52 protein-coding genes, 1 tRNA gene and 1 other RNA gene (2 of these 54 running past the window's edge) are annotated in these 57671 nt (G+C 57.7%); 16 read left to right on the forward strand and 38 right to left on the reverse strand.

Annotated elements, in window-relative coordinates; translation table 11 throughout:
- From thrB to argS, 4 genes are all read right to left on the reverse strand, one after another.
- A protein-coding gene (thrB, locus tag ACS1BR_RS02395) for a homoserine kinase (RefSeq protein WP_463560309.1) crosses the window boundary here: on the reverse strand, positions 1–37 show its 5' end (the start). It extends 974 nt beyond the left edge of the window; only the first 37 of its 1011 coding nucleotides appear in the window; the start codon lies at positions 35–37; the stop codon falls past the left edge of the window.
- Positions 38–83: 46 nt separating this feature from the next.
- Positions 84–1382 (reverse strand): homoserine dehydrogenase, encoded by a 1299-nt coding sequence (locus tag ACS1BR_RS02400; RefSeq protein WP_463559885.1) that lies wholly within the window; start codon positions 1380–1382, stop codon positions 84–86.
- Between the two features lie 88 nt (positions 1383–1470).
- Positions 1471–2955: a diaminopimelate decarboxylase gene (gene lysA / locus ACS1BR_RS02405; RefSeq protein WP_463559886.1), complete on the reverse strand. Its 1485-nt coding sequence runs from the start codon at positions 2953–2955 to the stop codon at positions 1471–1473.
- Positions 2955–4616, reverse strand: coding sequence for an arginine--tRNA ligase (gene argS, locus ACS1BR_RS02410; protein ID WP_463559887.1), 1662 nt, complete (start codon positions 4614–4616; stop codon positions 2955–2957). Before argS ends, lysA begins: the two co-directional genes overlap by 1 nt.
- Positions 4617–4752: 136 nt before the next feature.
- Here argS and ACS1BR_RS02415 point away from each other — a divergent pair.
- From ACS1BR_RS02415 to hrpA, 3 genes are all read left to right on the forward strand, one after another.
- Positions 4753–4825, forward strand: a tRNA-Arg gene (locus tag ACS1BR_RS02415).
- A gap of 82 nt (positions 4826–4907) precedes the next feature.
- Positions 4908–6353: a GNAT family N-acetyltransferase gene (locus ACS1BR_RS02420; RefSeq protein WP_463559888.1), complete on the forward strand. Its 1446-nt coding sequence runs from the start codon at positions 4908–4910 to the stop codon at positions 6351–6353.
- Between the two features lie 81 nt (positions 6354–6434).
- Positions 6435–10565, forward strand: coding sequence for an ATP-dependent RNA helicase HrpA (gene hrpA / locus ACS1BR_RS02425; RefSeq protein ID WP_463559889.1), 4131 nt, complete (start codon positions 6435–6437; stop codon positions 10563–10565).
- Here the strand turns inward: hrpA and ACS1BR_RS02430 are convergent.
- From ACS1BR_RS02430 to ACS1BR_RS02445, 4 genes are all read right to left on the reverse strand, one after another.
- A complete protein-coding gene (locus tag ACS1BR_RS02430; protein ID WP_463559890.1) occupies positions 10562–10780 on the reverse strand; it encodes a helix-turn-helix transcriptional regulator in 219 nt (72 codons plus the stop codon). The genes hrpA and ACS1BR_RS02430 overlap by 4 nt on opposite strands.
- A 7-nt stretch (positions 10781–10787) precedes the next feature.
- Positions 10788–11180 carry a hypothetical protein gene (locus ACS1BR_RS02435; protein WP_463559891.1) on the reverse strand — a complete coding sequence of 131 codons (393 nt, stop codon included), beginning with the start codon at positions 11178–11180 and terminating at the stop codon, positions 10788–10790.
- Between the two features lie 193 nt (positions 11181–11373).
- Positions 11374–11799 (reverse strand): HIT family protein, encoded by a 426-nt coding sequence (locus ACS1BR_RS02440; protein ID WP_463559892.1) that lies wholly within the window; start codon positions 11797–11799, stop codon positions 11374–11376.
- A gap of 2 nt (positions 11800–11801) precedes the next feature.
- Positions 11802–12473 (reverse strand): MBL fold metallo-hydrolase, encoded by a 672-nt coding sequence (locus ACS1BR_RS02445; protein ID WP_463559893.1) that lies wholly within the window; start codon positions 12471–12473, stop codon positions 11802–11804.
- Positions 12474–12637: 164 nt separating this feature from the next.
- Between ACS1BR_RS02445 and ACS1BR_RS02450 the strand changes: the two genes are divergently transcribed.
- The gene (locus ACS1BR_RS02450; protein WP_463559894.1) at positions 12638–13105 is read left to right on the forward strand and encodes a Fur family transcriptional regulator; all 468 of its coding nucleotides are present in this window, start codon (positions 12638–12640) and stop codon (positions 13103–13105) included.
- Here the strand turns inward: ACS1BR_RS02450 and ACS1BR_RS02455 are convergent.
- The 5 genes from ACS1BR_RS02455 to ACS1BR_RS02475 form a co-directional block, all read right to left on the reverse strand.
- The gene (locus ACS1BR_RS02455; protein WP_463559895.1) at positions 13102–13977 is read right to left on the reverse strand and encodes a metal ABC transporter permease; all 876 of its coding nucleotides are present in this window, start codon (positions 13975–13977) and stop codon (positions 13102–13104) included. The two genes, ACS1BR_RS02450 and ACS1BR_RS02455, sit on opposite strands and share 4 nt — an antisense overlap.
- Entirely contained in the window at positions 13974–14831 is an 858-nt protein-coding gene (locus ACS1BR_RS02460; RefSeq protein ID WP_463559896.1) for a metal ABC transporter ATP-binding protein, read from the reverse strand. Before ACS1BR_RS02460 ends, ACS1BR_RS02455 begins: the two co-directional genes overlap by 4 nt.
- Positions 14832–14834: 3 nt before the next feature.
- On the reverse strand, positions 14835–15785 hold the full coding sequence (locus tag ACS1BR_RS02465) for a metal ABC transporter solute-binding protein, Zn/Mn family (protein ID WP_463559897.1): 951 nt from the start codon (positions 15783–15785) through the stop codon (positions 14835–14837).
- Positions 15786–15873: 88 nt separating this feature from the next.
- Complete coding sequence (locus tag ACS1BR_RS02470) at positions 15874–16953, reverse strand: hemolysin family protein (protein WP_463559898.1); 1080 nt, start codon at positions 16951–16953, stop codon at positions 15874–15876.
- Positions 16950–18293: a hemolysin family protein gene (locus ACS1BR_RS02475; protein ID WP_463559899.1), complete on the reverse strand. Its 1344-nt coding sequence runs from the start codon at positions 18291–18293 to the stop codon at positions 16950–16952. Before ACS1BR_RS02475 ends, ACS1BR_RS02470 begins: the two co-directional genes overlap by 4 nt.
- A 397-nt stretch (positions 18294–18690) precedes the next feature.
- On the opposite strand from ACS1BR_RS02475, the gene ACS1BR_RS02480 reads away from it, so the two are divergent.
- From ACS1BR_RS02480 to ACS1BR_RS02490, 3 genes are all read left to right on the forward strand, one after another.
- Positions 18691–22407 (forward strand): multifunctional oxoglutarate decarboxylase/oxoglutarate dehydrogenase thiamine pyrophosphate-binding subunit/dihydrolipoyllysine-residue succinyltransferase subunit, encoded by a 3717-nt coding sequence (locus ACS1BR_RS02480; RefSeq protein ID WP_463559900.1) that lies wholly within the window; start codon positions 18691–18693, stop codon positions 22405–22407.
- A gap of 180 nt (positions 22408–22587) precedes the next feature.
- Positions 22588–23187 (forward strand): GDSL-type esterase/lipase family protein, encoded by a 600-nt coding sequence (locus ACS1BR_RS02485; protein WP_463559901.1) that lies wholly within the window; start codon positions 22588–22590, stop codon positions 23185–23187.
- A gap of 125 nt (positions 23188–23312) precedes the next feature.
- Positions 23313–23387 (forward strand): 50S ribosomal protein bL37, encoded by a 75-nt coding sequence (locus ACS1BR_RS02490; protein WP_369796768.1) that lies wholly within the window; start codon positions 23313–23315, stop codon positions 23385–23387.
- 58 nt (positions 23388–23445) lie between these two features.
- Here the strand turns inward: ACS1BR_RS02490 and rsrA are convergent, their stop codons facing one another.
- Together rsrA and ACS1BR_RS02500 are read right to left on the reverse strand one after the other, a co-directional pair.
- Positions 23446–23712, reverse strand: a complete 267-nt coding sequence (gene rsrA, locus ACS1BR_RS02495; RefSeq protein ID WP_463559902.1) for a mycothiol system anti-sigma-R factor — start codon at positions 23710–23712, stop codon at positions 23446–23448.
- A gap of 4 nt (positions 23713–23716) precedes the next feature.
- On the reverse strand, positions 23717–24367 hold the full coding sequence (locus ACS1BR_RS02500) for a sigma-70 family RNA polymerase sigma factor (RefSeq protein ID WP_463559903.1): 651 nt from the start codon (positions 24365–24367) through the stop codon (positions 23717–23719).
- 254 nt (positions 24368–24621) lie between these two features.
- Here ACS1BR_RS02500 and ACS1BR_RS02505 point away from each other — a divergent pair, with 254 nt between their 5' ends.
- From ACS1BR_RS02505 to hisN, 4 genes are all read left to right on the forward strand, one after another.
- A complete protein-coding gene (locus ACS1BR_RS02505) occupies positions 24622–25131 on the forward strand; it encodes a DoxX family protein (RefSeq protein WP_463559904.1) in 510 nt (169 codons plus the stop codon).
- A gap of 131 nt (positions 25132–25262) precedes the next feature.
- Positions 25263–26633 (forward strand): 3-phosphoshikimate 1-carboxyvinyltransferase, encoded by a 1371-nt coding sequence (gene aroA / locus ACS1BR_RS02510; RefSeq protein ID WP_463560311.1) that lies wholly within the window; start codon positions 25263–25265, stop codon positions 26631–26633.
- Entirely contained in the window at positions 26626–27714 is a 1089-nt protein-coding gene (gene rsgA, locus ACS1BR_RS02515; RefSeq protein WP_463559905.1) for a ribosome small subunit-dependent GTPase A, read from the forward strand. The genes aroA and rsgA overlap by 8 nt, the downstream gene beginning before the upstream one ends.
- Before the next feature lie 16 nt (positions 27715–27730).
- Positions 27731–28534 (forward strand): histidinol-phosphatase, encoded by an 804-nt coding sequence (hisN, locus tag ACS1BR_RS02520; protein ID WP_463559906.1) that lies wholly within the window; start codon positions 27731–27733, stop codon positions 28532–28534.
- 46 nt (positions 28535–28580) lie between these two features.
- Here the strand turns inward: hisN and ACS1BR_RS02525 are convergent, their stop codons facing one another.
- Positions 28581–28982 (reverse strand): hypothetical protein, encoded by a 402-nt coding sequence (locus tag ACS1BR_RS02525; RefSeq protein ID WP_463559907.1) that lies wholly within the window; start codon positions 28980–28982, stop codon positions 28581–28583.
- Between the two features lie 336 nt (positions 28983–29318).
- Here ACS1BR_RS02525 and ACS1BR_RS02530 point away from each other — a divergent pair, with 336 nt between their 5' ends.
- Positions 29319–30947, forward strand: a complete 1629-nt coding sequence (locus ACS1BR_RS02530; RefSeq protein ID WP_463559908.1) for an ABC-F family ATP-binding cassette domain-containing protein — start codon at positions 29319–29321, stop codon at positions 30945–30947.
- A gap of 68 nt (positions 30948–31015) precedes the next feature.
- Here ACS1BR_RS02530 and ssrA read toward each other — a convergent pair.
- The 9 genes from ssrA to ACS1BR_RS02575 form a co-directional block, all read right to left on the reverse strand.
- Positions 31016–31386: a transfer-messenger RNA gene (gene ssrA, locus ACS1BR_RS02535) on the reverse strand.
- Between the two features lie 110 nt (positions 31387–31496).
- A complete protein-coding gene (locus ACS1BR_RS02540; protein WP_463559909.1) occupies positions 31497–32018 on the reverse strand; it encodes a DUF4190 domain-containing protein in 522 nt (173 codons plus the stop codon).
- Positions 32019–32062: 44 nt separating this feature from the next.
- On the reverse strand, positions 32063–32554 hold the full coding sequence (gene smpB / locus ACS1BR_RS02545) for an SsrA-binding protein SmpB (protein ID WP_463559910.1): 492 nt from the start codon (positions 32552–32554) through the stop codon (positions 32063–32065).
- A complete protein-coding gene (gene prfB / locus ACS1BR_RS02550; protein ID WP_463559911.1) occupies positions 32554–33675 on the reverse strand; it encodes a peptide chain release factor 2 in 1122 nt (373 codons plus the stop codon). Before prfB ends, smpB begins: the two co-directional genes overlap by 1 nt.
- A gap of 27 nt (positions 33676–33702) precedes the next feature.
- Positions 33703–34491, reverse strand: a complete 789-nt coding sequence (locus ACS1BR_RS02555) for an ABC transporter ATP-binding protein (protein WP_463559912.1) — start codon at positions 34489–34491, stop codon at positions 33703–33705.
- Positions 34492–34497: 6 nt separating this feature from the next.
- Positions 34498–35379, reverse strand: a complete 882-nt coding sequence (locus tag ACS1BR_RS02560; protein WP_463559913.1) for an ABC transporter permease — start codon at positions 35377–35379, stop codon at positions 34498–34500.
- Positions 35376–37403 (reverse strand): glycosyltransferase, encoded by a 2028-nt coding sequence (locus ACS1BR_RS02565; protein WP_463559914.1) that lies wholly within the window; start codon positions 37401–37403, stop codon positions 35376–35378. Before ACS1BR_RS02565 ends, ACS1BR_RS02560 begins: the two co-directional genes overlap by 4 nt.
- A gap of 11 nt (positions 37404–37414) precedes the next feature.
- Positions 37415–38602 (reverse strand): UDP-galactopyranose mutase, encoded by a 1188-nt coding sequence (glf, locus tag ACS1BR_RS02570; protein WP_463559915.1) that lies wholly within the window; start codon positions 38600–38602, stop codon positions 37415–37417.
- Positions 38603–38812: 210 nt separating this feature from the next.
- Positions 38813–39193 (reverse strand): hypothetical protein, encoded by a 381-nt coding sequence (locus ACS1BR_RS02575; protein ID WP_463559916.1) that lies wholly within the window; start codon positions 39191–39193, stop codon positions 38813–38815.
- A gap of 283 nt (positions 39194–39476) precedes the next feature.
- On the opposite strand from ACS1BR_RS02575, the gene ACS1BR_RS02580 reads away from it, so the two are divergent.
- Positions 39477–39725 (forward strand): WhiB family transcriptional regulator, encoded by a 249-nt coding sequence (locus ACS1BR_RS02580; RefSeq protein ID WP_463559917.1) that lies wholly within the window; start codon positions 39477–39479, stop codon positions 39723–39725.
- Between the two features lie 103 nt (positions 39726–39828).
- Here the strand turns inward: ACS1BR_RS02580 and ACS1BR_RS02585 are convergent, their stop codons facing one another.
- Together ACS1BR_RS02585 and ACS1BR_RS02590 are read right to left on the reverse strand one after the other, a co-directional pair.
- On the reverse strand, positions 39829–41391 hold the full coding sequence (locus tag ACS1BR_RS02585; RefSeq protein WP_463559918.1) for a sensor histidine kinase: 1563 nt from the start codon (positions 41389–41391) through the stop codon (positions 39829–39831).
- Between the two features lie 35 nt (positions 41392–41426).
- Entirely contained in the window at positions 41427–42734 is a 1308-nt protein-coding gene (locus tag ACS1BR_RS02590; protein WP_463559919.1) for an AAA family ATPase, read from the reverse strand.
- 301 nt (positions 42735–43035) lie between these two features.
- On the opposite strand from ACS1BR_RS02590, the gene ACS1BR_RS02595 reads away from it, so the two are divergent.
- A complete protein-coding gene (locus ACS1BR_RS02595) occupies positions 43036–43263 on the forward strand; it encodes a helix-turn-helix domain-containing protein (protein WP_463559920.1) in 228 nt (75 codons plus the stop codon).
- Between the two features lies 1 nt (position 43264).
- Here the strand turns inward: ACS1BR_RS02595 and ACS1BR_RS02600 are convergent, their stop codons facing one another.
- Complete coding sequence (locus ACS1BR_RS02600; protein WP_463559921.1) at positions 43265–43810, reverse strand: hypothetical protein; 546 nt, start codon at positions 43808–43810, stop codon at positions 43265–43267.
- A gap of 237 nt (positions 43811–44047) precedes the next feature.
- On the opposite strand from ACS1BR_RS02600, the gene ACS1BR_RS02605 reads away from it, so the two are divergent.
- On the forward strand, positions 44048–44557 hold the full coding sequence (locus tag ACS1BR_RS02605; RefSeq protein ID WP_463559922.1) for an Rv3235 family protein: 510 nt from the start codon (positions 44048–44050) through the stop codon (positions 44555–44557).
- Between the two features lie 83 nt (positions 44558–44640).
- Here the strand turns inward: ACS1BR_RS02605 and secA are convergent, their stop codons facing one another.
- The 10 genes from secA to ACS1BR_RS02655 all read right to left on the reverse strand — a co-directional run bounded on the left by secA (position 44641) and on the right by ACS1BR_RS02655 (position 57435).
- A complete protein-coding gene (gene secA, locus ACS1BR_RS02610; RefSeq protein ID WP_463559923.1) occupies positions 44641–47322 on the reverse strand; it encodes a preprotein translocase subunit SecA in 2682 nt (893 codons plus the stop codon).
- A gap of 245 nt (positions 47323–47567) precedes the next feature.
- Complete coding sequence (hpf, locus tag ACS1BR_RS02615; RefSeq protein ID WP_463559924.1) at positions 47568–48200, reverse strand: ribosome hibernation-promoting factor, HPF/YfiA family; 633 nt, start codon at positions 48198–48200, stop codon at positions 47568–47570.
- A 133-nt stretch (positions 48201–48333) separates the two neighbouring features.
- Complete coding sequence (locus ACS1BR_RS02620; protein WP_463559925.1) at positions 48334–49191, reverse strand: ComF family protein; 858 nt, start codon at positions 49189–49191, stop codon at positions 48334–48336.
- A gap of 67 nt (positions 49192–49258) precedes the next feature.
- Positions 49259–50947 carry an LpqB family beta-propeller domain-containing protein gene (locus ACS1BR_RS02625; protein ID WP_463559926.1) on the reverse strand — a complete coding sequence of 563 codons (1689 nt, stop codon included), beginning with the start codon at positions 50945–50947 and terminating at the stop codon, positions 49259–49261.
- A 14-nt stretch (positions 50948–50961) separates the two neighbouring features.
- The gene (gene mtrB, locus ACS1BR_RS02630; RefSeq protein ID WP_463559927.1) at positions 50962–52677 is read right to left on the reverse strand and encodes an MtrAB system histidine kinase MtrB; all 1716 of its coding nucleotides are present in this window, start codon (positions 52675–52677) and stop codon (positions 50962–50964) included.
- Positions 52678–52680: 3 nt separating this feature from the next.
- Complete coding sequence (gene mtrA, locus ACS1BR_RS02635; protein WP_463559928.1) at positions 52681–53370, reverse strand: MtrAB system response regulator MtrA; 690 nt, start codon at positions 53368–53370, stop codon at positions 52681–52683.
- A gap of 75 nt (positions 53371–53445) precedes the next feature.
- Positions 53446–54468: a uroporphyrinogen decarboxylase/cobalamine-independent methonine synthase family protein gene (locus tag ACS1BR_RS02640; RefSeq protein ID WP_463559929.1), complete on the reverse strand. Its 1023-nt coding sequence runs from the start codon at positions 54466–54468 to the stop codon at positions 53446–53448.
- 27 nt (positions 54469–54495) lie between these two features.
- The gene (locus tag ACS1BR_RS02645; protein ID WP_463559930.1) at positions 54496–54861 is read right to left on the reverse strand and encodes a chorismate mutase; all 366 of its coding nucleotides are present in this window, start codon (positions 54859–54861) and stop codon (positions 54496–54498) included.
- 100 nt (positions 54862–54961) lie between these two features.
- Positions 54962–56152, reverse strand: coding sequence for a tRNA 2-thiouridine(34) synthase MnmA (gene mnmA, locus ACS1BR_RS02650; protein ID WP_463559931.1), 1191 nt, complete (start codon positions 56150–56152; stop codon positions 54962–54964).
- A gap of 35 nt (positions 56153–56187) precedes the next feature.
- The gene (locus tag ACS1BR_RS02655) at positions 56188–57435 is read right to left on the reverse strand and encodes a cysteine desulfurase family protein (protein ID WP_463559932.1); all 1248 of its coding nucleotides are present in this window, start codon (positions 57433–57435) and stop codon (positions 56188–56190) included.
- A 115-nt stretch (positions 57436–57550) separates the two neighbouring features.
- Here ACS1BR_RS02655 and ACS1BR_RS02660 point away from each other — a divergent pair, with 115 nt between their 5' ends.
- A protein-coding gene (locus ACS1BR_RS02660) for a tRNA (cytidine(34)-2'-O)-methyltransferase (RefSeq protein WP_463559933.1) crosses the window boundary here: on the forward strand, positions 57551–57671 show its beginning. Its footprint extends 359 nt past the window's final position; the window shows 121 of its 480 coding nt (coding positions 1–121); it begins with the start codon at positions 57551–57553; the stop codon falls past the right edge of the window.

Consider the following 57671-nt stretch of genomic DNA (forward strand, 5'->3'; position numbering starts at 1 on the left):
GATAGTGGGAATCGGCAGAACCGTCCTTGATCGTCATGGTCACACGTGTTCTTTCAGTACAGTTTCTTAGGGATTTTTAGGAGCTAGTTACCCTCAACGCGAATCATCGAGGTGATCTCTCGAACGGTGTCCAGGGCATCGACGACAGCCGTGATTTTTCGCAGGTTATCTTCGGTCGCCCGGTGGGTCACAATACGAATCAACGATACGGGTTCTCCGGCAGCATTTTTCTGTTTGGTCTGCCGAATAGTCTCAATCGAGACCCCGTGATCGGCAAAAATTCTGGCAATATGAGCGAGCACACCCAGCCGATCATCGACCTCTATCCCCAGCGCAAACCGCGATACCACATCGTCCATCGGCCTGACCCGCAAACGTTTACTCTGCGGCTCACACGTGTCCTTTTCTCCCGCCGCTATGCGCCGGGCAATCGTCACAAAATCACCCATCACCGCCGAGGCCGTGGGCGCACCCCCGGCCCCGGGGCCGTAGAACATGAGCTCACCGGCGTTCTCGGCTTGAACAAACACGGCGTTGTAGGCACCGTGCACGGACGCTAGCGGGTGCTCGCGAGGCACCAGGGTGGGGCTCACCCTCAGGTTGGCCCCGTCACCGTCACACTCGCAGATGGCCAGCAGTTTAATCACGTAGCCGTCAGCCTGCGCGGCTGCCATATCGTCAGCGGTGATAGCGGTGATACCCTCGCAGTGCACGTCGTCGATAGTGAACTCGGAGTGAAAGGCCAGGGAGGCCACGATGGCCGCTTTTGCCGCCGCATCGTAACCCTCAATATCGGCCGTGGGGTCTGCCTCGGCATAACCCAGCTGCTGGGCGGCTGCCAGGGCTTCATCGAACTGTGCGCCGGTAGTATCCATCTGGTCAAGAATATAGTTGGTGGTGCCGTTCATAATTCCCAGCACTCTGGTTACCCGGTCACCGGACAAAGAGTCTCGCAGGGGGCGCAGGATAGGTATAGCCCCGGCCACCGCTGCCTCATAGAACAGCCGGGCGCCGGTGGCGTGTGCCGCCGCCTGAAGCTCGCTGCCGCACCTGGCAAGAAGAGCCTTGTTTCCCGAGACCACCGACGTGCCGGCGCTCAACGCCCGTATAATGCGGGCTCGAGCCGGCTCAATTCCACCGGTCAGCTCGATCACCACGTCCGCAGCGTCGATCAGTGTCTCAGCATCGGTGGTGTAGAGACTTTCATCGACCTGATAGTGGCGATGTGCCGCGGTGTCCCGCACCGCAATACCGACCAGCTCCACCTCGGCCCCGATACGCCGGGCCAGGGTACCGGAGTCCTCCAGAAGAATCCGGGCAACCTGCGAACCCACGTTTCCAGCACCGAGTAGAGCAACTTTGATGTGCTGAGGTGTACTCATAAACTCTTTTCTCCTAGCTTGAGCATCAACTGCGGCGGCGGGCCCGGGCCTCTCCTCCGGTATTCACCCGCTCCCGGCTCAATATCGGCTATATAGGCCCCATGTCACGGGCAAGCATTTCTTCTTCGGTCTCACCCCGAACCATCAGCCGCGGTCGCTCCCCTGTCTGTGTGGCAACCACCGGGGGCCGGGTCAGATAGTTATAGTTGGATCCCAGCGCAAAACAGTACGCACCTGTCGCCGCGACCGCCAGTATATCCCCCCGCTCCAGGTCAGCCGGCAGATAGACATAGCGGACCACTATATCACCGGATTCACAGTGCTTACCCACCACGCGTGAGAGCAGCTGCTCACCGGTCGGGGCACGGTTGGCGAGCACAGCGGTGTAGTCGGCATCATAGAGCGCGGGGCGGGCGTTATCGCTCATTCCCCCGTCCACCGACACGTAGCGGCGCACCAGTTTTTGCCCCGCCCCGTCTTCGACGGCCACATCTTTGATAGTGCCCACCGTGTAGAGGGTTATCCCGGACGGCCCCGAAATTGCTCTTCCCGGTTCAAACGACAGGTGGGGAATATCCATTCCCAGCCGCGTACAGGCGGCGGCTACCGATGCCGCCAGCTCGGCAGCCACATCGGCGGCATCGCGGGGGGTGTCCCCCGAAACGTAACCGATACCGTAGCCCCCACCCAGATCCATCTCGGGGAGCACGGTCGAAAAACGGAGGTTGGTCGCATGCATAAAATCAAGTACTCGCTCCGCCGCCAGAGAGAAACCGTCCGCCTCAAAAATTTGCGAACCTATATGACAGTGGACACCGCGCAGGTCAATGTGATCGGAAGCCAGGGCCAGGGCCACCGCTACGGTGGCGTAGGAGTCGTCCGGTCCCGCGCCGAGTTCTGCCAGCTGTCTGTCGCTGAACCCGGTCAAAGCTGCGGTATGGGGAGCTATCGACTGACCAAATTTTTGGTCTTCGTGGGCGGTAGCGATGTATTCGTGTGTTGAGGCGTGCACACCCGGGGTGAGCCTCAGCATCACCGGGGCAACCCTGTCCATCTCTGCGGCGATCTCGGCAATAAGCTGTACCTCTGAGACCGAGTCGGCAACAATCCGCCCCACGCCGTAGTCGAGTGCCCGGCGAATCTCAGCCTCAGATTTATTATTGCCGTGCAGGGCTATTGCGGCACCGGGCAGACCGGCGCGGATACCGAGGGCCAGTTCCCCTCCCGATGCCGTATCGAGGTTCAGCCCCTCCTCGTAGGCCCAACGGGCCACCGCGGTGGTGAGAAAAGATTTGCCCGCGTAGTAGACCGAGACATCGGCCCCGTAGACGGCAAAAGCATCACGGAAGGCAACACCGAACTTTCGGGCACGTTCCCTAAAAGCCGTCTCCGAAAAAACATACTGGGGGGTGCCAAATGTCTGGCGCAACCGGAGGACCGGAGTGCCGTCCACCGTCACCTGCCCGCTCTCATCTCGCCGGATATTTTCGGGCCAGATGGTGGGCTCAAGCTCACCCAACCGCCGCGGGTAGGCAAGCCATTCCGGCCTGTACAGCTCCTGTCCACCGGCCATTACATCTTCTCCGGCGCAGTCACCCCGAGCAAACCCAGGCCATTGGCCAATACCTGGCGGGTAGCATTATTCAGTAGCAGGCGGGCCCTGTGCAGATCCCCCACCTCCTCACCGTTAGAGGGAGCAACACGCGAATTACCGTACCAAGAATGGTAGGTCCCGGCGAGCTGCTCAAGATAGCGTGCCACCCGGTGCGGTTCGCGGAACGTACCCGCTTCCTTGACCGTGGCGGGAAACTGCCCCAGTACAGCGAGAAGCTCGTTGTCAGCCGCGGTGTTGAGCAGGGAAAGATCGGGGTTGGCGGTGTCCACACCGGCTGCGGCAGCGTTGCGGGCTACAGCGCAGGTGCGGGCATGGGCGTACTGGACGTAGAACACCGGGTTCTCGTTTGATTGCTTAGTGAGCAGACCCAGGTCGATATCAATATTTGAGTCGACCGTGTAACGGGTCAGGGTATAGCGTGCCGCATCAACTCCAACCGCATCCACCAGATCCTCCAGGGTCACGATGGTGCCGGCCCGCTTTGACATGCGCACGGGTTTGCCGTCGCGCACCAGGTTCACCATCTGCCCGATCATCACTTCCACACGGTCGGGGTCGTCCCCCAGGGCCGCCGCCGCCGCTTTTAGGCGGGCCACGTAACCGTGGTGGTCCGCTCCGAGCATGTAGATAGCGATATCGGCCGGGTTCTCGGGGCGGCCCACCTTGTCCTGAAAATAGGCTATATCACCGGCGATGTAGGCTGCTTTACCGTCGGATTTGATAACCACGCGGTCTTTGTCATCACCGTAGTCGGTAGATTTAAGCCACCATGCGCCGTCCTTGAAATAGAGATTTTTGCTGCCCTTTAGCTGCTCAAGCAGCTGCTCAACCCTACCGTTTTCAAACAGGGAGTTCTCGTGAAAGAAGACATCGAAATCAACTTTAAAGTGGTGAAGGGACTTCTTGATATCGGCAAACATGAGTTCAACACCGGCTGCCCGAAACTCTTCCAGCGCGTGATCCGATGAGAGGATATCGGGGTTTTGTTCCATCACTCGGGCAGCTATATCGCTAATGTATTCACCGCCGTAGCCGTCTTCGGGCGTTGGCTCATTTTTTGCGCTGGCCAACAGGGAACCGGCAAAACGGTCTATCTGGGTGCCATGATCGTTAAAGTAGTATTCGCGCACCACGGTGGCGCCCTCAGCTTCGAGGATGCGGGCCAGAGAATCTCCCACTGCCGCCCAGCGGGTACCGCCCAGGTGGATAGGCCCGGTGGGGTTGGCGGACACAAATTCCAGGTTAATGGTTTTTCCGGCCAGCTCCGTGTTGTTTCCGTACTTGTGGCCGGCAGTGACGATGGTGTGCGCCAGTTCGCCGGCGGCTGACGCATCGAGCACGATGTTGAGGAATCCGGGGCCGGCCACGTCCACCCTCTGCACACCGTCGATATCTTGTATCCGCCGGGCAAGGATCTGTGCCACCTCGCGGGGGCTTTTACTCACGCGTTTAGAAATTTGCAGAGCAATGTTGGTTGCCCAGTCGCCGTGTTCGCGGCTCTTGGGGCGCTCTACCCGCACGGTGGGCACCGGCAGGTCGTCGGCCAAAACGAGTTCGCCTGTTTCGAGGGTTGCCGCCAGGGCTTCTGAGATTGCTTCTGAAAGTTCTTCGAGAGTCATAGGGCTAGTTTACCTATAAGAGGATGGTCTCTTCAGGTTTGTAGCCCTGCAAGTGAGTCGCGGGGGTGGGCCTGTGCACCGGCTGCCGGTTTCTGGTAAGGTTGTTTATTGCTACCGCACCAGTTGTGCGGTGCGTGCCTCTGTAGCTCAGTGGATAGAGCACCAGTTTCCGGTACTGGTTGTCGAAGGTTCGAATCCTTTCAGGGGCACTTTTTTCTACCCCCGTGTGCCGCGCACAAAAATTCCCGCAGCTGCGGCATCGGGGGGACGAGACACATTTGAGGGGCAGCTGTGAGACCTCAGACCGGCTTCTACGCTTTACCGCGCTCGCTCTCCCACAGTTTTGATTTCTACCCGGCCCCCGCCCCGTCCGCTCCCCTGCTCATTTATCTGCACGGTGGAGCCTGGCGGTTTGGTGATAAGGATTCTTTTCGCCTCAGTGAGAACGGCAGTCACAGGCTGCGCGAGGTTTTTCAGCACGCCGGTTTTGCGTGCGCCTCCATTAACTATCGGCTCTCGAGTGAGGCCCTCTTCCCCGCACAGATCAACGATGTTAAAGCGGCCATCCGCTTCTTCCGTACCCGTTCCCGGCAGTTTGGCCTGGATCCGTCTCGCTTTGTGATTGCCGGCTCCTCGGCCGGAGGCCACCTGGCCATGCTGGCTGCAGCCAGCGGAAACCCGGACCCCTACTATGAGGGGCTGACTCCCCGGCAGTTGTCCGGGGAGGTATCGAGTGGATTAGCCGCGGCGGTAAGTTTCTACGGGGTCTCAGACCTGCGCACCATTTTTACCGATCGGCCGCTGTGCGGGGTACCCTCTCACCACCCCGATGACGATGGTGCCGAGTGGCGCCTTTTGGGTAGTACCTACCCGGCCCCGGCGGGGTCGGCCGCCGAGCTGAACTGGAAGCTGGCCCAACCTCTTGACCTGGTCAGGGAAGCAGAACCTGCCGGTAGTCGACGCTGCGCTCCCCTGTTTCTGCTGCACGGGCTAGCCGACAGCTGTGTCCCCTACCTACAATCGGTACGGGTTTTTGAGCAGGCTATTCGGCGGCGTATTCCCAGCCGGCTCATACTGGTTGAAGGTGCCGAGCACTCCGACCCCCGCTGCTATTCCGCCTCCCACCTACAGGAAATCCTGGACTGGGTTCGCGAACAGATCTACCCTATCAGCGAGAAAGGAACCTCAACGATGACTCTGCGGTGGCCCCTTCCGGTTCCTCTCCTCATCGACCGGGAGCTGAGCCTCGTCCCCTGGCCTCAGGTAGGCCGAGTACCCGGTGTGGTCGACGATCTCGTAGCCTCCTGCAAAGATGAGCACATGGTTGCCTTTACACAGGTTCCACACAACTATACCCGGTCGATGGCGCTTTCTTTTCTGGCCGATACCGGGTCCGTGCGCTGGGGGCTTGTGGTTGATCACCGCTACTGCGGAAACATTGAGCTGCGCCTAGAATCCACGGATGAGGGTTCTGTCAGCCTGGGCTATAACACCGCCCCCTACGCTCGCAGACGGGGACTCATGTCGCGGGCTGTGAAAATGGTTGTCAAGCACGCTTTCTCACAGGGGGTCTGCCGTCTTGAACTACGAGCAGCGGTCAACAACCGAGCGTCGCGGGCAGTCGCCGAGTCGACCGGGTTCATTTTTGAGGGTGTAGTCCGCGGTGCCGAGTATCTGCACGGTGAGCTTATCGACCTGGCGGTGTACTCCCGTCGTGCGGATAGGGACGGATTTTAAAGGGGCCGGCGCTCACGCGATATCCTACACCTCTGCCCACCCGTGCCAACACGGTTTCTTCTGCACTAAACTGGAAACAATATGTCTAAGAACCCCGTGAAAATCACCTACCCGGCCCAGCTGCCGGTCACCGATCACCGCCAGGAGATTATGGCGGCCATTAGAGAAAACCAGGTCACCATCATCGCCGGTGAGACCGGCTCCGGTAAAACCACCCAGATACCTAAAATATGCCTGGACATGGGACTTGCCCGTCACGGCATGATCGGGCATACCCAGCCGCGGAGGCTAGCTGCCCGCTCGGTTGCCGAGCGTATTGCCGAAGAACTGGGGCAAAACGTCGGTGAAACCGTGGGATACCAGGTACGATTCACCTCCCAGGTGGGCGAAGATTCGGCGATCAAGCTCATGACCGACGGCATCCTTCTCGCCGAGATCCCGCACGATGCGCTGCTGCAAAAATACTCGGTGATTATTATCGACGAGGCCCACGAGCGCAGCCTTAACATCGACTTTATTCTGGGCTACCTCAAACGCATTATGGGCCAAAGGCCCGACCTCAAGATTATTATCACCTCAGCAACCATTGATCCCCAGCGGTTCGCCCGCCACTTCTCCCCCGACCCCGCACCCGCCGATGAAAACCAGCCCTCCGCAGGCGATGATAGCCGGGATTCGGCAGCTCTACCCGCAGGCGCCCCGCCCATCATCGAGGTATCGGGACGCACCTTCCCGGTGGAGATCCGCTACCGTCCTCTGAGCGACCCCAGAACCGGTGACGGCGGAGACGACGAAGACGAGACAGGCGACGGGCTGGCCGATGAGGACCGGGACCCCATCGACGGTATTCTGGCGGCAATCACCGAGTTGGCGCGGGAAGATCCGGGTGATATTCTGATTTTCTTCTCGGGTGAGCGTGAGATTCGTGACGCCCAAGAGGCTATTGAGGAGATGCTGCGGACCGGTCGCCACCTCCCTCGCTACGAGGTGCTACCGCTGTTTGGGCGGCTCTCCATGCAGGAGCAGACGGAGGTTTTTCGCCCCGGTTCCCGCCCGCGGATTGTGTTGGCAACCAATGTTGCCGAGACGTCGCTCACCGTGCCGGGTATCAAATATGTGGTTGACACCGGTACCGCCCGTATCTCCAGGTATTCGGCGCGCACTAAGGTGCAGAGGTTGCCCATTGAGCGTATTTCTCAGGCCAGCGCCAACCAGCGTTCGGGCAGGAGCGGGCGAGTAAGTCCCGGTATCGCGATCCGCCTCTACTCCCAAGAGGATTTTGAGTCCCGCCCCGAGTTTACCGATCCCGAGATTTTGCGCACCAACCTGGCGGCGGTTATTTTGCAGATGATGGCGATCGGTGTGGTGAAATCGGCCGGTGATATTTTTGATTTTCCCTTTGTGCAGCCGCCCGAGAGCCGCGCCGTTAACGACGGTGTCAACCTTTTGCGGGAGCTGGGGGCGATTCGCGGTGTTGGCCGGGAGGCATCCGGTCGCGGGCGGTCGTCACGGGGCAGGAGGGGCGGCAATGGTGAGCGGTCTCCTCTAACGGCGGTGGGCAGGACCATGGCCGCGCTGCCCGTTGATCCGCGGCTGGGCCGTATGATTGTGGAGGCCCACCGACGCGGTTGCGCTAAGGAGCTCATGGTACTGGCCGCGGCTCTAACGGTGCAGGATCCGCGGGAGCGGCCCACCGAGCACCGGGCCGAGGCTGATTCTTTGCACGCTCGTTTTCGCGATGAGAAGTCTGATTTTTCGAGCTATCTGCTGCTGTGGAATTTTATCAATGAGAAGCAGGCGCAGCTGTCATCGAGTAAGTTTCGTAAGCTGTGCCATCGTGAGTATCTGAATTTTTTGCGGATCCGCGAGTGGCAGGATTTGTTTGCCCAGCTTGTCGATATGGGGCAGTCAGCCCATATTCGGGTGAGCCGCGGTAGAGGTATCGAGGCCGCCGCCAAAGAGGTGGATATCCATAAATCGCTTGTGGCGGGGCTGCTCTCCCAGATTGGTCTCAGAGACGAGCGGAGCCGTAACGAATATCGGGGTGCGCGAGGTAGTCGTTTTCAGATTTTTCCCGGCTCTGCTCTTTTCAAGAAGAATCCTGACTGGCTGGTTTCTGCTGAGCTGGTGGAGACTTCACGCCTGTGGGCTCGGGTGAACGCTGAGATTGAACCCGAGTGGGTGGAGGAGCTGGGAGCACACCTGGTCAAGCGGCAGTATTCTGAACCCTACTGGTCTGCCTCCCGGGGAGCAGTGATGGCCCGTGAGAAGGTGACTCTTTTTGGTGTGCCGGTGATTGCTGACCGGCGTGTTCCTTACTGGCGGGTTGATCCTGCTGCCGCCCGCGCACTGTTTATTAGATCAGCCCTGGTGGAGGGAGACTGGTCTACCCGGCACCGGTTTTTTGCCCGCAATAGGCAGGCTCTGGCCGAGGTGGAGGAGCTTGAGGCGCGGCTGCGTCGCCGCGACCTGAGGGTCACCGATCAGGCTCTCTTTGATTTCTACGACGCCCGACTACCCGAGAATATTTACTCGGAGCGGCATTTTGACCGCTGGTGGAAACAGGAGAGGCGGCGCAACGAGCACCTTCTCGATTTTACGGTGGAGAATCTGATCGATGACGAAGCCGTTGACTACGATGAAAAGGAATTCCCGCGGGTGTGGACCGCGATGACTTCCGGTGGTGAGCTTTCTCTTGACCTGCGCTATGAGTATGCGCCGACCGTTGCGGTCGGCGGGGTGCGCAGTTCGGGGTCGAAGACCGACGGCATTGCGGTGCAGGTGCCCGTGCTTTTTCTCAACCAGCTGGAGCAGGAGCCTTTTAACTGGATGATTCCCGGTGCCCGCATCGAGCTGGTGACCGCCCTGATCCGGTCTATGCCCAAGCAGGTGCGCAAGAATTTTGTGCCCGCCCCCGATCTTGCTCGATCCGCGGTTGAGGTTCTCAACACAGATTTTTCGCCGGAGACTGACTCGTTGACCGGCTCTCTTGCGCTGGTATTGCGGCGGCTGCGCGGGGTAATGGTGGATCCGGCGGTTTTCGACTGGGACAGGGTACCCGGACATCTACGGTTCACCTTCCAGGTGCGTGATCGGCACAATAGAATCCTGGGTGAGTCGAAGAACCTGGATGAGCTCAAGGCCAAACTTCAACCGCAAATTCGCGCTGCCCTGGCGGCGTCGCTGGGTGCTAGCGATAGCGCTTTTGCCAGAATGGCCAGCATAGCAGCCGGGGCGGGTTCATCGGCTCAAAGCTCCCCCGCTACCGCTAATCATCGGGAGGAACAGAGGGCGGGCGAAGGTAAGGCCGATCGTTCTCCTCTCGGGTCTCAGGGGGTCACAGAACGCTCCGGGCTAACCGCCTGGCCCCGGCCAGACCTTCCCCGCAGCATTGAGCGAGTTATCGCTACTCAGACCGTGACGGGCTATCCGGCCCTCATTGATGAGGGGAAAACCGTGGGCGTGCGGATTTTTGCCGGTGAAGGGCAGGCCCGGCGGGCACAGCGGGCCGGGGTAATCCGTCTCTTGCAGCTGCAGGTGCCCAGCCCCACCCGGTACGTGTCTGACCACCTGTCTCATCGGGAAAAGATTGTGTTTACGCAAAACCCCCACGGCTCTGTTGACGCTCTCATTGAAGACTGTACGGTGGCTGCACTGGATAAGCTCACACCCCAGGAGGCACCGGTCACAGGTGCCGACTATGAGCAGCTTTTCACCGAGGTGCGCTCCGAACTGATTGAAACGGTTTTTGGTATTGCCACCCTTGTTGCCGATATTTTGGGGGAGGCAGCAAAAGTGCGGAAACTCATCAAAAAGAGTACCTCCCTCGCGGTTGTCCACGCCATGAGCGATATGAAATCGCAGCTTGAACACCTGGTTTACCCCGGTTTCGTGGCCAAAACCGGCTATGCGCAGCTGACCAACATTCCCCGCTACCTGCGGGCAATGATACGGCGGATCGAAAAACTGGGCCCCAACCTGCACCGGGACAACCAGCTCATGCTCACTGTGCAGGGAATCGAAGATGACTACGACAGCGCACTGAAATCCCTCTCATCCCAGCAGATAACCCCCGAGCTTGAAGCTCTGGAGTGGATGATCCAGGAGCTGCGGGTGTCTTTCTTCGCCCAGGACTTGGGGACCGCCCACACGGTTTCTGAAAAGCGAATACGTCGGGCCCTAGCCCATGCTGTGGAGGCAGCAAAAAATTAAAAATTGTTTTTTTGTGCGGGGGTGGTATCGGGGGTAAAGATATCCTCTATAGAAGTGTTAAAGGTTCGTGCCAGGGCAAAGGCTAGGGATAATGAGGGGTCGTATCTTCCTTTTTCAATACTAATAATTGTCTGGCGTGTGACCCCGAGGGAGTCAGCCAGTTTTTGCTGTGAAAGATTGTTTTTTGCGCGAAGCCGCTTTAGCTTATTCTCCACTCGCTCTCTACCTTCTTTTATACACCTGGTAGCTCACGAGAAAAACTGCCCCCATGAGTATGGTTGCGCACCCCAGAAGATAGCCTGCCGGTAGCTCCCATCCGGCATAGGTAACCACAGCAGAAGACACGCCCAGAACCGGTAGCATAATGTAAAAAGACGTCTCAGCAGATTTTTGTAGCCAGTAGTTCTCCACCGATTGTTCGGGGTTTTGCGGTGCATTCCTCACTGTCTCTCTGTCAACGAGAAGAGCCCAGACAAGAGCAAAACCCACCGGAAAAACGGGCAGGCCCGCGAGTAAAACCAGCCACACCGGCATCTGTTGCCCGCTACCTAGTACAAAATTTAAGCCAGAGACTGCCAGGGCAGACAGCACCCCGCCCGCAACAGAAACTGTCACTAGCTCCCTTTGACCCCGGCCAAAGAACTTTGATTTTCCCCAATAGCTCTTCTGAGCTTCCGCTTGTTCTCGTCTCTCCCGCGACGGCTCCACAGCAACGCTCCTTATGTAAAAGTTACTATACATATCTCACGGTCAGCATAGAAACCTTCGCGATATATGTCAAGTGTATTTTACAGGGAAGGATGGTATCCTAAGCTGGCACAAACCCCCCATGACCCTCCGCACGCAGGGCCTCTGCGAGCCGCCGAGCCCAGGAGTCAAGCTCGGCGGGGTCAGCTTCACGGTCAACGGCATCGGGACCAAAATCTTTCAATCCGTTGACCGGGTACACGTGCAGGTGGGTGTGGGGCACCTCCAAGCCGGCGATCATCAGGCCAATCTTCTTTCCCCCAAACACCCGCGACTGTGCCTTGCCGATAATCTGGGCAACCTCAAAAAGGTGGGACCGCAGATCTGCCGGCAGATCGATCCAGTGGTCTATTTCCTGGCGGGGAACCACCAGCGTGTGACCCGGCCCCATCGGCTCAATGGTGAGAAAAGCTACCGCCCGATTGTCTTTCCACACAAAGCGTCCGGGGATTTCTCCCTCTATTATCTTGGTAAAAAGCGTAGCCATATTTATCCTTCCTCTGTTCCGTGTGAGAGATCCACGGTGTCACCGGGGCTCAGGTGCCGGTAACCGGTACCGTAGGTTGTGCCGAAGGTGGTCACCAGCCCCTCAATGATGGTGCGCCCGTTGTCAGAAATCATCGCATCGTGGATGGGGTAGGCTGTCTGCGCACCCGTTGAGATCATAAAGTCGATGACCTCCTGGACCTTGCTCCAGGGGGCATGGATAGGCAGCAGCAGGGTCTCTACCCGTAGCCGCTGAGGAACCACCAGCGAGTCACCGGGGTGATAAAGCGAACCGTTCACCAGGTAGGCAACATTGGGGATGGTCTGAATGAGCGGATGGATCAGCGCGTGCTGTCCCCCGTAGGTCCTTATCTCAAATCCATCGAGGCTGAACTCTTCGCCACCGGTGGTGGACACCACCGTGGCGGTAGGTACGGCTTCTAGCACCTGCTCGGCCACCGGGGCCGGAGCATACACCCGCAGCCGGGGGTGCTCAGCAATGTGGGCATTGACCTTCTCCGCATCATAGTGGTCGGGGTGGGAGTGGGTAATAAACAGGTAGTCGGCTCCGGCAAGGGCCTCGTTGACCTCCGAAAAATTGCCGGGGTCAAAAACCAGGGTCTTACCCTCGTTCTCGAGGCGGATACAGGAATGGGAAAACTTAGTGAGTCTCATACTCCCATACTCTAGTGCCAGGCTAAGCCTCCGTGCCAGTTATACCGAGCCGGTCCACCGTATAGCCGGCGGTGAAACGGGGGTGCCCCGCCCCGGTTACTGGTGTAGGGTTGATGCTGTATTTTTAAACACCGACACTCGGCACCTTCCAAAGGATTTTTCGCATGGTAGAGGCAGTTTCCCACAAACCGAAAACCCCCAAACCCGAGGTTCGCAACACTAAACAGCGTCGCACGGTGAAAGCCACCATCGACTCTCTTGAAGATTTTATTTCAGCCCAGGACCTTCACCAGCTCATGGTCTCCCGCGGCGAATCGGTGTCGCTGGCAACCACCTACCGTATCCTGCAATCTCTTGCCGACCACCGCGAGGTGGACGTGCTGAGAACCCGGGAAGGCGAGGCCATCTACCGCAAATGCCTGGTAGATGTCCACCACCACCACCTGCTGTGCCGCTCCTGCGGTGCCGCCGAGGAACTCGAGGTTCCCGACCTCGAACAGTGGGCAAGCGATACCGGTACACGCTTTGGGTACACCGATATTGACCACATCATTGAGGTGACCGGTATCTGCTCCGCCTGCCAGCGCAAGAACGCGCAGGCGCATGACCAAGACGGCCCCGGGCCCCGCTAGAGGGATCGGCCCGAGGAGCTGTACCGGCGGGAGACCACCGCAACGAGCTTACACACCAGATAAATACCAAAAGAAATGGTGGTCACGTAGGGGCTGATAGGTAGGGAGCCGGCAAGCGCTAACATGATACCGCCCACTATCGAAAGCTCGGCAAAAAGCACAGATAACAGCAGAGCTTTAACCGGTGATGCCGTCACCTCCAGGGCGGCAGCTGCCGGAGTGATGAGCAGGGCGAGCACCAGCAGGGAACCCACCACCTGCACCGAAAGAGCCACCGCTATCCCCAGTATCACCATGAAGATCAGCGAAAGGGTCCGTACCGGTACCCCCTTGGCGCGGGCAACCACCGGATCCAGCGAGGCAAAGGTGAGCGGCCGCCACACCGCCACAAGCGCCCCAATGACCGCAACAGCACCAACTATCATCTCGGTCAGCTGCGATTCGTCAACAGATACAATCTGGCCGGTCAAGAGCGAAAATTTGTTTGCCGAGCGACCCTCATAGAGGGAAAGAAAAAGAATACCCAGGCCCAGGCCAAAAGGCATTAGAGCACCAATGACCGAGTTTGACTCCCGATAGCGGGCACCCAAAAGCCCTATCAGAACGGCCGAAACTATCGAGCCCACCAGCGACCCCGTCACCACGTCATAGCCCAGCAGTAGAAAAAGGGCGGCACCGGCAAAAGACATTTCTGCTATACCGTGCACCGCAAAGGCGTGATCGCGCATCATCACAAAGATCCCCGCAAACCCGCCGATCAGCCCCAGAAGAGCACCTGCCCAGATCGACTGGCTCAGCAGCTCAAGCAGCTCACCGTAGCGGTCAAAAACGAAGACTCTCCCCCACAGATCCTCCGATGCCACGGCAGTCATGAGCGGACTTCCTCGTGGCAGTGCGGTGTGGAGTAGTCCCCACCGATCAGCTGGGTGGATTCTTTGGAGTCTCCACCCACCACCACGTAGCGGCCGCCGGTGCGAATCACCGTCACCGGTGCCTGGTAGAGTTCGCTCAGCACATCAGAGCGCATCACTTCTTCCACGCTTCCCACCGTAAATCGCCCGTTAGCTAGATAGAGCACCCGATCGACATGGTCGATGATGGGGTTGATTTCGTGGGTAACAAAAATTACGGTGGCCCGCTGTTCCCTGTTATAGCGGTGGATCAGCTCCGAAACCGCGTACTGGTGGTTGAGGTCCAGGGACAGGAGGGCTTCGTCGGCCAGCAGAATTTTGGGCCGATTTGCCAGGGCCTGGGCTACGCGCAGTCTCTGCTGTTCACCACCGGAAAGCAGGCCGACCGGGACTTTGGCGTAGTCGCTGGCACCCACCGCCTCAAGCAGTTCGTCGATTCTGCGGCGGTATGCTGGTGTGCCGCCTAAGCGGATACCCCAGCGGTGTCCGTCCAGCCCCAGCCCCACCAGGTCGCGGGCACGTAAGGGGGTACGGGAACCGAGTGCACGCTGCTGCGGGATATAGCCCACCTCGGGGTTGCCCGTGCTTGCGGGCCGACCCAGGACTTCCACTTTTCCCCGGCTCAGCGAGGTCAGCCCCAAAATAACTTTGAGAAAGGTTGACTTACCGGAGCCGTTGGGTCCGAGTACGGCAAAATACTCCCCCTGACCAACGGTCAGGTCCAGGTCATCCCAGAGGGTTCTGTTACCGAAGGAAAGCCCGCCGCCACTCATTGCGATGGCGGCGGGGTGAAGACTGCCTGCTAGGTCTGTCATAGGCTAGGCTACCGCGTTCTTAATAGTGGTGATATTGTCTGTCATCCAGTCGATATAGTTTTTTCCCTCGGGCAGGGTCTCGGTGAAAGAGGCGTGAGCCACACCGTTATCCTTGGCTGCCTGCAGGATTTCATCCGTTTGACCGGTTGAGGTCTGCTGGTTGTAGGCGAGGAAGTCCACCTGCCCGTCGGCTAAAGATTCTTTGGCTTCCTGTAAAGTCAGCGGAGCGATATCCGATTCAGATTCCACGGCCGACGTGAGATCTGAGGGGGTAACGTTGTCAAAACCGGCGCTCTCAAGCAGATAGTCGGGGACCGGTTCGGTGGCAAGATAGTTTTTTCCGGAGCCTTCAACGGTGGCGGCCTCAGCCACAAGGGTGTCGATTTTTCCGCTAAACTCATCGGCCGCGCCCCGGTACCGGTCGGCGTGTTCGGGTGAAATTTCGCCCAGATCTGCGGCTATCTGCCGGGCAAGGTTTTTCATGGCCTCCAGGCTATACCAGACGTGTTCATTCAGCGACCCGTGATCGTGGTGGTGTTCTTCACCGTCTTCGTGGCTGTGGCCCTCGGTCATTTCGGTTATTTCTTCCGCGCTAAAGAGGCCGGATACCTCCACTGCGTTCGCAATTTTTTGGTCCCGGTTATCATTGCCCGCCAGGTCTTCCATAAATTGGTCGTAGCCGCCGCCGTTGAGCACTACCAGGTCGGCATCTTTAACGGTGAGCCTGTCGCTTGATGTCGCCTCGTAGGAGTGCGGGTCTTGACTGGTGGAGTTAATGATGGAGGTTACCTCTGCGGTGTCTCCGGCAATATTGTGCACGATATTTGCGTAGACATCGGTGGTTGCCACCACCTTGACCCCCGCTGATTCTCCGGAGCCCCCACCGCTGCCGCAGGCAACCAATCCGAATGAAGCGATAGAAAGAATGGCCAGGCTCTGAGCAACCTTTTTCACAAGAAAACTCCAGTCACATGTATGAAAACGATTCTCAATAAGAGTACAGGTAAATATTTTTGCGCGCAATTTAGCACCGCTCCCCCTTCTAACCCTGGGAACGGCTGGCCGCCTCTCTACGCCGCACATGCTGCTGCGTGGTGTCTTTAATTTCACCCACCAGCTGCTCCAGAATATCCTCCAAAAAGAGCACGCCCTCAGACACTCCCCCGGGCCCCACCACGTGTGAAACATGGGCGCGGTTACGCTGCATAATCGCCAGAGCGTCATCAATATCTGTATCAGGGTGCACAAGCGACATCTGCCGTAGCTTACTCCAGGGTATGGTCTGATGCAGCTTCTCTCCCGAAAAACTCAGAGCATCTTTGATATGCAGGTATCCCATGTAGGTGCCGTCCTGGCTGTCTTTCACCACAAAACGCGAAAAACCGGTGCGGGCCACCGCCTGCTCAAGGTCAAGCGGGGTGCAGGGGAAATCGAGCGTCACCAGCTTATCCCCGGGAACCATGATTTCCTCAACACGTTTTTCGGAGAATTCCAGGGCACCGGAAATCACCCCGGAGCCATCGGCAACCGTGCCCTCGGCCCGTGACTCCGCAACCACATTCTGCAGCTCGTCCAGGGTGAAGGTAGAGGAAACCTCAGACTTGGGGTCAATACGCATGAGGATCAGGGCACGATCTGCCAGACGGTTCAAAAAAGCAACGATGGGCCGCAGCACCCTCGAGAGAAACACCAGCGGCGGGGCAACCCACAGCACAATGCCCTCACCCACCAGGGAAACGGTAACATTTTTAGGCACCATTTCACCCAGAATGACGTGTAGGTAGGTGACCACCACCAGCGCGATCAGGAAAGCAAGGACATCGGAGACCACCGGGGGCACCCCCAGGCCCTCCAGGGGCCCGGCAACCAGGTGGTGTAGAGCCGGTTCGGACACGTTGAGAATCAAAAGAGAGCACACGGTGATCCCCAGCTGGCAGGTGGCAAGCATAAGGGACACATGCTCCATCGCGTAGAGGGCAGTCTTGGCCCTCCTGTTGCCGGCTTCAGCAAGCGGCTCCACCTGCGAGCGCCGGGTGGACATAATGGCAAATTCTCCGGCCACAAAAAAGGCATTTCCGGCGAGGAGAAGGATAAGAAGCGCTATTGCTGTCCAGTCGTTCATGAGCCCACTCTCGCTCGCGGTGTCTGCATATTCCGGTCCTCCTCATCTGGCAGGTAGCGCACCCGGTCTACCCTGCGGTGCTCCATTGATTCGACTCGCAGGGTGCCGCTACCCACCGGGAGGGTATCCCCGGTTTCGGGAATTCGTCCCAGGCGGTCCATAATATAGCCGCCGACGGTTTCGTAGGCGGGGTCGTCGTCAATGTCGAGCACGTCGATATAGTCGTTGACCTCGTCGGGGCGGAGCATTCCCGAGAAGACCCAGTCGCCGGAGCCCAGCATGAGCGGGCGTTCCTCGAATCCGGCGAGTTCGTGTTCGTCGGAGACCTCGCCCACTATTTCTTCGACCAGGTCTTCAAGCGTTGTCATGCCGGCGGTTCCACCGTATTCATCGAGCACGATGGCAAGCTGTAGGTTGCCCTCACGCAGCTGGATCAGGAGGGAGTCAAGGTGCACGGTTTCGGGTACCTGAATAATATCTTCCATCAGTGTGCCCGCCTCAAGAGTGGCGCGCACCTCTTCGGGTACACTGACCGCTTTTTTGATGTGTACCGCGCCCACCACGTTGTCCTGGTCTTCGCGGTAGAGCGGAAAACGCGAATAGCCGGTTGTTTTTGCCGCCTCGATGATGTCGGTAACGGGGGCTGTGTCTTCGAGCATGACCACCTGCCGGCGCGGGGTCATCACATCTGCTGCGGTCAGTTCTGCAAAGGAGAGGGTCTTGTCAACGAACCGGGCGGTGTCAGAATCCAGTGTGCCCTGCTCAGCGGAGCGGCGCACCATCGATGAGAGCTCTTCGGGAGAGCGGGCTCCCGAGAGTTCTTCCTTGGCTTCCATACCAAACAGGTGCAGTATCCTGTTGGCGGAGCCGTTCATAAAGCGAATAACCGGCCCCATAGCCGCGGTAAACATAAGCTGGGCGGGAGCCAGCAACCTGGCCACCCGGTAGGGTTCGGCGATGGCGAGGTTTTTGGGAATGAGCTCGCCCATAATCATGGATAGAAAAGTGGCGATCCCCATGGACAGGATCAGGGTGAGAATACCCGCCACGTTCTCTGATAGCCCCCAGCCGGCGATGGTTGTCACCGTTAGATCGCGAATAGCGTAGTCGAGGGTGTACCCGGTGAGCAGGGTGGTGATGGTAATTCCCACCTGGCAGCTGGAGAGCTGGGTAGACAGCGAGGTCAGGCACTGCAGAACCTTTATTCCCGCCCTATCGCCGCGATCAATTGCGTCCTGCACGCTCGCCCGGTCTAGGGCAACCAGCGAGAATTCAACGGCGACAAAAAAACCGGTGCCCGCAATGAGTAGGATACCGACGCACAGTAAGAGCCACTCCATGCTAGGCTGTCACCGCCACAGATCCGGGACCAACGGGGGCGGATGGGCGGGCCGGGTAGGTCAACTGGGGATACAGAGTTCGATGGCAGTCAGATGGGTCTTCCATGACAGAAAATTCTACCAAAGAGCCTCCGCCACTTTACCGTCTGACTACCCTATCCCGCTTACATCCGCTAACAGCTTCACCAAATCCTATTTTTAGCTCAAACATGTGGTTGTTGGGCTGGAAACCAACGGCACAAGGTTACTAAACTAAACAGAAGAGTGTAAGGGTAGATCAGGCCTAAAGGCTTACTCGGCCCCCACCCCGCACCAGACCGTGTGTGAGAGCGCAGCTTGTCTACACCGTCCTCTCGTACACGCACCGCAGTACAACTATGGAAGAGGCGTACAGACTGTGCCCAATCAGCCAGAACACCGTATACCCGAAGAGTTCGCTGGCAATGAGTGGCTCGTAGAAGAGCTGTTCGAGCAGTACCAGCACAACAAAGATTCTGTGGAACAGAAATGGTGGCCCATCTTTGAAAAAATGGAGGCCGCAGACAGGGAGTCGTCGGAGCCGGCAGCTCAGGCTAGCCCCGCAGTAGAGGAGACGAAGACGTCCCCCGCCCCGGACCCCGCACCCGCAGCTCGGCCCGTACCGGCTCAGGAGACCACCGCTTCCCCTGCGGCGGCGGACACCAAGATGAGCATGTCGAACAGATCCGCCACAGAGCAGTCCGCAGAAGACAAAGAAGTTCCTCTGCGCGGGCCAGCTAAGGCTGTCGTCACCACCATGGAGGAGTCACTTGAGGTTCCCACCGCCACCACCGTGCGGGCGGTACCTGCCAAGGTTCTCATCGATAACCGCTTAGCCATCAACGACTACCTGGGGCGCACCCGCGGCGGAAAAATTTCTTTTACCCACATTATTGGCTACGCGGTGATCCGTGCCGCGACCGCGATCCCCTCCATGAACGTGATTTATGGGACCAACGATCGGGGAAAGCCGGTTGCTCTTCACCCGGCACACATCAACTTTGGTTTGGCTATTGACCTGCCCCGCCCCGACGGCTCACGCAACCTCGTTGTGCCCAATGTTAAAGGGGCCGAAGAGCTCAGTTTTTCGCAGTTCTGGGCCGCCTACGACGATATTGTCAAGCGTGGCCGCGACGGCAAGCTCGGTGTCGAAGATTTTCGGGGGACCACCATCTCGCTGACCAACCCCGGTGGTATCGGTACCGTGCATTCTGTCCCCCGGCTTTCCAAGGGTCAGGCATGCATCGTGGGTGTGGGTGCACTGAACTACCCGGCGGAGTTCCGCGGCGCCTCCGAGAAGACCATTGCCCGCCAGGGGGTTTCGAAGATCATCACGCTCACCTCAACCTATGACCACCGTGTTATTCAGGGGGCCGGGTCCGGTGAGTTTTTGCGCCAGATTGAGCACTATCTGCTCGGTGGGGACGGTTTTTATGACCGCATTTTTGAGGATCTTCGCATACCGTTTGAGCCGGTACGCTGGGCGGTTGATAACCAGGTGGATCCGGAGACCGAGATTTCTAAGGTTGCCCGTATCCAGCAGCTTATTCATGCTTTTAGGGTGCGCGGGCACCTGATTGCGCAGACAAATCCCCTGGGATATCGGATGCTCTCACACCCCGATCTCCGCATTGAAAATTACGGGTTGACCCTGTGGGATTTGGACCGGTCCTGGCCGACCGGTGGCTTTGGTGACTCCGACTTCCTGTCTCTTCGAACCATTCTTTCCCTGCTCCGTGAGGCATACTGCCGCACTTTAGGCGTGGAATACATGTACATTGAAAACCCTCGGGAGCGTCAGTGGTTTCAGGATCGGTTGGAGCACGGTTACACCAAACCCACCCGCGAGGATCAGTTTCGGGTGCTGGGTAAGCTCAATGCCGCTGAGGCCTTTGAGACCTTTTTGCAGACCAAGTACCTGGGGCAGAAACGTTTCTCGCTTGAGGGCGGGGAGTCGCTCATTCCGCTTCTTGACTCCATTATTTCGGAGTCGGCGGACAGCGGCCTCAACGGTGTGGGAATCGGCATGGCTCACCGCGGCCGCCTCAATGTTCTGGCCAATATCGCCGGTAAATCCTATGCGCAGATTTTCCGCGAGTTTGACGGTGAGCTGGACCCGCGGTTGACCAGCGGGTCCGGCGACGTTAAATACCACCTGGGTACCGAGGGTGTCTTCACCTCCGATAACGGTAACCAGACCCAGGTCTATCTTGCCGCTAACCCCTCGCACCTTGAGGCCGCAAACACTGTGCTTGAAGGTATTGTGCGCGCCAAGCAGGACACGCTGGCTGAACACGGTGTGGACACCGACTACCCGGTACTGCCGATCCTGATACACGGCGATGCCGCCTTTGCCGGGCAGGGGGTGGCCATGGAAACTCTTCAGATGTCGCAGCTTCGCGGCTACCGGGTAGGGGGCACCGTGCACGTGGTGGTCAATAACCAGATTGGTTTCACCACTTCCCCGGGCGATGCTCGTTCCTCCACCTACGCCACCGACCTGGCTCGTATGGTTCAGGCCCCTGTCTTTCACGTCAACGCCGATGACCCCGAGGCGGTGGTGCGCGCGGGCAGGCTCGCCTTTGAGTACCGGCAGAAGTTCAATAAAGACGTGCTGATCGATCTGATCTGTTACCGCCGCCGCGGCCACAATGAGGCGGATGACCCGTCCATGACTCAACCGCAAATGTATGAGCTCATCGACGAGCACAGTTCCACCCGTAAGCTGTACACCGAGGCTCTGGTGGGGCGCGGAGATATCACCCAGGAAGAAGCCGAGAGGGTTCTCAAAGATTACCAGCAGCGTCTTGAGCACATCTTTACAGAGACCCACGAGGCGCAGGAGTCTAAGGCCCCGCTGGTGACCGCCGATGCTGCCGCGGTGGCCAATATCGAGAGACCTCTGGCCCAGCAGGGTGAAGACACCGTTAACGTGCCCGGCTCCACCGCGGTTTCCCCCGAGACCCTCAAACAGATCGGTGATGCTTTTGTGCGCTACCCCAAGGGCTTTACCCCCCACAAGAAGCTTGCCAAGCTGATGGAGCAGCGGCAGAAGATGGCTACCGGCGGCGATATCAACTGGGGTTTTGGTGAGCTGGCCGCCTTTGGTTCCCTGCTCCTGGAGGGGGTCGATGTGCGGATGTCCGGCCAGGATGTCCAGCGCGGCACCTTTGTGCAGCGACACACCGTGCTCCATGACCGTGTTCGTGACAGCGAGTGGAACCCCCTTCAGCATCTGGCACCCCATCAGGGCAAGTTCAGTATCTATAACTCGCTGCTGTCAGAGTACGGTGCGATGGGGTTCGAATACGGTTACTCGGTGGAACGGCCCGACTCGCTGGTGGTGTGGGAGGCCCAGTTTGGCGATTTCGCCAACGGTGCACAAACCGTCGTTGACGAGTTTATTTCTTCAGCCGAGCAGAAGTGGGCCCAGCGCTCTTCCCTGGTTCTGTTACTGCCCCACGGTTTTGAGGGGCAGGGGCCCGACCATTCTTCGGCCCGGCAGGAACGCTACCTGCAGCTGTGCGCGGAGAACAATATGACCGTGGCGGTGCCCTCCACCCCGGCCTCGTATTTCCACCTGTTGCGCCGACACGCCTATTCGCGCCCGCACAAGCCGCTGGTTGTTTTCACTCCCAAACAGCTGCTTCGTTTGAAGGCGGCTTCCTCACCTCTTGAGGATTTCACCTCGGGCAGTTTTAGGCCCCTGCTTGAAGATACCGGGCGTCTCGATCCGGCGGAGGTAACCCGCCTGGTCTTCGTATCGGGTCGTCTCTATTACGATCTTGAGGCCGAGCGTGCTAAGACCGGCGATCGGCAGACGGCAATTATTCGGCTTGAACAGCTCTATCCGCTGCCTATCGACGATATTAAAAATCAGCTGGCGCAGTACAGCGGGGCCACCGATTTTGTGTGGGCCCAGGACGAGCCGGCCAATCAGGGCCAATGGCCTTTCCTGGCCGTTCATCTGCTGCCCAAGCTGGGGCAAAATTTCCGGTTGGCATCGCGCCCGGCCGCCGCAGCACCGGCGGTGGGCACCGGCCGACGTCACGCTGCCGAACTGGAAAGTCTTATTGCCGAGGTGTTCGACCGCTAAACGGGCTTTAGCCGCCGGTCTTGCCCGTGTCTGTCGATGCGGGCAAGACCGGCGGAGGTACAAAGTTTCGTTAGTTTTCTCTAAATTTTTGGTTTCACCGGGCTGCGGGGTTACAGAATAGATTGATAAGTTTATTCTTGATAGTAGAAAATTATTTGTTTTAACTTCAGAAAGATTCTTGTGCATCAGCGAAACATTAGACTTGTAGCGGTGGGCGACGACCTCCTGGCCGGTGTGGGAGACCCTCGCGCACTGGGCTGGTTTGGTAGGGTGATGGCCCGTACCCCCCGCACGACCGCCCAGATATCGTCCTATAATTTGGCGGCACCGGCAGAGGGTAGCGAGCTTCTCAATTCCCGCTGGTTTGATGAGGCCAGTCGAAGGTTTGGGCAGGAGACAGAAAACCGCCTGGTGATTGCCCCCTCGACCCTCGATGTTGACCTCGATATTTCCAGTGCCCGCAGCCGCCTTAACCTGGCCAACATGGTGGATACCGCTTCACAGAACAGTGTGAAGGTTTTGGTGGTGGGCCCTCCCCCCACCCTTGACACCGAGCGTAACCGCCGCATTGCCGATCTCAACGCGGCCTACGCCGATGTTGTGACCCGCCGCAACCACGTTTATGTTGACACGTTTAACCCGCTTTTGCACCATGAACAGTGGCGTAAAGATCTGGCGGCAAACGAGGGTAATCCGGGCCAGTCGGGCTACGGTCTGATTGCCTGGCTGGTGCTGCACCGCGGCTGGTACAGCTGGCTCAACCTTCCCGAACCTGCCTAATCCCCGCCCGGATAGGTGCAAAGCCGCGGTGTTTGTGCCAGAATAGACGGCGGTGTCTCAATTTTTCTTGAGATATGTATCGAGCATTTTTTTCGTGAACGCTCTCAAACCCCTAAGGAGGCCCCATGAGCAAGCGCGGTCGTAAGCGTAAGGACCGTCGGAAGAACGGTGCAAACCACGGTAAGCGCCCCAACTCATAAGGTATCTTAATACTTTTCGGGCCCCGCACCTAGGTTCAGGTGCGGGGCCCGATACTATTTAGACCGCGTGTTCGTTTTCGCGGATGTCATCGATCCGTCGCCGTATTTTTGCTTTCAGTTCGTCGGATGCCTGCTCGGTGCAGGAGCGTTTGACCACCGACCGGATCACGCGTTCCAGGTCATATTCGCTGGCGCAGTGCTCGCAGTGGGCAAGGTGCTCGTCAAGCTCGGTGAGATCCTGGCAAGAAAGGGCACCGTCAAGGTACTCGTAGATACGCTTGAGTTTTCCGGCGCAGGGATCGCTTTTTTCTATCACTTCTGTCATGTGTTTACCCTTTCTTCTGGTGTGAACGTGTTATTCCCATGTCGCGTGCGTGGTCAGCCAGCCTGTCTCTCAGTAGCTTTCTGCCCCTGTGAAGCCGGGACATCACCGTGCCTATGGGCGTGTTCATAATCTCTGAAATTTCTTTGTAGGAGAACCCTTCGACGTCGGAGTAGTAGACCGCCATACGAAAATCTTCGGGGATGGAGAGGAGAGCCTGCCGCACGTCATTATCGGGCAGCCGGTTCAGTGCCTCGGTTTCAGCCGATTGCAGACCTGTGGAATCGTGGAGGCTTGCCTGCGCTAGCTGCCAGTCTTCGACCGTATCCGTGTGGGACTGCTGGGGTTCACGCTGTCGTTTCCTGTATATGTTGATATAGGTGTTGGTCAGTATCCGGTAGAGCCAGGCTTTGAGGTTTGTGCCGGGCCGATACTGGTGAAAGGCCGAGAACGCTTTGGTATAGGCTTCCTGGACGAGGTCTTCGGCATCGGCTTGGTTTCTCGTCATGCGCAGTGCGGCCGCGTAGAGCTGGTCTACGTATTGCATGGCGTCCCGTTCGAATCGAGCTTTACGCTCGGCGACGCTTTCGGTGCTGAGGTCTACCGTTGATTGATCGCCGGAGCCTTCGACCTCGCGTGTCGACGCTGTTGCGGTCATATTGTGCCCTTTTCTGTATCTGGCTGCTGACAATAAAACTTTACTGTTACCTTCCACCCTACTCGGTTCACTCATCGCCTTGGTCAACACCGCTGTCACCCCACCTATTCCCGTTTTCTGGCGGGGGTGAGACACGCCGGAACAATGATGCCTACTTATTACCCTATTTGCTGCCCTCATGTCTACTATGAGAGAGAAGGTTTTAGCCGTCTACCCCCGTGCCGGTTTTTGCCGGTAGGAATTGAGGAGAAAAAATGTCTCTGGTTCGCCGAGTAGCACGCCCCCTGCTGGCCTCAAGTTTTATTGTTTCGGGGCTGAAGCGCCTCAAAGATCCCGATTCAACGGTTTATATTGCCAAGGCTGTCAATATTGCCGCTTCCACCCCACAGCTGAGTATTTTGCGGGGTCAGGAGAAGCTGGTGGGACAGGTTCTTGCCGGAACTCAGGTGGCTGCTGGGAGCCTGTTTGCCCTGGGTAAGCTGCCCCGCCTCTCCTCAGCTGTACTTCTCGGCGCTGGGATCACAAACGCCTATATCGAGTACCGTGCAGCGGATGCCACCACCAAGGAAGGAAGGGCCGCCCGTCGTCGGGAAGCGCTGTCCAACGGGTCTCTCCTGGGGGCTATCGCTATCACCGCGGTTGATACCGACGGTAACCCTTCGCTGGCCTGGCGGGCCAATAAGATAACCGAGAAGGCAGCCAAAAAGTCTTCTCAGCTGACCGCCGAGGTCCAGGCCAAGACGGAGGACCTTCTTCACCGCTAAAGCCTCAGCCCCCTACGGTAAAGGCCGGTGTAACTGTGCCGGTGTCTCGCGCCCGGAGGCCGGGACACCGGTGCTTTGCGTACAATGGATTGCACGTTTATATTCCGCACACGAAGGTAACCTAGGATTTGATGCAGCAACAGTGGCAACCCACCCCGGTCGGTGATTGGCTTGCTCCCACGGTGGAGGTATCTGCGGGGGCGTCTGCACAGGTTCGGGTTCCCGGCTCAAAATCACTGACGAATCGTTATCTACTTCTGGCGGCTCTTGCCGATTCCCCCTCGCTTCTTCATGCCCCCCTGCACTCGCGTGATTCGGTGCTGATGATGCGCGCCCTTGAGACTTTAGGGGCCGGTTTTGAACCGAGAGAGACCGGGTCGTTTTTTGGTCCGGATATGAGGGTTACCCCTATCGATGCGAAGGGTGGTGGTCGCGGCCGTGTCAGCGTTGACGTTGGTCTTGCCGGTACCGTCATGCGCTTTATTCCCCCGGTTGCTGCGCTGCTACCGGGTAGTACCACTTTTAGGGGTGACCCCGCTGCCAGTCACCGCCCCATGGGGCCCATGTTTGAGGCGCTGCGTTCTCTGGGGGTTGAGGTGCTCAAGAGCGGTTCCGGTTCTCTGCCTTTTACTCTTGTCTCTTCCGGTGGCGTTACCGTTGACGAGCTGAGCCTTGACGCGTCCTCCTCCTCGCAGTTTGTTTCTGCCCTGCTTCTTGCCGCCTGTCGATTTGAAAAGGGGCTTACCCTCCGCCATAGCGGAGATTCTCTTCCCTCCATGCCCCACGTGCAAATGACCTGCGATGTGCTGCGTTCGGTGGGGGTTCGGGTGTCATCGCCCTCCTCCCACCTGTGGCGGGTGGAGCCGGGCGGTTTTCCGGGTTTTGAGGTCAGTATTGAGCCCGATCTGTCCAATGCTGGCCCCTTTCTTGCCGCGGCGGTTGCGCTAGGAGCCACCGTCTCTATCCCGGGATGGCCGGTAGAAACCACCCAGGGCGGTAACCACTGGATTGAGATTCTTCCGCGCTTTGGTGCCCGTGTGCGGCTAACAGACTCTGCCCTGACGGTGACCGGCCCTACCGGTGGTGCCCGTGCAGGTTTTGACGGTATCGACATCGACCTTGCCGAGGCCGGTGAGCTAGCACCCACCGTTGCCGCACTCTGTGCCCTGGCCCGTACTCCCAGCCGGTTACGGGGTATCGCGCATTTACGCGGACACGAGACAAACCGGTTAGCTGCCTTGACAGCCGAAATCAACGGGCTGGGCGGCAGGGCGGCAGAGACAGCAGACGGTCTTGAGATTTATTCCGCTGCCACCCGCGGTGGGTCGTTTGAGACCTACGGGGATCACCGGATGGCTACCGCGGCGGCAGTTATTGGGCTGGTGGTCCCCGGCGTGGTGGTCTGCGATGTAGACACTACCGCCAAGACCCTCCCCAATTTCACGGGTTTGTGGGAGTCCATGCTTACCCAGTTTTCCGGGAGAGCCTTCACCGATGCCTAAACCGAGAAGAGACTGGGACGAGCCCGATGTGCGTCTTCGCCCCAACAAGAAGGGATCCCGTCCACGCACCAAAGACCGCCCCAGCCATTCCCAGGCTGTGCTGGGGAGGGTAATCACCGTCGACCGTGGCCGGTACACCGCCGTGGTGGATGAGGGCACGAGTCGGCAGAGGACCCTGGTTGCTGTCCGGGCTAAAGAGCTGCGTCGCCAACCCGTGGTGGTGGGTGACACCGTGGGTTTGGTGGGTGACACCAGTGGCAGGGAGGGCACACTAGCCCGGCTGGTCCGGATTGAAGAGCGCAGCAGTCTCCTTCGCCGCAGTGCCGATGACACGGACCCCCACGAGCGGGTGGTGGTCGCTAACGCCAGCCAGCTGTTCATTGTGGTTGCCGCCGCTCACCCTCAGCCGCGTACCGGTTTTATCGACCGGTCGCTCGTTGCCGCTTTCGATGCCGGTATCACCCCGCTTTTGTGCATCACTAAAACAGATTTGGCGTACCCGAAAGAGCTACTGGATTATTATGAGCGGACGGATCTCACCATCTTGCTTTCCGGTGCTGCTCACGCCGGTTCGGCCGCTTCCGATAGTGGTGAGTTGGAGGCCGGTCTTATCCAAAAAATATCGGCCCATCTGAGCGGTGAAATTTCTGTGCTGCTGGGGCATTCAGGAGTGGGTAAGTCTACCCTGGTGAACGCGCTCACCGGAGCCCACCGTGATACCGGGCATGTTAACGCGGTGACGGGGCGGGGGCGGCACACGTCCTCGTCGGCTCTTGCACTGCACCCCGAGAACACCCCGGCGGGTACCTGGATTATTGATACCCCGGGCATACGCTCTTTTGGTCTTGCGCATGTTCCCCGTGAAAATATTGTTGCCGCGTTCACCGATCTTGTGGAGGGCTTGACAGACTGCCCTAAAGGCTGCTCACATTCGGTGCAGGCTGCGCAGTGCGGTATGGCCGCCTATGTCCGTTCGGGCCGGGCCGGTGCGCAGGGGCCGGCACGGCTTGAATCTCTGCGCAGACTGCTGGGGGTGGCTGAGGCGGCCGGAAAGACAGAAAAGAATCTGGGCACAGTATGAAAGTAGGAAGAATCTCATGATGGCAGCCAGCCCTTACACCGATGACCTCCGTTTAGCGCATATCCTTGCCGACGCTGTGGATAGGCTTACCCTGGGGAGGTTTCAGTCCCGGGATTTTTCGGTGGCGACTAAACCGGATTTGAGCCCGGTGACCGACGTTGACCGGGAGGCGGAGCAGCTTATTCGTGCGCAGTTAGCGAGGGCTCGTACCCGTGATTCTGTGTTGGGTGAGGAGTTTGGTGAGTCCGGGTCTTCGCCGCGGCAGTGGGTGCTTGACCCGATTGACGGTACCAAGAATTTTGTGCGCGGTGTCCCGGTGTGGGCCACGCTGATTGCCCTGCTTGATCGCGGTGTCCCGGTGATGGGTCTGGTGTCTGCTCCTGCCCTGCAACGCCGCTGGTGGGCTGTTGCCGGTGGTGGCGCCTATGCGGGGAAGTCCCTGCACAAGGCGAGTCGTCTTACCGTGTCACGGGTCGGTGAGCTTGAGGATTCTTCTTTTTCTTATTCTTCGCTGACCGGTTGGCGAGATATGGGGCTTCGTGAGCGGTTTCTGGACCTGACCGACCGTGTGTGGCGCACCCGGGCTCTGGGTGATTTTTGGTCTTACTGCCTGGTTGCCGAGGGTGCGGTGGATTGTGCAGCTGAGCCGGTACTGAATCTCCACGATATGGCTGCCCTGGTTCCCCTGGTGCAGGAGGCCGGGGGGCGTTTTACATCTCTGGCCGGTGAGGACGGCCCTCACGGCGGTAACGCGCTGGCAAGTAACGGCCTGCTACACGATCAGGTGCTCACTTACCTGGGCACCGATAAGCGGGCTTAGCCAACCCAACCTGTACCTATGCCCGTTCGGTGTGTGCCCTCTCTTTTTACCAGTAGTATGCGAGCGAAGCTAGAAGGTAGATGAGAAAAGCGACAACCGCAATATCCAAAAGAAGGGCTAGCACCCCGCACACGATACCCCAGGCGCCCATGCTGGTGGCCTTGGTGGAGAAGGCTGTGGGGTGAGGTTTTTTGGCGTTGGCGGTGGCCCGGATTCCCAGGTAGATGGCCATTGCCGCGGCAATGAGTGCGGCGATCAGCGAGAGACCGTAGGTACCGAGTGCCAGGAAAACCAGAACGATAGCGGCAACCCCGCTACCAAGCGAGCCAACCCCATAAAAATATCCGCGGCCCCGGGCATCGGCTAGTGGCTGGGCCCAACCGCGGCTCGCGCTTTCAGGCACCGCATATTCGGGAAGAGCAAGGGTCTGCTGGCTATGCTGATTCATGGTTTCCTCAACTGGGATAGACGGTATGTACAATCTTATAACTCTGAGAGGGTGTAGGCGACTACGAAAGCTATATGCCGTCAACAACTCCAATGTATATAAATGTATATACGAGAGTCCACATAACAGCGCTGAAGGTCACGCCCACTGCACCGGTGAAGATATCGCCCACCGTAACACCCTTTTTAGTACTCGGAGGCCCTCTCATTCTACGTGCCAAACCGACGGTCGGCGACAGGGTGAAGAGATATCTCCCAGCATCATGTGAGTCCTACCCGCTGTACGGCTGGAACCGTTCGAGTTTCCGGTAGAATCACACACATCAGGAGGTTCCCGTTGACCGCTCAATCTCACCTAGAGGGTGCCGCTGTCGCCCTTTCCTACAGCCCCGATCGCAGTATCTTTGACCGTATCTCCTTCTCCGCCCAGAACAAGAAAATTGGTCTCATCGGGGCTAACGGGTCGGGAAAATCAACACTGCTCAAAACAATTGCCGGTGACATAGAGCCCACGTCTGGCAAGATAGTCACCGGTTCCACCCCCTACTACATGGCGCAGGACAAGACCCCGGGCGACCCCCGAACAGTGGCCCAATTTCTCAAGATCGACCGCTACCTTAGAGCCTACGCCCACCTGATAGAGGGCAAACCAACCGAAAGCGATTTCTCCTTCTTAGAAGGAAACTGGGATCTTCACGACCGCATAGAAGAAACCCGTTCGCTCTGGTTCCCCTCCCTAGCGTTAGAAAAACCTATAGCGGACATCTCAGGTGGTGAATATGCCTCACTCGGTCTAGCCTACCTGCACCTTTTCAAGCCCAAAATCGCCTTACTTGACGAACCCTCCAATAACCTAGACCTATCCCACCGGCTACTGCTAACAGACGTACTCACCAACTACCCGCACACCCTGATCATCGCTACGCACGACCGTGAACTTCTCCAGCATGTTGACACAATCTGGGAGCTACGCAACGGATCCCTCACAACAATCGAAGGAACTTACGCCGACTATCTAAGAATGTGCGATGTCCGCCAGGCTCAAAGCCAGCAGCGTCTCCTAGCCGCCACCCAAGAGGTGAAACAGGCCAACCAGGCGGTACGACATTTAGAAAAGAAGCAGGCAACCCGACGGGGCAACAACCGGCTCGCCGCATCGAAAAAACGCGGCTCCAAGATGTCCATGAACGGGCTCAAAGGTCGATCAGAGGCGTCGCTTGGCAAGGATCGAGCCAAACTTCTTGAACGCAAACGGAGAGCAGATGCAGAACATCATGACATTGCAGCAACTGTCGAAAAGTCGCAGCATATCCGTCTACACGGTTTCCTCGACGACGCAGCCACCCAGCCCCAGCAAATCATCCGCCTGGTCAACAAATCTGGGTGGACAACGGTCCTCGGTGGCAACGACAGGGTCGCCCTCCTAGGAGACAACGGGGTGGGGAAATCGACTCTCCTGCGCAGCATCCACAACCCTGCACTGCAAAAACACGGCTCTGCCTGGGCAGAACTCATCCGTGATACACCCGATGCCGTGGGCATCTTGGCGCAGAACTCCTCCCACCTAGACCAGCAAAAAACCGTCTGGGAAGAGCTAACCTGCTCATTTGAGCACTACGATAAGCAAGAAATATTCGCCCTGCTCGCCAGGCTATCCTTCAGTGCCCGTGATGCCGAAAACCTGGTAGGCACTCTATCCGGCGGAGAACGCTTCCGCATAGCTCTCGCCAAGATCCTTCTTGCCCAGCCGCAGAAAAAACTAATCATTTTAGACGAACCCACAAACAGCCTGGATCTGGACAGCCTGAGCGCGGTTGAAGAGATGCTCAACCAGTTTCCCGGCGCCCTACTCGTGGTGAGCCACGATATGACTTTCTTACGCAATATCGCCATCCATCGCTGGTTTGAACTCACCGAAACCGGGCTTGTAGAACTTGTCAAACCAACCGATGAAAACCCGTTTTAACACGTAAAACGCCCACTCCGATACAAACCCAGTTGGAACTGGGCTGACTATCAGAATGGGCGTCCGGGTAGTGGAGATGCGGGGAATCGAACCCCGGTCCGATGCGGCCTCGTCAGGGCTTCTACGTGCGTAGTCTACCTGGCGGTGTTTTCGGCTTCAGCACTTGGGTAAACGCGTCTGCTGCCAAACCTATCCGTATAAAAGTCCCTCACTCCCCTACGGCCGGGAAGCGAAGCAGTGGCCTTTATAAACTGATGCCGGGAACCGGGTCAAAGGCTAACCCGGGCCGACAGACTGTACTCGCGCTTAGGCAGCGAGTGCGAAGTCAGTGCGCTTAGATTTTGCACTTATTGGTGTGCAGAGGGTATTAACGAGTGTCCTCTACATCCTCGGCACGCTTCACCTGTCTCAACGCGCATCGTCGAAACCGATCATCCCCATATTCCTTTATCAAAGAACGCCCCGGCCCAGGTTCTTCTGCGGGTCGGGTATTTAAATATACACCCCGGGGCTCAACCTGCCAAGGGGTGTATCGGAGAACACCGCAGCCTAGCTGCTATAGTTTTCCGTCCACTGGGTTATACAGCTGTCGAGGGCGGGGCCGTTGAGGCCGCCGCACTGATCGTTAATACTTGCAAAGAGGATTGCCCAGACGATAGTGATGATCACGCTAAAGATCAGGCTTATACCGCTGACCACGGTACCGCTGATCGCAACACCTTTTCTTGCACCGGGGGTCTTTTTCAGGTTAACCAGGGCGATGATACCCAGTATCAGACCCACCAGCGCGAGAACAATACCCAGCCCCACCCAGGAAGTCAGCAGCGCCAGGATACCCAGCACCAGGGACGCAATACCGAGGCCGGTACCGGCCGGCTTGCCCACCGGCTGGTTATCGTAGCCGAAAGAAGAATAGGCGGGCTGCTGAGGGTAGGAGTAGCTGCTGTTGTCCGTACCGGGCGGGTAGGTCGCTGGCTGCCCAGCTGGATTCACGGGGCCTGAGGAATAGTTGCCCGGCTCGTAACGGTTATCCCCGTTCTGGGGGGCGTTCGGTACATTGTTGTCAGACACAGTAGGGTCTCCTTATCTTTGGTAAACACATAATATGTATTGAGTTATCCCAGATTCTTATAGCGCATCGCCCTGGCGGCCTCAAGATTATCCTGCCGTTCGCGCAGCGCCTGCCTCTTGTCGTAGTCGCGCTTACCCGTGGCCAGGGCAATCTCAACCTTCGCTTTCCCATTGCTAAAGTACAGTCGCAGGGGGATAACGGTATAGCCGCTCTCTTTGAGCTTCTGGTTAAGTTTATTGATCTCTGAGCGGTGCAGCAGTAATTTACGCCTGCGACGCGCTGCATGGTTTGTCCATGAGCCGCGCCCGTACTCGGCAATGTGTATTCCTTCCAGCCACATTTCACCGTTGTAGACCTGGCAGAAACCGTCGGCGATGGACGCGCCGCCGTCGCGCAAAGATTTTACCTCGGTACCCATCAGCACCAGCCCGGCCTCAAATGTTTCAACAATATTATAGTTATGGCGGGCCCTGCGGTTGGACGCGATCACCTGGTTGTTGGGGTCCGCTACTGTTTTTTTCTTCTTCTGTGCCATTAGTCCCTGTCTTCTGAGCTTCGTGTTGAGGCGCGCCACCTGATACCGGCGTCGATAAAATGATCGAGCTGCCCGTCAAACACCGCGGCGGGGTTGCCCTCTTCGTGATTGGTGCGGAGATCTTTGACCATCTGGTAGGGGTTGAGCACATAGGAACGCATCTGGTCCCCCCAGCTGGCCTTGACATCGCCGGCCAGCTCCTTTTTCTTGGCGTCCTCCTGCTCCTTTTTGAGCAGAAGAAGCCGGGACTGGAGCACCCGCAACGCTGCCGCACGGTTTTGTATCTGTGATTTTTCGTTTTGCATGGACACCACGATTCCGGTGGGGATATGCGTCATCCGAACCGCCGAATCGGTGGTGTTGACGGACTGCCCACCCGGCCCCGAACTCCGAAACACATCAACTTTTAGTTCTGACTCCGGAATCTCTATGGCGTCGGTCCCCTCAATGAGCGGGATCACCTCGACAGCGGCAAAGGAGGTCATTCGCTTCCCCTGGCTGTTGAAGGGAGAAATACGGACCAGCCGGTGGGTTCCCGCTTCAACCGATAGCTTACCGTAGGCATAGGGCGCCTTCACCTCAAAAGTGGTGGATTTAATACCCGCCTCCTCGGCGTAGGAGGTGTCCATGATATTCGTGCTCAGCCCGCTGCGCTCGGCCCAGCGCAGATACATGCGCTGGAGTTTCTCGGCAAAGTCGGAGGCATCTACACCGCCTGCCCCCGCCCGGATGGTGACCACCGCATCACGTTCGTCGTAGTCGCCGGAGAGCAGGGTAACTACCTCAAGGTCTCGCAGTTTATCGTGAATGTCCTCCATCTCTTTCTGCGCTTCGGCAAGCAGCTCATCTTCGTCTTCTTCGCGAGCTAACTCAACCAGGGCCTCAAGGTCATCTATTCTCTGCTCAAGCCGGCTCAGACGCTGTAATTCTGCCTGCTTATGAGATAGCGCGGAGGTGATCTTTTGAGCCTCCTCGGGGTTATCCCAGAGACTGGGCGCCCCAGCGGCCTCAGACAGCTGCGCGATAGCAGAGCTGAGGCCTTCACGGTCGCTCACCTCTTCAATAGATGCGAAAGTGGAGCGCAGTTCTTTGATTGCTGCAGAAAAATCAGTGGACACCATAGGTCATAAGCCTATCGCAATGCGGTACTACTCGTCCGAATCTGTGTCCTCCCCGCGCATGATCTTCACGGCCTGCTCCGTTGGACCGTCATAGACCATCTTCCCGTGATCCAGGACAACTCCCCGATCACAGATCTTCGATACCAGGTCGAGGTCGTGGCTCACCACCACAAGGGTCTTCCCCTCGCGGGCAAGTTCCTCAATTTTGGCAATACACTTGCGCTGAAAAGGCTCATCGCCGACAGCCAGAATCTCATCCACCAGAAAAATCTCGGGAGAGGTATGCACAGCCACGGCAAAAGCAAGCCTCAAATACATACCCGATGAGTAGAATTTCACCTCGGTGTCGATAAAATCGCCAATCTCGGAGAACTCCACAATCGAGTCGAAGTGAGCCTTGATCTCCTCCTCGGTCATACCCAGGATAGCGCCGTTAAGGTAAACGTTATCGCGGCCGGTCAGATCGGGGTGGAACCCCGCACCCACCTCAATAAGGCCGGCGATACGGCCGCGGGTGAGCACCCGGCCCTCATCCGGGTGCATAACCCCCGAAATCATCTTAAGCAGGGTGGACTTGCCCGAACCGTTAAAGCCCAACAGGGCGACCCTCTCCCCCTCACGAATATCCAGCTGCACCCCGTCAAGAGCATTAAACCTCTCATTGAGGTCACCCTTTCTGCCTTTGAGCAGCCAGACAAAAGCCTCCTTCATCGAACGGGTATGGCGCAGAACAAAGCGCTTGACCAGCGAATCAATCGAGACCACCACCCGGGCATCCGGGGAAATCGGTGCCAGGTCAAGTTTTTCAATGTCCATGACAGATCAGAGCTCCTGGGCAAAGTTGCCCTCAAGTTTGCGGAAAAGCCTATCGCCAATCCACAGCGTAAACAGGGAGATCAGCAGCGCTACCGGAACCCAGAAGCTCAGCAGGTGCGGAGGAATATGTGATGTTGGTAAAGCAGCCGCATCCGCCGAGAGGGTTGGTATCCAAAAGGCATAGTGAAAAAGCTCTACCGCCACCGTTAGAGGATTAACCAAATAAACCGGAAGCACCCAGTCCGGGAGATTATCTCTCACCATGGTCCAGGAGTAGAGTACCGGGGAGAACCAGGTGGCCACCATCAAGAGCATATCCACAATGTTCTCCGAATCCCGGAAGAAAACATTGGCCACACCAAAGATCAGGCCCAGACCCGCCGAAAACAACATAATGATAACCATGGCCACCGCAGCCGCCCCGATCTGGCGCAGACTAGGGTGCCAGCCCGAAACCAGGCAGGCCGCCAGCAACACCAGAATCTGCGGCAGAAAATGAATCAGGGCAACCCAAATAGTGGAGACCGAGAAAAGCTCCCTGGGCAGGTAGATCTTCTTAATCAGAGGCCCGTTCACCACCATGGCCTTAGCCCCGTTGCTGAACCCCTCAGAGAAAAAATTGATCACAATCATACCCGAGAAGAGATAGATCGCGTAGTTCTGCATACCGCGTTCCAGACCCAGGAAAAGACCCATGGCAACATAGAAAACAGCAAACTGAACACCCGGTTTAATATAGGACCAGAGGATACCCAGCACAGAGCCGCGGTAGCGCACCTGAATCTCTTTATCAACCAGGAGCCTCAGCAGGTAGCGGTTTTTGAAAACGTCGCGCAGACCCCGCCCGTGGCCGGGGGGTGATAAAAGCTGATCACTCATGCCACTCATCGCACCAGTTCAGACTCGGTGTGTTTTTCAAACGTCTTCGCCCAGGCCTCATAGGAGGCCACCTCAGCGGCGGCGGAACGGTACCGCTCTCGCAGGCGAGACCAGTCCTTAAAAAGTTTTGCGTGCAGTTTCGACGCGCTCACCAGATTGTCGCGCAACTTCCGGGGGTCACGCTGGTACCAGAAAACACCGGTGCCCTCAGCATTGGTCACCAGAAGCGAATCAAACTTTGAAACAGTCCACCAGCGGTTCTCCGCATAGCTCAACTGAATCTGCGGATAGGACTGAGCCATCTCATCAACCGGCTTAAAGAGCTGCCTTCCCACCGTCGAAACGGTCCACGGAATCAACCTCTGATAGCCGGGTGACTTGAAATTCCTGCGCCCCCTAAAAGGAGGCTTAACCGTCCTGGGCTGGGGGTAAGCGTCAATATCGGTCTCCAGCTGGGCATCCCGAAACTCGGCAACCTTTCCACGAATAACCGGCAGTCGGTCCACCAGCGACGGGTGCAGATGCTCCGGGCCTGACAGGAGATCCTCAATCGCCATCAGACGGCCCGCCTCAGTGTAATACTGCATAGAAAGAGCGTGTTTAATATCCAGAAAAAGAGACTCGCGCAAAACGGAACCACCCTTCTCAAACGGAGAATGGATCAGGGCAGTGATCAGACGGTTGCGTTCGTGAAAATAGGCCTGCCAGCCCACAGAGTCGTCCTTGTCCTGCCACGAAACATGCCAGAGGCCGGCCCCGGGGAAGGACACCGTTGCGATTCCTGCCGCCTTAGCCCGCAGACCGTACTCCGCGTCATCCCACTTGAGGAACAGGGGCAAAGAAAGACCTATTGATCTAATAACCTCGGTGGGGATGAGGCACATCCACCAGCCGTTGTAGTCAACATCGATCCGGCTGTGCATCCAGTGTGTGCTGCGCAGATTAGACTGTGCCAGGTCGTGGCCCAGGGACATCTCATCGTAGGGTTTATCGTAGAACGTCCGCCAGGGGTTAACGACCTCACCAAAAGCGTGCAGCACAGAGCGGTCATACATGTCAAACATATGGCCACCAACAATTGTTGGTTTCTTGCAGTGGTCGGCAAAAGTAATCAGCCTAAGAATAGACTCGGACTCAACCACCACATCGTCATCCAAAAGTATGACATAGTCACTGCCGTTGTTGACCGACTCAAACATGCCCCGGGCAAAACCACCGGAACCACCCATATTGGCCTGGTTAATAATACGGAATTTTCCGGCCAGAGGGGCCACGACCTCTTCGAACTCGGGGTGATCCTGCACCTTATCTGTGCCCTGGTCAACAATCAAGACCTCCTGTACCGCCTCAAGCGCGTCAAGGTTTTCCCCCAGCGACCTGATGTTATCAATACAGTATTGAACCTTGTTCATCGTGGTGATCTGAACCGTCGCCCTACCACCGTTTTCACCGAGTCGGGGGCTGAGAGAACCCCGCCACTGTGCCTCCACCAGGGTCAGGTCTTCTTTAGTGGCGGTCAGATCAAACCAGTACCAGCCACCGTCACCAAAGGGAGCCAGGGTCAGGGCAAAGTCGCAGGTTTCTTCACCAGAGACTTCCCGGGCATCAACACGCTGAATAACACCGCGAGCATTAGATTTGTAAACAACCACCATGCCCTCACCGCGGGTGGTTATGGTGAGATTAACGGTCTTGAGATCCGTCCACCGGCGCCAGTAGGAGGCGGGAAAAGCGTTGAAGTAGGTTCCAAAAGAAACGGTGGTCCCCTCTTTCAGCCGGGTAGAGTGCCGTCCCAGAAAATCGGTTCCAGCCCCCGCAGAAACATTGGAGAGCACCGCACTTTTAGCCTCTTGCTGGGCAGTTGCTTTGGCAATGGTTTTCGCGGCGTCCCCGTCCAGCCGGGTGGGAAGCTGCACCCCGGTTGCGCTACCGCTGTCTATATAGAGCGGAATAACGTCTGTTTGCACAGCTTGGGGAAAGATAACTCGCTGGAGAGTGCGCAGCGCAGTTGTATCGGTTTCAGTAGTGGTCATATCCTCTTACCTTAGGCCTCAATTCCACCGGACATAAGTTTTTTGCCCTGCTCGTAGTGGGGGCGGATTTTATTGTCAAACATGGAAAGTGCCGCACCTATTGCCATGTGCATATCAAGATACTTATAGGTACCCAGCCGTCCGCCAAAGAGTACGCTGTTCTCACCGGCGGCGAGGTCGCGGTAGGCCAGCAGTTTCTGGCGGTCTTCCGAGGTGTTCACCGGGTAGTAGGGCTCATCGCCCTTCTCGGCAAAACGGGAGAATTCGCGCATGATCACGGTGGCTTCCCTGGTGTAGTCACGCTCGGGGTGGAAGTGGCGGAACTCATGGATACGGGTGTAGGGATAGTCGGCATCCGGGTAGTTCATCACCGCGCATCCCTGAAAATCTTCAACCGCTAGCACTTCTTCCTCAAGGTCAATAGTGCGCCAGGAAAGATCGCCCTCGGTATAGTCAAAATAGCGGTCGACAGGGCCCGTGTACACCACCGGAACCTGCCCCAGAACCCTCGAACGAGAATACTCGTGATCATCCGCAAAAAAGTCGGTGTTAAGCCGCACCTCGATATTGGGGTGGGCCGCCATACGCTCCAACCAAGCGGTATAGCCGTCAACGGGCAGTCCCTCATACTTGTCGTTGAAATAGCGGTTATCGTAGGTGTAGCGCACGGGGAGACGGGAAATAATAGAAGCCGGCAGCTGGGCGGGATCCGTTTGCCACTGTTTAGCGGTGTAGTGCTTGATAAAAGCCTCGTACAGTGGACGACCAATGAGCGATATGCCCTTGTCGTTGAGGTTTTGGGGGTCGGTCCCCGCCAGCTCTCCCGCCTGCTCTTTGATCAGGGCTTTAGCTTCCGCCGGCGAGTAGGCCGCACCGAAAAACTGGTTAATAGTGCCCAGGTTAATGGGCATCGGATACACCACATCCTTGTGGCGAGTGTAAACCTTGTGAACGTAGTTGGTAAACCCGGTAAACCTGTTGACATACTCCCAGACGCGCTCGTTTGAGGTGTGAAAGAGATGGGCGCCGTAGCGGTGAACCTCGATTCCTGTCTGGGACTCCTTCTCACTGTAGGCGTTCCCACCGATATGGGATCTACGGTCAAGAAGAGCAACCTTCAGACCCAGCTCGGTAGCGGCCTGCTCAGCGATGGTGAGACCAAAAAGGCCCGACCCTACAACAACGAGATCAGCGTTCACAAAAACTCCTGTATTTTCTAACTCCGGCATCTGCACGGGCACCCGAGTTGCCACTCTACACCTGTCCCCCACCCTGTGCAGGGGTGAAAGTCCGCGAAGAAACTAAGATATTATCACCAATAAACCTACCCGACCACAGGACATATTCTTTGTATTCTTCGGCAATATTTTACCCACGAGTTCCCCGCGCATCGTGCCTCCCCGGACGAGCTAGGCACTGGGGGTCAGGTGGTCGTTGAGCGGAGTAGAAAAAAGAAGCAGAATAGTTGCTCCAGCCACAGCGGCACCGATAAGCCCCGGCACAGGTTGCCCGGCGAATGCGGCCTGAACACCGAGGACAAAGATAAACAGCTGCCACACTAACAGCAGCGACCTGCCCGATGGCCTAGCCCTAAGCACCAGTCTGCCCGAAAAAAAGATTCCCCCGCCCAGCACCAGGAAAAACCCACCCAGCATGAGCGCGCTCATCGAAAAACCCTGCCGCAGTCCAAAACCTATCAGCAGCACCCCGTACAGGCACACGACCGCAGCCTCAGCGGCAGCGAGGATAAAGGTAATTTTCACAGAGCGGGAAACCGGCAGCTTTGACATGCATCCTTCACAATGAACGGTTGAACAACTGGCACTATCATTACCACAGTCTCTCTTTTTTACACCAATAATATGATTCAACCCATACACCAATCGGGCTGTGATATATAACTCACCCTTTCGGAAGAAAATTTTTGTCTCAACCCTCTTGTTTACTTATTCGTTACGTGGGAAAGTTATTGAGGTTGTTTCAGGCTCCTTCACGGGGCCTGAATTTGTTGTCAGAGCACATCAAGCCTGATTGTGCTATCGGTTATTTACCCTCACAGAGGAGAACCTGCTCATGGACTGGCGTAGCCGAGCCGCTTGCCTGGAGAAAGATCCCGAACTGTTTTTCCCGGTGGGAAACACGGGCCCCGCTCTACTCCAGATAGAAGAAGCAAAAACGGTGTGCCGAAGCTGCACGGTGATGGACACCTGCCTGCAATGGGCAATTGAGACCGGTCAAGACTCAGGCGTATGGGGCGGCACCAGCGAAGACGAAAGACGCGCAATGAAGCGTCGGGCAGCACGCGCTCGCCGCGCCTCCTAACCTGGGAATTTTTATTCACACGGTGGGGGTTTCAAGCTATCTAAACGGCTTGAAACCCCCACCGTTTCTATCACCACCGCACCGAAGACAATCGCTGAAAACGCTAGCGAGACACCGGAGACAGGACCGCGGTAATGGTCACCCTGGTACCCGATGGCCGGGCCGGCTCCCAGCGAATTTTACCGTTGAGTTCGCTGGCAACCAGGGTTCGAACAATCTGTATGCCCAACCCCTCCCTCGACTCCGGTTGCCGCAGGGCGGCCGTACCCGACTCCTCGAAACTCTGCCCGCCCATACCGCCGCCGTCGTCGGTAACCGTCACGGTCAGCACAGGCTCCCCCGCCTCATTGACCGCCCTCAACCCATCCAAAGTCACCGTCCCGGTCCCCTCGGCAAGCCCGTGTTCCACCGCGTTTGCCACAATTTCGTTAATCACCAAAGCCAGAGGGGTCGCAAACTGGCTGGGCATCTCACCGAAAGAGCCGGTGAGTACGGTCCGAATCTTTTGTCCCGGCGAAGCCAGCTCAGCCGCCAGGTGAAACTGTCGGCGAATAAGCTCATCAAAATCAACCTGCTGCGACAGCCCCTGCGATAGAGACTCGTGCACCATAGCGATAGTTGACACCCGCCGCATTGCCTGCGAAAGCCCCTGCCTGGCTTCCTCGCTTTCCATCCGGCGCGACTGCAACCGCAAAAGGGCAGAGACCGTTTGCAGATTATTTTTAACACGGTGGTGGATCTCTCGAATCGTGGCATCCTTGGTCATTAATTCCAGCTCACGCCGCCGCAACTCGGTGACATCGCGACACAGGATAATGGCACCGTAGCGCTGTTCCCCCAGGGTTGTCATACGACGTAGAGGAATGGCTCTGTACGTGACACTGGTGTTTTGAGCCTTGATCTCTGCACGCCAGGGCATCCTTCCGGTGAGCACCAGCGGTAGGGTTTCATCGGCCTTATCGTCACCGGGTAAAAGCTGGCGTGTCAGCTCGTAGAGCCTGCTATCCTCCAGTTCCCCCTCAAAGCCCAGACGCTTGTAAATGGACGAGGCATTGGGGGAGGCAAACAGCACCTTTCCCTCGGCGTCGAGAGTGAGTATACCGTCGCTCACACGCGGGTTACCCCGGGAGGTTCCCACCGGCGCGTTGAACTCCGGCCAGCTTCCCCGCGTAACCATCTGGAGCAGGTCATCGGCTATCTTTCGGTAAACAAGCTCAATCCGCGGCGGAGTACGGTTACCGAAAGGCTCAGTATGAAGGGTGAGCAGACCGATGGTTCGATCGTTACGGACCAGCGGGATAACCGCGGTATTAACCGTGAGGTCGGCCGCGGTCTCATCGTCTCTGAAACGCACTATTTCATGGGTCGTCCAGGCGATCCAGGCCCGGGTGCGTAGCTTGCTACCCATCTCGCGGTCAACCATATCCCGGTGAAAAATAGTATGAACTGTTGAGGGCCTCACCTGACTTACGCTGCGGTAACGGCTCTTTTCGGTCACACCCAACTGGTGAAGGCTGTCACCGCTCTCCGGCTCGGGCACGGGCAACCAGAGCATAATATCGCCGTGGGCGGTGTCAGCGATAATCTGCCAGTCCCCCAGCAGAAGGTGCAGCCACTCGGTATCACCGGGGCCGAGATGAGTATTGAGCATGGGATCAGCAAGCATTCTTCCTCCGACATCGGGTTCCCCTCAACTGTAATTTACCGCCGCCTATTTTTCTGCCTCAGGCTGCCCAGCCGGCGGATCCGCGGATGGCTAGCTGCTGGGGAGAGCCTCCCGGCAAAGGTCTGCCACGCTGTCCGACCACCCACCGCTCTAGCCGTCATCGGCGCCTCAAGTAGAGAAAGGCTGGAGGTGAGCATACCGTTGACAGCAAGCGCAAGCTCCGTTGCCGGTGCATATTCGGCGAGTGTCTGCCCGCCAAGCCAGGACCTATCGAGGGTTACCCGGTCGTAGGGTAAGAAACCTGCCAGGTTCCGGTCGGGGCCGAACCGGTGCCATGCCTGGGTAATATTTTCACGCGGATTAGCCCCGGCCGCATATTGCCGTACTTTATTGACCCACACCGACCTGGGAGGAGCAATATTTTTCTCACCGTAGAACGTATCGAGAGCCTCATAGGCTTGAAAAAGCCTCGGAATACCCAGAACATCGGCGCTACCGAGCAGGAGCACAAGATCGGCTGCCTCCAGGGTAATACGGGTAGCCGCGTTGCGGCAGGGGGCGAGCCCGTCAAAACTGAGTTCCTCGTCTTCTTCCAGCACCGGCGCGGTATCGGCAATAACCAAGTCGTAGCTGTGCCGCAGATACTCTATGACCGGAGTATATGTTTGTGTTTGTATTTCTGGCCAGCGTTCTGGCCGGGTGATACCGGTGAGAACATCGAGCTGGGCGGATCCTACCGAGACGGTGCTCATGGCCGACTTGAGGCTGCCTCGGTGCAGTCTGCCGCGGTCAGCACAGTAGCAGAGCTGCGCCAGACCCGAGTAGTTTTCTACTATGCCAACCAGAGAGCCCACCGAGGGGGCGTACGTATCGGCGTCGATGAGACATACCCGGTAGCCCCGTCGGGCGGCGTAGGCGGCAAGGTTGATGGCCAGTGTTGTTCTGCCCGGTGAGCCGTGTCCGCTCCACAGCGAGATGAGACGCCCCCGACCCGTTTCGTTAGCTGCCGGCGAGGGTTCACCGTCTTTCACGGTCGGGGAATTTTGGGGGTGACGGTTCTGCCGTTCACAACCGGTAGGGTCTTCTCCTGCGGTGGCGGTATTCAGCATCTGCAGCACTTCACTGCCGCTGGCCAGGGTACTGACCCAGTGTAGCTGGTTGATATCGGGGCGCTCGTGGGGGTCGGTCACCATGACCACCGCAAGCCCCTGAGCTTGCAGCTGAGCGATCACCGAACGGGTCACGTCCTCTCTGTTTCCCACCAGGAGAACGACCCTGGCGATTCCAGCCTGGGCAAACCCCAGCAGTTCGGAGATATCTCCGGTCTGTCGTACCACGCTCATGCGCCCCCGCTGGCTTTCAATAGTCGAAATATACCGGCCGGCTGAATCTCCAAAAACAATGATGGGCAGGATCACGGCTCACCCCCGTTTTCTCACACACAATATTATATGTGATACAGGATACTAAATGACGGGGGTTCGTGCACTGCGGACAGTATCTTTACACCGCACCGTTACCTCGGTCCCGATCTTTGCCCTGCAAACAGGTAGTTTTTCTCACGATCGGGTATCAGTTGGTGTCTACCGGTAGCTATAGTGTTCATAGGCCTCTATACGTGACATTTACAAGGAGATAGAGCAAATGGTTGAGCAGCGCTTCCTCACCCTGTCCGAGGTGAGTGAAATACTCCATATCACCCTGAGCCAGGCGCGCGCGCTGGTGAAATCCGGCGAGCTGGCCGCCATACAGATTGGTGGACGCGGCCAATGGCGGGTGGAAATCACAAAGCTTGAGGAGTATATTGCCGCCGCCTACGAAAAAACCGCTCACAGCATTCGACCGGCGGCCAGCGACAGGACTGTCGTCTAGGCTAGAGTGCCGAACATACCGCCGACACGCCATCAAAGGGAATGACCCTTAAACCTAGAATCTTCTTCGAGCGGTAGGCCCCTTCAATACGGTGAAGGGCTACCTCAACAAAGTCCATTCCCACATTTTCGACGCTGCCCTCGATGCCGCCACCACCGCAGGTATAGAAAATTCGCACGGGTATGCGGGCTAGACTCAGTGCCCGCAAGGTGTAGCCCAGGCTCAGTTGGTGGGTTACAGGCCCCGGATCCGCACACGAGAACCTGTTCCCGCCCTCCCACCACACAATAGCCTGCTGGGGGATAACCACATTTTCTTCCTCCGTTTTCAGCTGAATCCAGCCGAGCCCAAGCGAGATCAAACGCCCCCGCCATACCCGTTCTCCCGCCGTCCCAACGGTGAGATCCTCCCCTTCTTGAGCGGCTAGGCGATCTATCTGCCGCACCCTGGCGTATTCCGCCCTATATACCTCCCGCGCATCGGCTTGCCTGTCCTGCTGCCGCATGGCAGCCAACTGTATCTCGTAGTCTCGCAGCACTCTGTCCATACTTCATAGGCTAGCTCACAACAGAACCCTTCCCCCGCAGGTACAAAGACCGATAAAAAATTTCTGCCACCACGCTTTACAGAGAGCAAATGAAGAGTAATACTAATAACATCACCAAATAGCATCAAACTACATCAAAAGGGATAAAGCGGAGCACAGTGTATGCCGCTTCCCTTTCGTTCCAAACACACAGCCGAGTCCGTACGGGCCCAGCCCGGAAGACAAAGGAGTCAAACAGTGCAAGAGAATTTTCCCTCACGAGAATTTGACCGATATATCGACGCATCAGCCAGGGAGTACGAAAGCTTTAAAAAGAAAATCATCGAACGCGAAACCACAGCCAACAGAACAGGTATAGCTCTCGCCCCCAGCGATCCCGAATCACGGTCCATTGAGGTAATGTGCTCGGGCCTCAGCGTGGCCATACTCGAAATTTTTGCGGGAAAACGACCCGCCAACCATATCGCCAAATGGCTCACCAGGGACTGCTACGAAAAAATTGTGCGGCGAGCACAGATCACCAAAATGACCCTGCGCAAGCGCTACGCCTCGCTTCCCCTGAGCAGTTCACCCTTCAAAAATAGTCTGGGCCTGCCCACAACCCGGCGGGCCAGAGCACAGCGGGTCAGCGAAAACGCCTTTGAGGTATGCCTCATCATGGAAGATTTTTCGCGGGTTCGCGCCATAGCTATCAGGGTAGAAAAAATCCTGACCGCCTGGAAAATTTCAGCTATCGAAATTGCCTAAACCGCGCAACGCTCAGCAGCGGTGCGAGATGCCACTCTCACCCGATTTCCCCCAAGGCACCTCGCACCCGTACAGACCGGCTACTACTTCTTTTTCTTGCTCTTCCCGTTCCTCTTTTCCTTCCCATCACCAATGCTGATCACACCGGTTTCATCGCTCACCTCGGCTTCACGCACCTTGGTCTCGGTACCACCGGCCTCGGAAGGAGCGGAATACCGCAGGAACTTGGGCTGGGCCGGAATATCCAGCTGAATCTTTGATGCCCGGGTGCGCTGCTTCGAAAGATCAAGATTATAAAGGTAGGTCACCGTTTCCTCCCGCACCGCATCCATCATGGACTGGTACATGGTGTACCCTTCACGCTGGTACTCCACCAGCGGGTCCCTCTGAGCCATCGCCCGCAAACCAATCCCCTCTTTGAGATAGTCCATCTCGTACAGGTGCTCGGGCCAGCGCTTACCAATCACGGAAAGCACAACTCGGCGCTCAATCTCACGCATGGCCTCGGGCCCGATTTCAGCCTCACGGTCTTCATAGATCACGCGAGCATCGGCAAGCACCTCGGTCACCAGAAGGTCACGGGTAATCTTTGAACGGTCACCGGCGGCCTCCTCAAGGTCTTCGACCGTAATAGTCAGCGGAACAATGGTGGTCAAAGACTCCCAGAGCTTCTCAAAGTCCCAATCCTCAGCATGGCCCTGCCCCGCCTGCTCATCGATGATAGAAGTCAGAACCTCATCGGTAAACTTCTTCACATACTCTTCAAGATCATCACCCTGCAAAATAAGGTTACGGTCCCGGTACATGGCCTCACGCTGCCGGTTCAGCACATCATCGTATTTCAGAATATTCTTGCGCTGTTCAGCATTACGCGACTCCACCTGTCCCTGGGCAGAAGCAATCACGCGGGACACCAGCTTAGAATCAAGGGCCGTATCATCGGGGGCGCCGGCCATGAGGCGAGCCGCAGCCTGCCCGTTAAAAAGCCTCATGAGATCGTCGGCAAGCGAAAGATAAAAACGTGACTCACCCGGGTCCCCCTGCCGCCCGGAACGCCCGCGCAGCTGGTTGTCAATACGACGAGACTCATGCCGCTCCGTGCCCAGAACATACAGGCCACCCAGCTCGATAACCTCTTCGTGCTCCGCCTCAGCTGCCTCTTCACACTCGCGCAAAACAGCGGGCCACCGCTTCTCGTACTCGGCAGAGTTCTTCTCAGGGTCAAGGCCCAGCTGAGACATTTTCTCAACGGCCTCAAACTCCGGGTTTCCGCCGAGCATAATATCGGTACCGCGGCCTGCCATATTGGTGGCCACCGTTACCGCACCGCGGCGACCCGCCTGGGCCACGATTGCAGCCTCCCGGGCATTGTTTTTAGCGTTGAGAACCTCGTGGCGCACCCCCTCACGCTTGAGGAGTTTCGACAGGTACTCGCTCTTCTCCACGCTGGTTGTTCCCACCAGCACCGGCTGACCCTTGATATTGCGTTCTTTGATGTCTTCAACCACAGCGTTGAACTTGGCGATCTCGTTTTTATAAACCTTATCTGCCCTGTCAATCCTCGCCACTTCTCTGTTAGTGGGGATGGGAACAACACCGAGTTCGTAGGTGTTCATGAACTCTGCCGCCTCGGTTTCAGCGGTACCGGTCATCCCCGAAAGCTTGTTATACATACGGAAATAGTTTTGCAGGGTGACCGTCGCCATCGTCTGATTCTCGGGCTTAATCTCCACCCCCTCCTTGGCCTCAATTGCCTGGTGGATGCCCTCGTTATAGCGGCGACCGGGCAAAATACGGCCGGTATGCTCATCGACGATCATCACCTCACCGTCAATCACCACGTAGTCTTTATTATTTTTGAAAAGCTCTTTAGCTTTGATCGCATTATTGATAAAGCCGATCAGGGGGGTGTTTGACGGTTCGTAGAGATTACGGATACCCAGGTGATCCTCCACTTTATCTATACCCGGCTCCAAAATACCCACGGTACGTTTCTTCTCATCGACCTCGTAGTCAGTCTCTCGGTCAAGGCTGCGAGAAAACCTGGCGAACTCAGAGTACCAGCGGTTCGCCTCTCCCGCTGCGGCACCGGAGATAATGAGGGGGGTGCGGGCTTCATCGATCAGAATCGAATCAACCTCATCGACAATGGCAAAATTATGGCCGCGCTGCACTTGCTCGTCGACAGTCCACGCCATGTTATCGCGGAGATAGTCAAAACCGAACTCGTTGTTGGTCCCATAGGTAATATCTGCCTCATACTGTTTGCGGCGATACTCGGGGGTCTGGCTAGAGAGAATCACCCCGGTCTCCATACCGAGGAAACGAAAGACACGCCCCATTAGATTGGCCTGGTACTCGGCTAGGTAGTCATTGACTGTCACCACATGTACGCCCTGCCCCGAAAGCGCATTCAGGTAGGACGGTGCGGTGGCCACCAGTGTTTTGCCCTCACCGGTTTTCATCTCGGCAATATTCCCCAGATGTAGGGCGGCACCGCCCATCAGCTGCACATCGTAGTGGCGCTTACCCAGGGTACGTTTTGATGCCTCGCGCACCACCGCAAAAGTTTCGGGAAGCAACGAGTCCAGTGATTCGCCCTTATCCACACGCTGCCGGAAGGCATCGGTCTCCGCCCTCAGCTCCTCGTCTGACATTCCTTCAAAAGTTTCTTCGAGCGAGTTCACCGCGTCAGTGTACGCACGAAGCTGCCTTAGAACTCTTTTATCCCCGACTCGAAGAATCTTTTCCAAGAAAGATGCCACGGAAACTGACTCCTTGATATGACTGCAAACTGTTGGTATCGACTTACAGGTTCACGATACACGCCCTACCCATTCTAGGGTAATCACGACAGTCACACGTATTTTAGGCCCCCGTTCCTCTCTGGGCACATCATTCCCACCGCTACCACACGAGACAAAGGGGGTACCCGGTAGATCATCTCCGGGTACCCCCATCAGCTCGAACCTGTCCCCGGCACCAGAACCGGCAGGTCCAATCTCAAAACTTAGCCCTCAAGCGTAATCACACCGTATGACCAGCCCTTCCGGCGGTAGACCGCGGCTGGATCTCCCGAGTCTTTATCAACGTAGATAAAGAAATCGTGGCCCACCAGCTCCATATGGTCGATCGCTTCCTCGGCGGTGAGCTTGGCTGCCGGGAAACTCTTGCGGCGGATTTCCAGCGGAGAAGTCAGCTCATCGTCAAGCGAGTATTCGGTGGAGAATGCCGCTTCCTCAACCGGAACATCGTCGAGCAGAATCTCGGCAACTGCCACCCGGTCGTCAATCACCGGCAGTGAGCCCGTTGCCTCCGACACCGACTGCGGACGCTTGCCCCCGGCCTTGGGGGTCTTACGGCGGTCGCGAGCGCGGCGTAGACGCTCAAGCAGTTTACCGTAGGTGTCGTCAAAGACAGCAAACTTATCTTGTCCGGACGCTTCAGCGCGCAGCACGGGGCCTCGGCCAATCACGGTGATTTCAACTCGAATAGTGTTGGGCCCGGTATGCCCATCTTTGGAGAATTTCACCTCGATATCGTCAACCCGCTCAAGTTGCTCGAACTTGGTGACTTTGTCTTCAACATATTCACGAAGACGGTCGGTGACCTTAACGTTGCGTCCGATGACGTTGATTTCCACAGTGCCCTCCAGTGTTTGGGGGTGATTGAATTGAGCTGTTGCCCAAGGGGAATCTTTTGCTGATCCCTTGCTTTTAGATTAGTTGATTTCATGTTGCAAGTCACGTAGATAGCGGCCGGGGAGGGGCAGAATTCTATGAAATACCGCGGATTGTTGACCGCGCGGAAACCGATGCTACGGTGCAGGCTCCCAGCACCTTTGCACCGGCCTTTTCCAAGGTTTGTGCGGCGGCAAGCAGGCTTGCCCCGGTGGTCACCACATCGTCAATGAGCACGCAGGTTTTCCCCCTCACATCATATTCAAAGCCCAGCAGGCTGAGGGGTGGTTTGGCAAGAATCATCGAACGGTGTGCCCGTCTCAGCCGAGCTTCTTGGCCCAGCGTTTTTTGCCCGCTACCCGATCCGGTGGGCAGCAGCCCCGCTGATTTTTTGGCCACAGCGGGGAGCACGGCGGGTCTGGATCCACTCCGCCCATACGCACTATCCGTTAGAAGATTGCGGGAGAATTCTCTGAGTGCCCGCCGTGCCAGCAGCTCAGCCGGCTCAAAGCCACGCCGCCAAGTGCTTGACCGTTCGGAAGGGATAGGAACCAGGAAGAGGCGGGAGTCTGACCCGCCGTCCCTGTCTTCCCCCTCCCCCAGCAGGGTATTGAGTGCCCTGTTGAGAGCCGTCGCAAAATAGGGAAGCAAATCTACCCTACCCCCATTTTTATAGGCCAGGATGGCGCCGGCTAGCTCGTATTCGTAGAGTCCGGCAGAAACCACCGGCGGCCCGGGATAGGTGAGGGCGGGTCGATGAACGTTGAGAAGGGACTGGCGCAGTAAAAAAGAGCAGCGCGCACAGAGGTCGCTCCGTGCCCCTAGAGAATCGCCATAGGCCAGGCAGCAGGCACACTCCTTGGGTACAAACACATCGTAGATCTGATACCAGCCCACCCGACACTCTTCCTGCACCCGCTGAAACCAGCGACGATTACTCCCCCTCGTATTCATATTCCCTATCATGCCGGCCCGGGCCGGTTAATCACAGAAAAAGATCGTGGAGGCTGTGGATAGGAGCCTAGCAGGAGAAACTGATCTCGTGGATACTGGTTTCAATCCGCGACCAGCCACGGTCAACCAGCAGATAAATATTCTGGTTACTACCCTGAGCTATGACCCGGTCGCCACCAATACATGCGCTGAGCCCGGAGAGCGGATCAAGACGGTCAAGGGCAACCAGCTCACCGGTCAGATGCACCTGTTCAACCTCCCCGGTCTCAAAATTAGCGGCGATCAAAGACTGGTCGGATACCCACAGGGCATACTCGATACCGATGGAGGTGGCCACCCGCACCGGTTCGTTGAGGGCGGTAGGTCTATTGTCTGAATCCCTCTGAATACCGCTTACCCACAGGTAGGAGGTATCACCGGAGACAGCAACGATAGCGGCCCGGGAACCGTCCCTGGAGATACGCACCGACCGGATATGAGCACCCAGCAGCCAGGAGGCGGTGATCTCCACGGGTTCGACCTCGGCCTCCGACGAAAACGGGACCGCGCGCACACTTCCAGTGCTATCTCCCGACCACAGCCACTGGAACTGATCGAAGCTGGGCACGGTGAGCCCCACACCGGAAAATACAGGACTGCTGTTACCGCTACGCACCAGAAACAGGCCGGAGCGCGCAACATTGAGATAGGCAAAAGTTTGCCGGCTATAGTCCATGGCGGTTGCAATCATAGAGTCACCGTCTGAACTATAGACCGTGGTGGCGGACTCGGACCCCAGAATCTCATTCCGCAGGGTAAGGTCAGCGCCGTCCACCGCCACCACGTGTTCAGATACGGCGGGATTCACCTGGGGGACAATATAGTTAGCAAGCTGGCCGGTAGAAACTGACTCATCATTAAAACTGAGGCTCACAGAATCGATACCGCTGATCAGCGTGAGAGTCTGGGTCAGCTGCGTATGGATGCGCTCAATATCTAGCTGGGTCATATCCGAGCTCAAACCATCACCGGCAAGGCTCACCTGGGCCACCGTACCATCGACGGGAACAGAGTTTCTGGTGAGTCCGCTGCCACCGGGAATCGCGCTACGCACAGCATCCTGCAGATAGGGTGCGGGCCCCTCGATAAGCATCCGCACCACAGAGGTGGACACCGAAGCACGGTCAGCAAACCAGCGGATATCGGGCACAGCATAGGTGAAGGTGGTGTCATAAAAATAGAGGGTGAACGGCGCAAAACTCTGATCGAACTCCTGCTGGTCCAAAACCAAACCATCGGGAAGCTGCGCAATCCGCCACTGCCCCTCCACCTGCTCCAGAACAAGCGAGAGCTGCTGCTCGTTCACCTCAGCGTAGGAGGTTGCCAGGCCGGCAGCATTCACCCGGGTCTTCATGCGCACCGTTACACCGTACTCGCCGGCCGTTTCGCCCGATTCAATACGCAGGTCCTCGCTGTACACCAGTGTCTGGGTATCGGCCCGCCAAGACTCTGCGGTATCCGGTGTCAGAAACTGCCGGGCAATACTGTAATCGTTATCTGAGCCAACCCCCGCCCGAAAAAAACCCTCAATGATCTCCCGGGGGCTAGCTCCCTCCGCCGGACCCTGCGGGGATTCGCCGCTTCCCGAGGACTCCGAACCATCGGACGTGTCGGCATAGTGGTTAACCGACCCCCGCATCGGAATAGAGGCACACGCGGATAATAACCCCAACGACACCGCTGAAACCCCCAGCCCTAGAAGGCTACGGCGACTCATCCTCTCCACCACGACTACTTTTCTCCCTCCGCACGGATTGTGGCCCGCTCAAACTCGTGCTCCAGCGAGACCCTGGGGACAGTGCTGCTCACGGGGTCCCTCACCTTCTCAATATCCGCTGCCAGGGGTACCGGGGACTCCCCGGCTTCCTCCCCCTGCCGCAGCGGTAGAGTCATACGGAAGCAAGCCCCAACCCCCAGTTCTCCCCATGCCTCAAGCCTGCCAGAGTGCAGCCGCACATCTTCTGCCGCAATAGATAGTCCCAGACCGGTGCCGCCCAGTGTACGTTTGCGTGAAGGATCGGCCCTCCAAAACCGGTTAAAGACCTGGCTCACCTGCTCCTTGGTCAAGCCCACTCCGTGATCGCGCACAGCCACCCCCACAGCCTTCGAGTTGGCGGCAACATACACGTCGATGGGCCTACCCTCACTATGCTCAACGGCGTTAAAGAAGAGGTTACGGAGCACCCTCTCGATACGGCGGTGGTCCATCTCCACCAGCAGCGGCGCCGGGGCCGGATGCATCCGCAGCTCAGTCCCTGTGCGTGTCAGGTGGGGCTCCACCTCGATCAGAACATCGTTGATCACACCCATCAGGTCAACGGAGGAAGCATCAAGCTTTGCCGAACCCGCATCAAAGCGGGAAATCTCAAGCAAATCAGCAAGGAGGGATTCGAACCGGTCAACCTGATTATAGAGAAGCTCGGTGGGCCGCCGATAGGTGGGCTCAAGCTGTTCGCGGCCGTCGTAGAGCATCTCGGCAGCCATCCGCACCGTGGTCAGCGGTGTCCGCAACTCGTGGGAAACATCAGATACAAAACGCTGCTGCATGGTAGAGAGCGTTTCAAGCCGGGAAATCTGATCCTGCAGACTATCCGCCATTTTGTTGAAGGAGCTACCGAGCCGCGCTGTCTCGTTGTGCCCGCGCATAATCACCCGGCGGCCCAGGTCACCGGCGGCAAGCTTTTCTGCGGTGATCGCTGTCGAGGAGATGGGGCGGATAACCGACCTGGTAATCACCCAAACAATGGTAAGCACCACGATCAACAGAATCATAAAGCTGAGGCTGACCACCGTGTTGATATAGGCAAGGGTCTGCTGTGACGACGAAAGATCATAGATGAGGTAGAGCCCGTAGTCGGGATTCTGCGGAATCGAAATACCTGTACCCACAAAGAGCACCGGCGACCGCGTGCCACCGACGGTGAGGGTCGACGACTGCCAGTAGATACCGCTCCCGTTACTCACCGAGGTACGCAGTTCCTCGGGAATATCTGCGGCACTGACATCGCCGTGTTGACTCTGCTCGGTGATGAAACCACCCTCGTTCCCGCCGGTGTTGGGAGCCAACAGCCACTGTCTGTTTCCCTCCCCACCGGTGGCTTCGAGCACGGCGAGAAAGCGTAGAACATCACGCTGAATATCGTCTCTGCCCGTGGCATCGGAGCTGTTGAGGAGCGTCTGAACATTGGAAAAACCACTGGATGACTCCTCAAGCGCCTGATTAAGCCGACCTCGAAAGAGCGAGTCAGCGATCTGGTGGGAAAGAAAAGAGCCCACAAAGATAAAAGCAACGGACAGCAGAATGCCCGCACCGGCTACCGCCCTAAACTGTAGTGAGGTACGCCAGAGGTAGGTGATACGGCGCAGCGGGTGCCGCCAGGTCAGCTCCGGGGCAGCGGAAATATCCGCCGCTGCGGCAGTGTCGGTGGTGGTGGCCTGTCTCGCCATAGCCTAGCGTCTGGGCCTATCAGAGACCGCTTTATAGCCTAAGCCGCGCACGGTCAGCACAATCTGCGGGTTCTCCGGGTCTCGCTCAATCTTTGCGCGCAGACGCTGAATATGAACATTGACCAACCGGGGATCCACCTCTTTGTCGTAGCCCCACACCTTACCCAGCAGAGCCTCACGCTTCATCACCTGGCCCGGCTGCCGCGCAAGATGGGCCAGAAGCTCAAACTCTAGCGGGGTCAGGGGAACCGGGGTACCCTCGCGGGTCACGGTGTGCCCGGCGAGGTCAATGACCAGCCCACCCACCTTCAGAGTTTCGCTGCTGTACTCGTCGCGCGGCCGCAGGCGTGCCCGTACACGGGCCAGTAGTTCGGCGGGTTTAAAAGGTTTGGCGATATAGTCGTCGGCTCCGGCCTCCAGGCCGCGCACCACATCTTCGGTATCGCTCTTAGCGGTCAGCATGATAATGGGCACATCAGATTCGGCGCGGATCATGGTGCACACCTCGATACCGTTGATTCCGGGAAGCATGAGATCAAGCAGAATAAGATCGGGCTGGGTGGTGTTAAAAGCATCCAGTGCCTTGTCGCCGGACTCGCAGAAAACAGCGTCAAAACCCTCCTGTGCAAGCACAATACCGACCATTTCAGCCAGAGCGGCGTCGTCATCAACAACAAGGATGGTTGCAGTCATTTTTCTCCCGTATCGGTTGAGGCTTCCCTACCTATAGTAACGGTAAGCATGCCTTTTATGGCGGAGAAAGCTCCCCTAGTCCTCCCCGGCGGTCTCAGAAATTATCCGCGAAAGCTCGGTCAGACAACCCAGAAGCGCCGTTGCCTGCTGCGGTGAAAGTTCTTCGATACCGGCGGTCTCGGTAACCGTCAGCGAGGTGAGCTGCTCGGCGGGCAGCCCAATCGTCCGCCAAGTTTTCCACAGTCGTGCGCCTTCTTCTAACGGCGACTGCTCCCCGAACGGGTTAAGGGTCTCAAGGTAGATCCTCTGACCCGCCTCGATACGGGCGGCAATGCGCTCCCAGTTCCTCCCGGCCGCACTCCGCCCGTCCATGGCGAGCGCATCAAAATTTTCGACGATGCTGCGGTCAAGTTCTGCGGGCTGGCGGGCAAGCACCAGCTGATCAACCCAATCCCGTGTACCCTCCGCCACCAGGGTGAAGGTTTCTACCACCTCCTGCCGGTGCAGTCTCTTCAGTCTCCGGTAGCCGCTTGCCGTGGGGATGCTACCTGCCAGGGCGGCGCCGAGGTCGGGCTCGTTGAATTGAAGAATAAGTTTTTGCCCCTGAACCGCCTCGTCCAGAGCCCGAATCCAGCGAGGTAGACCGGCCAGAAAAGAATCGCGTATGTCACGGCGGGGACCCGGATCGCTAATTGCCCTCTCCCCCGAGGACAGGTAGAGCCTGCTGGCTAAGCTTATCGGACCCAGCAGCTGTATTTTCACCCCTCCACCGGCAGAATCTTCCCTACCCACGACGTCGGCAAGAGCATTGATATCTGAGGCCAAAAGCGATTCTGCCATCTGCCCCTCACGAGAGCGCCCCTCTCTGACCCTCCAGCCAAAAGACACCCCGTCTGCGCTCAACCCCTCCAGGCAGGCAATACTGCGGGCGAGGTCGGTGGCGGCAAAACCCCGCTGTGTGAGGGCGGGCAGATAGGGAAGGTGAGGGGCACCCAGTTCTCCGCGAATTCGGGTTATAGCGTCCACGGTATCGGTGCCGGGCCAGTTTCCCCTGCCGCTTGCCTCCACCCTGTAGGAGGGGTCAAAGGTAATGCTCACGCGATATCCTCCACCGCCGGTAGCGGCTTATTCATTCTGTTCCTGGGCTATTTTCTCGTGGTGTCTGATCACCTCGGAAATAATAAAGGTCAAAAATTTCTCGGCAAACTCCGGATCCAGCTGGGCGGACTCCGCCATGGTCCGAAGGCGCCTAATCTGCGCTGCTTCACGGTCCGGGTCACCCGCCGGCAAGCGGTGCTCCGCCTTGAGGTAACCCACTCTCTGGGTGGCACGAAACCGTTCGGCAAGAATATTCACCAGTGCTGCATCCAGGTTATCGATGGTTCGCCGAATACTGAAAAGTTCCTCAAGCACCCCCGAATCGATTCCGCTGAGCGAGGTGGCCCGGCGTTCCCCGGTCAGGTTCTCCGCGCTATCAAACGATTTACTCATGGAGCCAGTGTAGAGACAAACACCCGCAACCTAAAAACGCCCCATCGCAACCGTAGCGTGTATTCCATCACGTGAGAACACCCGACAGCATTGCGATAGGCTAACCCCGCATATCAGCACGCTCCAGCGAATAGGCCCGGTTGATGGTAGCCTGCCCCAGCACCCGGCTTCCCTGATACATCACCAGGGTCTGTCCCGGAGCTACACCGCGCAGGCTCTCCCGCAGACGCACCACAAGTTCTAACCTGAGCGCTCCTTGCTCCGCCGCCTCATCGTCAATAACCCACTCCACGTGCGCACATGATTTCACCGGGTCGGCGTGGGCCCGCACCTGGGCGGTCATCTCGAACTCCCGACTGCGGGCTCCCTCCACCGGCTCCACACCCATAAATTGGGCGACCTCGGCGACGGGAAGCCCCGCCCAGCTAACGCGGATACCGCGCATCTCATCAACAGCGAGCAGCTCCCTGGAGCCCACAATAACCTCGTTAGTTTTGGGTCGGATCTCCAGCACAAAACGCGGCTTACCGTCCGCAGCGGGCTTACCGATACCCAGCCCCTTACGCTGTCCAACCGTATACGCCTGGGAACCGGGGTGGCTCCCCAGCACCCTCCCCTCGGTGTCTTTGATCTCGCCGGGAGCCATCTCAATATGCTCCTGTAGCCAGGCCCTGGTATCACCCTCGGGGATAAAACAAATGTCGTAGGAATCGGGCTTCTTCGCTACCGAGAAACCTCGTTCGGCGGCCTCTGCCCGCACCAGATCTTTGGACGGCGTATCGGCCAGTGGAAACCAGGCATACCTGAGCTGCTCGTGGGTGAGCACGCCCAGCACATACGACTGGTCCTTGGCCCAGGTCGCCGCACGGTGCAGCTGGAGGTTGCCGTCATCGTCGGTTACTACCTTGGCGTAGTGGCCGGTCACCACCTTATCGAATCCCAGGGCGACCGCTTTGTCGAGCAGGGCGGCAAATTTGATCTTTTCGTTACAGCGCATACAGGGGTTGGGGGTGCGCCCGTGCTCGTACTCGCTTATGAAATCGTCTACCACGTCTTCTTTAAAACGCTCCGAAAAATCCCACACATAGAAGGGGATACCCAGCTGATCACACACCCGGCGGGCATCCATCGAATCTTCAATGGTGCAGCACCCCCGGCTACCGGTGCGCAGAGTACCCGGCATACGGGACAGGGCCAGGTGAACACCAACAACCTGATGACCCGCATCCACCGCCCGGGCAGCCGCCACAGCGGAGTCAACACCGCCGCTCATCGCAGCCAAAATTTTCATATCTACCGTATCTTTCTCACGGAATCTTCTCGTGTCTAGTGTGAATTCCAGCGCCCGGTTTCGGGGGTATGAGCAGCAAGGCCCGCCGCGTAGGCCTGCTCATAGGCGGCGGGAAGCGCTTCAAGCAGTTTCTCCACGTCTTCATCGGTACTGGTGTGCCCCAGGCTAAAACGCTGTGCACCGCGGGCATCGTCTTCGGGCAACCCCATTGCTAAAAGCACGTGTGAGGGTCGGGGTACTCCGGCGTTGCAGGCCGAGCCCGTCGACGATTCTATCCCGGCCATATCGAGGAGGAAAAGAAGGGAGTCCCCCTCGCAGCCGGTAAAGGTAAAGTGCGCGTTTCCCGGAAGTCTTCGTGAAGGACCATTCTCTATCAACTCCAGGTCACTTTCGGGAGAGGGACCCCGCAGGATAGCACCGGGGATCGCCTGCTTCACTCCGGCAATAAGGCGGTTACGCAGTATGCCGATACGCCGTGATTCGTCGACCAGCCGGTCCACAGCTGTGGTAGCTGCCACCCCGAAACCGGCGATAGCGGCCGCGTTAACGGTCCCCGACCGCACCGAACGCTCCTGCCCACCACCGTGCAGGACCGGGGTGAGGGCTGTTGACCGGGTAGCAATCAGAGCACCCACACCCATGGGGCCCCCAATCTTGTGGCCTGAGATAGCCATGCTGGCCACCCCAGATTCCCGAAAACTCACCGGCACCGCCCCAAAAGCCTGCACCGCGTCGGTGTGCAGTGGAATACCGAACTCGGCAGCAATAGAGGCGACCTCTGCAACCGGTTGCAGAGTACCGACCTCATTATTAGCCCACATGAGAGCAACCAGGGCAACGGAGCCGGGGTCTTCCTCGATCAACTCCCGCACCCGAGACGGCGATACCACCCCCGCGCCATCCACCGGGATCCATACCGGCTCCGCCCCCTCGTGTTCCTCCAGCCACTCGACAGCGTCAGATACCGCGTGATGCTCAACGGCAGAAAGCAGGATCCTTTTCTTCCGGCGATCGTCCCGCTGCCGCTTCCAAAAAATACCCTTAACCGCCAGGTTATCCGCCTCGGTACCACCGGATGTAAAAATGACCTCGGCGGAATCGCAGTCTACCGCCCGGGCAATACGCTCCCGTGCGGTTTCAACGGCGGCGCGGGCCCGGCGCCCGGCCGCGTGCAAAGACGAGGGGTTGCCGCCGGTCAGCATCTGCGCTGCCACGGCATCGACCACCGGTGCAAGCACGTCGGTGGTGGCTGCGTGGTCCAGGTATACGCGAGATTCTCCCATGTTTTGCTCCTTGAAAGCGGGCCGGTGTTTAGCTCAACTATTTTACTCGCTCACGCATTCCCGGCACAGGAGCTAGTTCACGCGCACCGGCTGCCGGAGCACTACACTGAATACAGTGTTCAAGATTCTTTTCTATACCCCCGAAATACCCGGAAACACCGGCAACGCTATTCGCCTGGCCGCGGTCACCGGCGCCGAACTGCACCTGGTAGAGCCGCTCGGCTTTAATTTTGACG

Source organism: Rothia sp. 18CD1-1 (assembly GCF_055285355.1).

What these genes read in the sequence shown, in the direction of transcription:
- ACS1BR_RS02400 (WP_463559885.1), bottom strand. Translation starts at nt 1,382, where the DNA reads ATGAGTACACCTCAGCACATCAAAGTTGCTCTACTCGGTGCTGGAAAC.
- lysA (WP_463559886.1), bottom strand. Translation starts at nt 2,955, where the DNA reads ATGGCCGGTGGACAGGAGCTGTACAGGCCGGAATGGCTTGCCTACCCG.
- argS (WP_463559887.1), bottom strand. Translation starts at nt 4,616, where the DNA reads ATGACTCTCGAAGAACTTTCAGAAGCAATCTCAGAAGCCCTGGCGGCA.
- hrpA (WP_463559889.1), top strand. Translation starts at nt 6,435, where the DNA reads ATGTCTAAGAACCCCGTGAAAATCACCTACCCGGCCCAGCTGCCGGTC.
- ACS1BR_RS02440 (WP_463559892.1), bottom strand. Translation starts at nt 11,799, where the DNA reads ATGGCTACGCTTTTTACCAAGATAATAGAGGGAGAAATCCCCGGACGC.
- ACS1BR_RS02445 (WP_463559893.1), bottom strand. Translation starts at nt 12,473, where the DNA reads ATGAGACTCACTAAGTTTTCCCATTCCTGTATCCGCCTCGAGAACGAG.
- ACS1BR_RS02450 (WP_463559894.1), top strand. Translation starts at nt 12,638, where the DNA reads ATGGTAGAGGCAGTTTCCCACAAACCGAAAACCCCCAAACCCGAGGTT.
- ACS1BR_RS02455 (WP_463559895.1), bottom strand. Translation starts at nt 13,977, where the DNA reads ATGACTGCCGTGGCATCGGAGGATCTGTGGGGGAGAGTCTTCGTTTTT.
- ACS1BR_RS02460 (WP_463559896.1), bottom strand. Translation starts at nt 14,831, where the DNA reads ATGACAGACCTAGCAGGCAGTCTTCACCCCGCCGCCATCGCAATGAGT.
- ACS1BR_RS02470 (WP_463559898.1), bottom strand. Translation starts at nt 16,953, where the DNA reads ATGAACGACTGGACAGCAATAGCGCTTCTTATCCTTCTCCTCGCCGGA.
- ACS1BR_RS02475 (WP_463559899.1), bottom strand. Translation starts at nt 18,293, where the DNA reads ATGGAGTGGCTCTTACTGTGCGTCGGTATCCTACTCATTGCGGGCACC.
- rsrA (WP_463559902.1), bottom strand. Translation starts at nt 23,712, where the DNA reads ATGACAGAAGTGATAGAAAAAAGCGATCCCTGCGCCGGAAAACTCAAG.
- ACS1BR_RS02500 (WP_463559903.1), bottom strand. Translation starts at nt 24,367, where the DNA reads ATGACCGCAACAGCGTCGACACGCGAGGTCGAAGGCTCCGGCGATCAA.
- ACS1BR_RS02505 (WP_463559904.1), top strand. Translation starts at nt 24,622, where the DNA reads ATGTCTCTGGTTCGCCGAGTAGCACGCCCCCTGCTGGCCTCAAGTTTT.
- aroA (WP_463560311.1), top strand. Translation starts at nt 25,263, where the DNA reads ATGCAGCAACAGTGGCAACCCACCCCGGTCGGTGATTGGCTTGCTCCC.
- rsgA (WP_463559905.1), top strand. Translation starts at nt 26,626, where the DNA reads ATGCCTAAACCGAGAAGAGACTGGGACGAGCCCGATGTGCGTCTTCGC.
- hisN (WP_463559906.1), top strand. Translation starts at nt 27,731, where the DNA reads ATGATGGCAGCCAGCCCTTACACCGATGACCTCCGTTTAGCGCATATC.
- ACS1BR_RS02525 (WP_463559907.1), bottom strand. Translation starts at nt 28,982, where the DNA reads ATGAATCAGCATAGCCAGCAGACCCTTGCTCTTCCCGAATATGCGGTG.
- smpB (WP_463559910.1), bottom strand. Translation starts at nt 32,554, where the DNA reads ATGGCACAGAAGAAGAAAAAAACAGTAGCGGACCCCAACAACCAGGTG.
- prfB (WP_463559911.1), bottom strand. Translation starts at nt 33,675, where the DNA reads ATGGTGTCCACTGATTTTTCTGCAGCAATCAAAGAACTGCGCTCCACT.
- ACS1BR_RS02555 (WP_463559912.1), bottom strand. Translation starts at nt 34,491, where the DNA reads ATGGACATTGAAAAACTTGACCTGGCACCGATTTCCCCGGATGCCCGG.
- ACS1BR_RS02560 (WP_463559913.1), bottom strand. Translation starts at nt 35,379, where the DNA reads ATGAGTGGCATGAGTGATCAGCTTTTATCACCCCCCGGCCACGGGCGG.
- ACS1BR_RS02565 (WP_463559914.1), bottom strand. Translation starts at nt 37,403, where the DNA reads ATGACCACTACTGAAACCGATACAACTGCGCTGCGCACTCTCCAGCGA.
- ACS1BR_RS02575 (WP_463559916.1), bottom strand. Translation starts at nt 39,193, where the DNA reads ATGTCAAAGCTGCCGGTTTCCCGCTCTGTGAAAATTACCTTTATCCTC.
- ACS1BR_RS02580 (WP_463559917.1), top strand. Translation starts at nt 39,477, where the DNA reads ATGGACTGGCGTAGCCGAGCCGCTTGCCTGGAGAAAGATCCCGAACTG.
- ACS1BR_RS02585 (WP_463559918.1), bottom strand. Translation starts at nt 41,391, where the DNA reads ATGCTTGCTGATCCCATGCTCAATACTCATCTCGGCCCCGGTGATACC.
- ACS1BR_RS02590 (WP_463559919.1), bottom strand. Translation starts at nt 42,734, where the DNA reads ATGAGCGTGGTACGACAGACCGGAGATATCTCCGAACTGCTGGGGTTT.
- ACS1BR_RS02595 (WP_463559920.1), top strand. Translation starts at nt 43,036, where the DNA reads ATGGTTGAGCAGCGCTTCCTCACCCTGTCCGAGGTGAGTGAAATACTC.
- ACS1BR_RS02600 (WP_463559921.1), bottom strand. Translation starts at nt 43,810, where the DNA reads ATGGACAGAGTGCTGCGAGACTACGAGATACAGTTGGCTGCCATGCGG.
- ACS1BR_RS02620 (WP_463559925.1), bottom strand. Translation starts at nt 49,191, where the DNA reads ATGAATACGAGGGGGAGTAATCGTCGCTGGTTTCAGCGGGTGCAGGAA.
- ACS1BR_RS02625 (WP_463559926.1), bottom strand. Translation starts at nt 50,947, where the DNA reads ATGAGTCGCCGTAGCCTTCTAGGGCTGGGGGTTTCAGCGGTGTCGTTG.
- mtrB (WP_463559927.1), bottom strand. Translation starts at nt 52,677, where the DNA reads ATGGCGAGACAGGCCACCACCACCGACACTGCCGCAGCGGCGGATATT.
- mtrA (WP_463559928.1), bottom strand. Translation starts at nt 53,370, where the DNA reads ATGACTGCAACCATCCTTGTTGTTGATGACGACGCCGCTCTGGCTGAA.
- ACS1BR_RS02645 (WP_463559930.1), bottom strand. Translation starts at nt 54,861, where the DNA reads ATGAGTAAATCGTTTGATAGCGCGGAGAACCTGACCGGGGAACGCCGG.
- mnmA (WP_463559931.1), bottom strand. Translation starts at nt 56,152, where the DNA reads ATGAAAATTTTGGCTGCGATGAGCGGCGGTGTTGACTCCGCTGTGGCG.
- ACS1BR_RS02655 (WP_463559932.1), bottom strand. Translation starts at nt 57,435, where the DNA reads ATGGGAGAATCTCGCGTATACCTGGACCACGCAGCCACCACCGACGTG.